At 41.8% G+C, this 54178-nt stretch carries 57 protein-coding genes and 1 pseudogene; 8 read left to right on the forward strand and 50 right to left on the reverse strand.

The features are described 5' to 3' along the window. Positions 1 to 154: 154 nt before the first annotated feature. The 16 genes and pseudogenes from AC3WTP_RS21745 to AC3WTP_RS21820 all read right to left on the reverse strand — a co-directional run bounded on the left by AC3WTP_RS21745 (position 155) and on the right by AC3WTP_RS21820 (position 10945). Positions 155 to 409 (reverse strand): hypothetical protein, encoded by a 255-nt coding sequence (locus AC3WTP_RS21745; RefSeq protein ID WP_492396720.1) that lies wholly within the window; start codon positions 407 to 409, stop codon positions 155 to 157. 188 nt (positions 410 to 597) lie between these two features. Further along, a complete protein-coding gene (locus tag AC3WTP_RS21750; protein WP_492396721.1) occupies positions 598 to 894 on the reverse strand; it encodes a hypothetical protein in 297 nt (98 codons plus the stop codon). Between the two features lie 161 nt (positions 895 to 1055). Then, entirely contained in the window at positions 1056 to 1739 is a 684-nt protein-coding gene (locus AC3WTP_RS21755; RefSeq protein WP_492396722.1) for an HAD family hydrolase, read from the reverse strand. 300 nt (positions 1740 to 2039) lie between these two features. Beyond that, positions 2040 to 2528 (reverse strand): DinB family protein, encoded by a 489-nt coding sequence (locus AC3WTP_RS21760; RefSeq protein ID WP_492396723.1) that lies wholly within the window; start codon positions 2526 to 2528, stop codon positions 2040 to 2042. Between the two features lie 151 nt (positions 2529 to 2679). Then, entirely contained in the window at positions 2680 to 3168 is a 489-nt protein-coding gene (locus AC3WTP_RS21765) for a GyrI-like domain-containing protein (protein WP_492396724.1), read from the reverse strand. 207 nt (positions 3169 to 3375) lie between these two features. Continuing rightward, positions 3376 to 3759, reverse strand: coding sequence for a VOC family protein (locus AC3WTP_RS21770; protein WP_492396725.1), 384 nt, complete (start codon positions 3757 to 3759; stop codon positions 3376 to 3378). A gap of 136 nt (positions 3760 to 3895) precedes the next feature. Then, a complete protein-coding gene (locus AC3WTP_RS21775; protein WP_492396726.1) occupies positions 3896 to 4657 on the reverse strand; it encodes a kanamycin nucleotidyltransferase C-terminal domain-containing protein in 762 nt (253 codons plus the stop codon). Between the two features lie 126 nt (positions 4658 to 4783). After that, positions 4784 to 5623: a permease prefix domain 1-containing protein gene (locus AC3WTP_RS21780; protein WP_492396727.1), complete on the reverse strand. Its 840-nt coding sequence runs from the start codon at positions 5621 to 5623 to the stop codon at positions 4784 to 4786. Beyond that, positions 5620 to 5961 carry a PadR family transcriptional regulator gene (locus AC3WTP_RS21785; RefSeq protein WP_492396728.1) on the reverse strand — a complete coding sequence of 114 codons (342 nt, stop codon included), beginning with the start codon at positions 5959 to 5961 and terminating at the stop codon, positions 5620 to 5622. The genes AC3WTP_RS21780 and AC3WTP_RS21785 overlap by 4 nt, the downstream gene beginning before the upstream one ends. A 308-nt stretch (positions 5962 to 6269) precedes the next feature. Then, on the reverse strand, positions 6270 to 6677 hold the full coding sequence (locus AC3WTP_RS21790; protein WP_492396729.1) for a VOC family protein: 408 nt from the start codon (positions 6675 to 6677) through the stop codon (positions 6270 to 6272). A gap of 371 nt (positions 6678 to 7048) precedes the next feature. After that, positions 7049 to 7495, reverse strand: coding sequence for a hypothetical protein (locus AC3WTP_RS21795; protein ID WP_492396730.1), 447 nt, complete (start codon positions 7493 to 7495; stop codon positions 7049 to 7051). A 339-nt stretch (positions 7496 to 7834) separates the two neighbouring features. Continuing rightward, a complete protein-coding gene (locus AC3WTP_RS21800) occupies positions 7835 to 8095 on the reverse strand; it encodes a type I restriction enzyme endonuclease domain-containing protein (RefSeq protein WP_492396731.1) in 261 nt (86 codons plus the stop codon). A gap of 20 nt (positions 8096 to 8115) precedes the next feature. Further along, positions 8116 to 9105, reverse strand: a complete 990-nt coding sequence (locus AC3WTP_RS21805) for a restriction endonuclease (protein ID WP_492396732.1) — start codon at positions 9103 to 9105, stop codon at positions 8116 to 8118. A gap of 68 nt (positions 9106 to 9173) precedes the next feature. After that, entirely contained in the window at positions 9174 to 9788 is a 615-nt protein-coding gene (locus AC3WTP_RS21810) for a hypothetical protein (RefSeq protein ID WP_492396733.1), read from the reverse strand. 388 nt (positions 9789 to 10176) lie between these two features. After that, a pseudogene (locus tag AC3WTP_RS21815) lies at positions 10177 to 10245 on the reverse strand (cell wall hydrolase); the annotation flags it as partial. Positions 10246 to 10453: 208 nt separating this feature from the next. Next, positions 10454 to 10945, reverse strand: coding sequence for a MarR family winged helix-turn-helix transcriptional regulator (locus tag AC3WTP_RS21820; RefSeq protein WP_492396734.1), 492 nt, complete (start codon positions 10943 to 10945; stop codon positions 10454 to 10456). Positions 10946 to 11135: 190 nt separating this feature from the next. On the opposite strand from AC3WTP_RS21820, the gene AC3WTP_RS21825 reads away from it, so the two are divergent. Further along, a complete protein-coding gene (locus tag AC3WTP_RS21825) occupies positions 11136 to 12806 on the forward strand; it encodes an alpha-keto acid decarboxylase family protein (RefSeq protein WP_492396735.1) in 1671 nt (556 codons plus the stop codon). Positions 12807 to 12930: 124 nt separating this feature from the next. On the opposite strand, the gene AC3WTP_RS21830 is transcribed toward AC3WTP_RS21825, so the two are convergent. From AC3WTP_RS21830 to AC3WTP_RS21855, 6 genes are all read right to left on the reverse strand, one after another. Beyond that, the gene (locus tag AC3WTP_RS21830) at positions 12931 to 13149 is read right to left on the reverse strand and encodes a hypothetical protein (RefSeq protein WP_492396736.1); all 219 of its coding nucleotides are present in this window, start codon (positions 13147 to 13149) and stop codon (positions 12931 to 12933) included. A gap of 185 nt (positions 13150 to 13334) precedes the next feature. After that, the gene (locus AC3WTP_RS21835; protein WP_492396737.1) at positions 13335 to 13844 is read right to left on the reverse strand and encodes a GyrI-like domain-containing protein; all 510 of its coding nucleotides are present in this window, start codon (positions 13842 to 13844) and stop codon (positions 13335 to 13337) included. A 156-nt stretch (positions 13845 to 14000) separates the two neighbouring features. Beyond that, positions 14001 to 14915, reverse strand: coding sequence for a helix-turn-helix domain-containing protein (locus tag AC3WTP_RS21840; RefSeq protein ID WP_492396738.1), 915 nt, complete (start codon positions 14913 to 14915; stop codon positions 14001 to 14003). 145 nt (positions 14916 to 15060) lie between these two features. Next, positions 15061 to 15558, reverse strand: a complete 498-nt coding sequence (locus tag AC3WTP_RS21845) for an LURP-one-related/scramblase family protein (RefSeq protein ID WP_492396739.1) — start codon at positions 15556 to 15558, stop codon at positions 15061 to 15063. A gap of 220 nt (positions 15559 to 15778) precedes the next feature. Further along, positions 15779 to 16252 (reverse strand): SRPBCC family protein, encoded by a 474-nt coding sequence (locus AC3WTP_RS21850; protein WP_492396740.1) that lies wholly within the window; start codon positions 16250 to 16252, stop codon positions 15779 to 15781. A gap of 44 nt (positions 16253 to 16296) precedes the next feature. After that, positions 16297 to 16761 carry a DUF8821 family protein gene (locus AC3WTP_RS21855; protein ID WP_492396741.1) on the reverse strand — a complete coding sequence of 155 codons (465 nt, stop codon included), beginning with the start codon at positions 16759 to 16761 and terminating at the stop codon, positions 16297 to 16299. A 275-nt stretch (positions 16762 to 17036) separates the two neighbouring features. Here AC3WTP_RS21855 and AC3WTP_RS21860 point away from each other — a divergent pair, with 275 nt between their 5' ends. Together AC3WTP_RS21860 and AC3WTP_RS21865 are read left to right on the forward strand one after the other, a co-directional pair. Next, positions 17037 to 17450 (forward strand): GNAT family N-acetyltransferase, encoded by a 414-nt coding sequence (locus AC3WTP_RS21860; RefSeq protein ID WP_492396742.1) that lies wholly within the window; start codon positions 17037 to 17039, stop codon positions 17448 to 17450. Between the two features lie 79 nt (positions 17451 to 17529). Then, positions 17530 to 18285, forward strand: a complete 756-nt coding sequence (locus AC3WTP_RS21865; protein WP_492396743.1) for a class I SAM-dependent methyltransferase — start codon at positions 17530 to 17532, stop codon at positions 18283 to 18285. 104 nt (positions 18286 to 18389) lie between these two features. On the opposite strand, the gene AC3WTP_RS21870 is transcribed toward AC3WTP_RS21865, so the two are convergent. The 8 genes from AC3WTP_RS21870 to AC3WTP_RS21905 form a co-directional block, all read right to left on the reverse strand. Further along, a complete protein-coding gene (locus AC3WTP_RS21870; protein WP_492396744.1) occupies positions 18390 to 19262 on the reverse strand; it encodes an AraC family transcriptional regulator in 873 nt (290 codons plus the stop codon). 323 nt (positions 19263 to 19585) lie between these two features. Next, positions 19586 to 21745, reverse strand: coding sequence for an Ig-like domain-containing protein (locus AC3WTP_RS21875; RefSeq protein ID WP_492396745.1), 2160 nt, complete (start codon positions 21743 to 21745; stop codon positions 19586 to 19588). Positions 21746 to 22014: 269 nt separating this feature from the next. Beyond that, complete coding sequence (locus AC3WTP_RS21880; protein ID WP_492396746.1) at positions 22015 to 22647, reverse strand: hypothetical protein; 633 nt, start codon at positions 22645 to 22647, stop codon at positions 22015 to 22017. 175 nt (positions 22648 to 22822) lie between these two features. Next, positions 22823 to 23587: a DeoR/GlpR family DNA-binding transcription regulator gene (locus AC3WTP_RS21885; RefSeq protein WP_492396747.1), complete on the reverse strand. Its 765-nt coding sequence runs from the start codon at positions 23585 to 23587 to the stop codon at positions 22823 to 22825. Between the two features lie 93 nt (positions 23588 to 23680). Beyond that, positions 23681 to 25750: a bifunctional aldolase/short-chain dehydrogenase gene (locus AC3WTP_RS21890; RefSeq protein WP_492396748.1), complete on the reverse strand. Its 2070-nt coding sequence runs from the start codon at positions 25748 to 25750 to the stop codon at positions 23681 to 23683. Between the two features lie 156 nt (positions 25751 to 25906). Then, on the reverse strand, positions 25907 to 27163 hold the full coding sequence (gene rhaA, locus AC3WTP_RS21895; protein WP_492396749.1) for an L-rhamnose isomerase: 1257 nt from the start codon (positions 27161 to 27163) through the stop codon (positions 25907 to 25909). Between the two features lie 30 nt (positions 27164 to 27193). After that, positions 27194 to 28663 carry a rhamnulokinase gene (gene rhaB / locus AC3WTP_RS21900; protein ID WP_492396750.1) on the reverse strand — a complete coding sequence of 490 codons (1470 nt, stop codon included), beginning with the start codon at positions 28661 to 28663 and terminating at the stop codon, positions 27194 to 27196. 335 nt (positions 28664 to 28998) lie between these two features. Beyond that, positions 28999 to 31947, reverse strand: coding sequence for a family 78 glycoside hydrolase catalytic domain (locus AC3WTP_RS21905; protein WP_492396751.1), 2949 nt, complete (start codon positions 31945 to 31947; stop codon positions 28999 to 29001). A 164-nt stretch (positions 31948 to 32111) separates the two neighbouring features. Between AC3WTP_RS21905 and AC3WTP_RS21910 the strand changes: the two genes are divergently transcribed. From AC3WTP_RS21910 to AC3WTP_RS21920, 3 genes are all read left to right on the forward strand, one after another. After that, positions 32112 to 33035 (forward strand): AraC family transcriptional regulator, encoded by a 924-nt coding sequence (locus AC3WTP_RS21910; protein ID WP_492396752.1) that lies wholly within the window; start codon positions 32112 to 32114, stop codon positions 33033 to 33035. Between the two features lie 164 nt (positions 33036 to 33199). Continuing rightward, the gene (locus AC3WTP_RS21915; protein WP_492396753.1) at positions 33200 to 34180 is read left to right on the forward strand and encodes an alcohol dehydrogenase catalytic domain-containing protein; all 981 of its coding nucleotides are present in this window, start codon (positions 33200 to 33202) and stop codon (positions 34178 to 34180) included. Next, a complete protein-coding gene (locus AC3WTP_RS21920; protein WP_492396754.1) occupies positions 34170 to 35183 on the forward strand; it encodes a hypothetical protein in 1014 nt (337 codons plus the stop codon). The genes AC3WTP_RS21915 and AC3WTP_RS21920 overlap by 11 nt, the downstream gene beginning before the upstream one ends. Before the next feature lie 208 nt (positions 35184 to 35391). On the opposite strand, the gene AC3WTP_RS21925 is transcribed toward AC3WTP_RS21920, so the two are convergent. The 3 genes from AC3WTP_RS21925 to AC3WTP_RS21935 form a co-directional block, all read right to left on the reverse strand. Beyond that, complete coding sequence (locus tag AC3WTP_RS21925; RefSeq protein WP_492396755.1) at positions 35392 to 36222, reverse strand: carbohydrate ABC transporter permease; 831 nt, start codon at positions 36220 to 36222, stop codon at positions 35392 to 35394. A gap of 13 nt (positions 36223 to 36235) precedes the next feature. Then, complete coding sequence (locus tag AC3WTP_RS21930; RefSeq protein WP_492396756.1) at positions 36236 to 37150, reverse strand: carbohydrate ABC transporter permease; 915 nt, start codon at positions 37148 to 37150, stop codon at positions 36236 to 36238. Between the two features lie 78 nt (positions 37151 to 37228). Beyond that, positions 37229 to 38671, reverse strand: coding sequence for an extracellular solute-binding protein (locus AC3WTP_RS21935; RefSeq protein ID WP_492396757.1), 1443 nt, complete (start codon positions 38669 to 38671; stop codon positions 37229 to 37231). Positions 38672 to 39016: 345 nt separating this feature from the next. Here AC3WTP_RS21935 and AC3WTP_RS21940 point away from each other — a divergent pair, with 345 nt between their 5' ends. Then, entirely contained in the window at positions 39017 to 39907 is an 891-nt protein-coding gene (locus AC3WTP_RS21940; protein ID WP_492396758.1) for a helix-turn-helix transcriptional regulator, read from the forward strand. 61 nt (positions 39908 to 39968) lie between these two features. Here the strand turns inward: AC3WTP_RS21940 and AC3WTP_RS21945 are convergent, their stop codons facing one another. The 11 genes from AC3WTP_RS21945 to AC3WTP_RS21995 all read right to left on the reverse strand — a co-directional run bounded on the left by AC3WTP_RS21945 (position 39969) and on the right by AC3WTP_RS21995 (position 47851). Further along, positions 39969 to 40694 carry an SGNH/GDSL hydrolase family protein gene (locus AC3WTP_RS21945; protein ID WP_492396759.1) on the reverse strand — a complete coding sequence of 242 codons (726 nt, stop codon included), beginning with the start codon at positions 40692 to 40694 and terminating at the stop codon, positions 39969 to 39971. Positions 40695 to 41036: 342 nt separating this feature from the next. Beyond that, positions 41037 to 41783 (reverse strand): tetratricopeptide repeat protein, encoded by a 747-nt coding sequence (locus AC3WTP_RS21950; RefSeq protein ID WP_492396760.1) that lies wholly within the window; start codon positions 41781 to 41783, stop codon positions 41037 to 41039. A 5-nt stretch (positions 41784 to 41788) separates the two neighbouring features. Then, the gene (locus tag AC3WTP_RS21955; protein WP_492396761.1) at positions 41789 to 41995 is read right to left on the reverse strand and encodes a hypothetical protein; all 207 of its coding nucleotides are present in this window, start codon (positions 41993 to 41995) and stop codon (positions 41789 to 41791) included. Further along, the gene (locus tag AC3WTP_RS21960; protein ID WP_492396762.1) at positions 41958 to 42524 is read right to left on the reverse strand and encodes an RNA polymerase sigma factor; all 567 of its coding nucleotides are present in this window, start codon (positions 42522 to 42524) and stop codon (positions 41958 to 41960) included. The genes AC3WTP_RS21955 and AC3WTP_RS21960 overlap by 38 nt, the downstream gene beginning before the upstream one ends. A gap of 222 nt (positions 42525 to 42746) precedes the next feature. Beyond that, on the reverse strand, positions 42747 to 43277 hold the full coding sequence (gene pyrE / locus AC3WTP_RS21965) for an orotate phosphoribosyltransferase (protein ID WP_492396776.1): 531 nt from the start codon (positions 43275 to 43277) through the stop codon (positions 42747 to 42749). A 126-nt stretch (positions 43278 to 43403) separates the two neighbouring features. Then, complete coding sequence (locus AC3WTP_RS21970) at positions 43404 to 43982, reverse strand: uridine kinase family protein (protein WP_492396763.1); 579 nt, start codon at positions 43980 to 43982, stop codon at positions 43404 to 43406. 342 nt (positions 43983 to 44324) lie between these two features. Next, positions 44325 to 44870 (reverse strand): hypothetical protein, encoded by a 546-nt coding sequence (locus AC3WTP_RS21975; RefSeq protein ID WP_492396764.1) that lies wholly within the window; start codon positions 44868 to 44870, stop codon positions 44325 to 44327. A 327-nt stretch (positions 44871 to 45197) separates the two neighbouring features. Next, positions 45198 to 45965 carry a nucleotidyltransferase gene (locus tag AC3WTP_RS21980; RefSeq protein ID WP_492396765.1) on the reverse strand — a complete coding sequence of 256 codons (768 nt, stop codon included), beginning with the start codon at positions 45963 to 45965 and terminating at the stop codon, positions 45198 to 45200. A 202-nt stretch (positions 45966 to 46167) separates the two neighbouring features. Beyond that, positions 46168 to 46401 carry a hypothetical protein gene (locus tag AC3WTP_RS21985; RefSeq protein WP_492396766.1) on the reverse strand — a complete coding sequence of 78 codons (234 nt, stop codon included), beginning with the start codon at positions 46399 to 46401 and terminating at the stop codon, positions 46168 to 46170. A gap of 150 nt (positions 46402 to 46551) precedes the next feature. Next, on the reverse strand, positions 46552 to 46974 hold the full coding sequence (locus tag AC3WTP_RS21990; RefSeq protein ID WP_492396767.1) for a YhfM domain-containing protein: 423 nt from the start codon (positions 46972 to 46974) through the stop codon (positions 46552 to 46554). A gap of 268 nt (positions 46975 to 47242) precedes the next feature. Further along, positions 47243 to 47851: a nucleoside/nucleotide kinase family protein gene (locus tag AC3WTP_RS21995; RefSeq protein WP_492396768.1), complete on the reverse strand. Its 609-nt coding sequence runs from the start codon at positions 47849 to 47851 to the stop codon at positions 47243 to 47245. Positions 47852 to 48237: 386 nt separating this feature from the next. Between AC3WTP_RS21995 and AC3WTP_RS22000 the strand changes: the two genes are divergently transcribed. Continuing rightward, positions 48238 to 49476, forward strand: coding sequence for an RNA polymerase sigma factor (locus AC3WTP_RS22000; protein ID WP_492396769.1), 1239 nt, complete (start codon positions 48238 to 48240; stop codon positions 49474 to 49476). Between the two features lie 268 nt (positions 49477 to 49744). On the opposite strand, the gene AC3WTP_RS22005 is transcribed toward AC3WTP_RS22000, so the two are convergent. The 6 genes from AC3WTP_RS22005 to AC3WTP_RS22030 form a co-directional block, all read right to left on the reverse strand. Beyond that, the gene (locus AC3WTP_RS22005; protein WP_492396770.1) at positions 49745 to 50131 is read right to left on the reverse strand and encodes a DUF1871 family protein; all 387 of its coding nucleotides are present in this window, start codon (positions 50129 to 50131) and stop codon (positions 49745 to 49747) included. A 153-nt stretch (positions 50132 to 50284) separates the two neighbouring features. Then, positions 50285 to 50611, reverse strand: a complete 327-nt coding sequence (locus AC3WTP_RS22010) for an antibiotic biosynthesis monooxygenase family protein (protein WP_492396771.1) — start codon at positions 50609 to 50611, stop codon at positions 50285 to 50287. A 201-nt stretch (positions 50612 to 50812) separates the two neighbouring features. Then, entirely contained in the window at positions 50813 to 51352 is a 540-nt protein-coding gene (locus AC3WTP_RS22015) for a hypothetical protein (RefSeq protein ID WP_492396772.1), read from the reverse strand. A gap of 288 nt (positions 51353 to 51640) precedes the next feature. Continuing rightward, positions 51641 to 52195, reverse strand: a complete 555-nt coding sequence (locus AC3WTP_RS22020; protein ID WP_492396773.1) for a GNAT family N-acetyltransferase — start codon at positions 52193 to 52195, stop codon at positions 51641 to 51643. A gap of 335 nt (positions 52196 to 52530) precedes the next feature. Further along, positions 52531 to 52992, reverse strand: a complete 462-nt coding sequence (locus tag AC3WTP_RS22025) for a hypothetical protein (RefSeq protein WP_492396774.1) — start codon at positions 52990 to 52992, stop codon at positions 52531 to 52533. A gap of 103 nt (positions 52993 to 53095) precedes the next feature. Then, on the reverse strand, positions 53096 to 53785 hold the full coding sequence (locus AC3WTP_RS22030) for a hypothetical protein (RefSeq protein WP_492396775.1): 690 nt from the start codon (positions 53783 to 53785) through the stop codon (positions 53096 to 53098). Between the last annotated feature and the right edge of the window lie 393 nt (positions 53786 to 54178).

Consider the following 54178-nt stretch of genomic DNA (forward strand, 5'->3'; position numbering starts at 1 on the left):
TCTTAAGCTACAGCTACTACTGCCTTCGCTGTTCGGGACTTGAACCCTATAGATAGCGCCCATGCTGGGCGCACTAAGAAAAGGCATCCGACACAAAGTGCCGGCTGCCTCCAAAATTCTTATTGAATTAATGTGTCCCGTTAACGGAATAACTTCAGATAGATTTCTTTATTCCTTTACTTAGCCCTATTATTAATAAAACTAGTCCAAGTATCAAGAAAATCCCTACGAATAAATTATCAAAAACACCAGGCATAGTTGGTTCAGAAGGATACGAGCCAGACCCGTTTATTTTTACTGGAGCCGTATCACCAATCCATTTAAAAACTGCTATAAATCTTTCTACTGTGAACAAAATACCACTTAATGCAATCAGTACCAAACCAGATATAAAACTGCTCTTCCACATTTGTTGTTCACCTCGCTTGAAATTATTTATAATCCTCATCGACTAACCATAATCCTTAATATCAATCATACATTGGTGATTACAGCACATAACTTATTGCGCTAATCTGCGCGTTAGGTGAACAAAGGGCTGCCTCTTGGCAGTCCAATCAATATTGTGCTATCGTGTCCCGTTAGTTCAATAAAACTTTAAGGTTTAGCCTTAATTTTTTTATACATGTTTAACACTATCTTTATTATTAGAAAAATTATAATCACATTCAAAATAAAAGAAAGAAGATTGATTGATAATCCTGCATTACCATTAAAAAAATTATGCCCCAACCACATACTGGTTGTATTATTTTGATAAATTGTTACATGTGAGAACGGAAAGCCATATTTATATCTACCCATACCTTCGGTATAAAACTCACTTGGAAGTGCAAATGGTATCAAAATACAGATTAAAAAACTTAAAGCTATGTATTTCTTATTTAAACTCACCCTAAGAACCTCCCTACATTTTTTCATTACATAATAGTTCCTATATGACATCAAGTATCCTGCCCGGTAGCTAAATAAAATGAGCTGGCTGCGGTAGCCTGCTCAACATGATGTGTTATTGAACTATCGTGTCCCGTTAGCTCAACGGTAGCTCTAACTCATCAGCAATGTATAATTTCAAGCAATTCAGATGGTCTTGTCAGTTTTTTGTAGTCTGTAATTCTTTCACTTATGTATGTCGGAATAAACCATGTAGCATGATATGTTGACATTCCAACTTTTGTTGCACCATCCAACTCGTTCGATCCACCATCACCAATAAATAAGGATTCAGTAGGAGAAACGCCCATTCTCTCACATGCGAGATGATAAATCATGGGATTTGGTTTTGCTAATTTAACTTGATAAGAAAATACAGCATCATCAAAATATTTTGATAATGGGGAGGAACCCCACGCTGTTACTTCTTCTGCCGTACAATTACTTATTAAACCAATCTTTATACCCATTTCTTTTATTTGATCTAAAGTAGATAAAATTGCATTATCAATGTTATTGAATGGTATCAATTTAGCAGTAATACGTTCTCTATGTAAGGTTTCAATAATTTCATCATTAACATCATGACCCATGGTGCTAAATATTTCTCTTAAAACAGAAGGAAAGTCAGAATATGAGCCATTCATTCTTTTTTCTTGTCTTACGCTCCACTCATTATCAAATATCTTTGTCTCAAATCCAAGTTGCTCTACCATGTGCGCTGAACGTGGAGCCTTTCTTTGTCCATTTTCATATTCTGAAATAAGTGTTTCAAATAAATCAAAGTAAATAGCTTTAATCCCCATCTTTTTCCTCCTTAATTAAGATAATATCTCTCATCCACCTAAGAATATTACCATATTATAGAACAAACTTCTTTGTTGTATCGCTAAAGTCGATCATTGAGAAACACTTCGGATTGAAATTGAGAGAAATGGTCAACGTTAAATCGGTGACCGCTCCTTATATTTTATCGTGGAAGAACTTCATTTCTAATCAAATTAACTGTCGGCTGCCACACGTAATCCTGCCCGTTTGCTTAATGAAAAATGGAGCATCTGCCAACCGGCAAACTGCTCCATGATGTTTTCAACTAACGTGTCCCGTTAGCGTAATAACTGGGGTTTGATGAGATCTTTGCCAATAACATTAGCTGAAACAGGCTTTTTGCCAACTTCTCTCGCCCAGACCGATAGTTGGCCAATATGGTGGATTTCATGTGCGATTATGTGACGCATTACTTCACCCCACGCATCGACGACCATTTTCCCGTCCGGTCGGGGATCGTAAAATGGGCGAGTCTCCATACCTACGTCCCAGGAATGTACAAACGGTTGCACTTCAGCCCGGAACGCTGCATCCAGGTTGCGGACTTTCTCCAAACTACTGTAACTTTCAAAACTTTCTTGAAAATCCGATTTTCCCTGCAGGGCACGAATCCAACTCCACTCCACATCGATAATGTGAAAAAGAGTATGCAAAATCCCTCCGACTCCACCTGTACGAATACGAAGCAGTTCCTCCTCCGGTACGTCCTCACACCACCGGTACCATTCTTCCCTGACCAACCAATTGTAACGGAACATAACTTGCATGATATTCCTCCGCTTCTTTCACTATTTAATTTAAGCTTACTATTCTGTCGAACAAAGAGCCTAATGTTGAATCGTCCTTCTCGTGATCTATACACTACCACATATTAGAACTATTTTGCCTGTTAGCTTAATCCACATTTGCGTAATGCCATTACTTCTTGCGAACGGGAAAGCAAATATCCGTAACGGACTCCGCAGACTCAGGACCATGATTTCTTTCATCGTAGATTTCGATATTATATAGCCCAGCGAGTTCATATCCGCTTCCTATTAACCACGTAGAGTATAAATAAGCATGTACGGCACCTGCATTTTCGAAAGGACCATCGAATGTAAATAAAACATAAGTATTGGCTGGGATCTCTCTAACGACCATTTCATCCGGAATGTCCTCGGTCGAAGAAACCTCAACACCAATAAAAAATTCAAAAAGGTCCGTTTCGGGATTATAATCTTCAGGGTCCGTACTAAGACCAAATACTTCTTTTTCGTTAATGCAACTTTTGACTTCCACTCTTCTTTCCATGAAATTCTCCGATAGATTAAGCGACGTCCGATTCTGTTGCACATCATAGAGAGTTACGTTAGCCGCTAAACCGATTAATGTCATGGATGGCTTTTCGATTATGGTTGCTTTCATGTACATCCTCCTTAATGAATCTGATTCAAGAAAATTTCATTGAACTTTTTGCAGAAGTATTATTCTGGTATTTTTTCATTCGTCAATTATTCGCGAATTGATTGAACAATCCTGCCGGTTAGCGAAAAAACGGCTGCCGATGCATGCCGGCTGCCGCTTCTTAGTCTTATTTATCCAGCTAAAGTTCTCCGTTAGCTGAATGACAAATTACTTGGGCCATCCACCCCAAATATCGAGTTTATTTCCATCTGGGTCATAGGCATAAAAATTAAGACCACAGCCCCCATTATCTTCAATCTCCGATACCTTAGCTCCGTTGTTCTTCATTTGGCTGTAGAGTCCGTGAAAATCATTGACTTCCAAAGTAAGTGCACATTGTTCCGTTCCACCTATTTGAATGTAATTTAGATTTGTCTGCTCAGGAGTCTTAATTAAAAAAATGGCTTGTCCCGAAGGGATACGAAGCTGAGCCTGATTTTCATGAACGGGTCTCATTAACTCTAAACCTAAATTATGCACATACCATTGGGCCGATTCTTCTGTATCGGTTGTAGGGATGTAAATGCAGTTAATTTCTTTTACAATACTCATCACATCGTCTCCACCTTAAATTTGGAATCTCACCTGATTGTATCATTCATTTGTTATTTTCTGGTATATAAAATGAATAGAGTTTCAACTATCGCACCCGTTTGTTCAATGTTTAGTTACCTTTTATAATAGACTGTCACAGTTCTAAAACTTCGCTTCGGTATTCAATTCCTAAATCTTCAAGCAAATTATTCAAGCCAAACCACAAGTTTTCACAAAGTAGATAGAGCTCTTCCTTTTCAGATAGCTCACCACTTATTACTTTTTTTGCTAACTCAACATATCCTTTTGGCTTAATTGGTTTTTCTATGGATTCCTCCAGAGTCACAGCTCTACTGGTGTAATATTGTTTATTCAACAATCCAATCAATTTAGCAATTTGCCACGTGAAATCAAAAACAGCACGGGGCAGATAAGAGAGGTTATTGGAAACTCGGATATTTCGAATCTTGCCCATAGTTTCGTACGGCTCCCAAATCATAAATTCTGCTATTACTTCTCTAAATGCTTCTTCAGGTACCGAGAGTGCAATTTCTCTCGTCTTATTAAATATACCTTTTGGATCATACAAGGAGGTAATATGTATGAAGCTACCCACTTTAATCGCCCATCCATCGTCCACCGCACTTGCTTGATCTAACCATTCTGATTTCTGCTTTGTTGAAATCTCTAATTTAAATGGATGATAAATTAATTCACGGCTAGGTATATTCGCTCCATCTCTACTAATTACGTGCAATTCTATATCTGAATAAGGACCCTCTTTTTCTTGAGCCACTGAACCATAGATACCGATTGCCTCAATGTCTTCTTCGTATTTATCTAATAACCTGTTCTTTATCTCATTAATAAAATCCAATTTCTCATTTCGGCTAGTTTCAGCTGGAAAAGGTATCATGAAAGTCCTCCTGTTGTTGTAATTTCTTATATTCTATCATCCCTTAAACTATCCCGAAGGGCTGCCTCTTGGCTGCCCAATCATTATTGCTATCGTGTCCTGTTAGCCTAATCAAATAATTATTGATTAGATTTGAATACGTTTAATATACTTCTTATTCGTCAAAAGGAAGACCGCGAAACCTATGATGTTAAAAAACAAGAAAATTAGCATCCACATGACGCTCGCTTTCTTTGTCGTATGGAAAGCAAAGACACTTGCCCAGATTGTGAATAAAACCCAATAAAGAGCGATTCCCAAAATTAGAATTAAAAAAGATATTACATAACCGAATGCTGACGTGTCTACAAACCAATATCCCCTGCCATTACCGCCGCTATAGTATCCTTCCCATAGCCATTTTGGTGTATCATCTCCTTTAGAGTAAGTATAAACAGGCTTCGCATTCTCCAAGTAATTAAATAATTCCTCCCCCTCTAAAGGTTTCCCATCTAAACCTTCGGTATAATAAATTTCTATATTGTGAACTCTCTTATTGGTTTGTACGATGGATTCAACTTCTTTTTTTACTTCTTCCGTGATTGATTTGTGGTCTTTTAGAATGTCAATTATCTTTTCGTTAATGCGATGAGGAAAATCATGACTGCTCAAATAATCTCGTTGATACAGGAATTGAAACGAAAATATAGCGACGATAAGTACCGTTATAGCTGCAAACAACACCCCTTTTGCAAATAGCCTTTGTTTATGATATAGCTGAGAAATTTCGGAACGCAATTCCTGTTCTCCACCAAAACGTTCAATTGCAATTTGGACTGCATCCTGTTCCGATACCCCTTCTTTTTTCAATTCGTGAACTGCTTCCAGAAGGTGGCTTCTCATTTCAGCTTTTAATTCTTTTATTTCTTTTTTGTTTCCACCAGCGTTTTGATAGACAGAATCGACAAATGCTTCGATTTGCTTCATTTCCTACATCCCTCCTCCAAAAATGAATCAATTATTTCTTTGATGAACCGCCATTCCAACCGTTTTTGTTTGAATGTTTCTTCGCCCAAGGGCGTGATTCTATAATATTTCCTTCTTCCGCCTGGTCCTTGATCTTCACTCCAGTAAGAAGAAATCCACTCGTTTGTTTCCATCCGCTTCAGTGATAAGTAAAGAGTTCCTTCTTTTAATTCGAATTGTTCTCTGCTTTTTTCTCGTACTAATTTGGCAAGTTCGTATCCGTACATTTCTTTGTTGAATAACAGGGAGAGTACTATCGTGTCTATATGACCTTTTAATACCTCTTTATTAACTTCCATATTCTCACCTCCATACCACCCACAATTGTAATTATTTGTAATTTATTTATAATACAGATTACTCTATAATGCAAGGTATAAAAATCTTTTCACCCTCGAAGATTTAACTATCCTGCCCTTCAGCTTAATAAAATAAGCAGGCTTCGGCAGCCTGCTCAACATTGTGTGTATTCAACTATCGTACCCTTAGAATGATTGTTACAAAGATAAGACCGGATTTAGTGTATTGCGCTCCTGTCTTATCCTTTTTACTATTTTGGCTATGTTAAACCGTATTGTTGATTCTAAAGCTTGTCTGCGGCAGAGATCTACTCTACGAAATTTGATTTACCATGAGCCACTAACATATTTCCGCTAGGGTCATAAAAATCGAAATCCATTCCAAGGATCTCTGTTTCTCCGGATTCGGTTCTAATAGCCCCTCTGTCTTTTCTTACCTCACCAATTATTACATCTTTTCTCTTTAGGTCGGACAGCAACTTTACGATATCCGCTGCTTCAAAACCGATAACTACCGACATCGTTCCCTGGTGCGATTCCCTTTCGCACAGAAAGATCGATGGACCCGAAGGGAGAGCAACTATTGCCATTTTATTGTCCCATCGTTTAAAGTGTAGCTCGAATCCTAGTTTACTTATGTACCACTCCATAGATTCCTCAAGATTTTTAACTGGAACTTGTAGAAATGAGACACAGTTTATAATTGTTTCTGCCATTTTAAATGGCCTCCTATAAAATTAATTGTACTCCTTCTGTATTCTCCTTATAGATAAATTTTCCTGAGTGGACTTTGTATAATGTCTGCCAGCTACAAAAGAACATGCCATATATTCGAAAGTATCAATATCAACAATTGGATTTAACATAGCCACTATTTTAAACTCACCATTAATTCGACTTTTTGCATCACAACTATTTGTGATACGGTTCACCGTAACGGGTCTAACGGCGAAAACGTGGTTGTTATTGTCAAAGAAATACACTATGATTTTGAAAATACTAAAGGCAGAGATAGCCTGAACGATTCTATGTCCCAGTCTAACTCTGCCTTTATCAAGTTTTTAAAACTTTTACCAAAAGCATTCTGTTAAAAATAGCCCTCATCTTCGAGTTCTTTCTTTACTGCCTCTTCTATTCTAGCCCATTTTGCCTTATTTATATCTGGTATGCCATTCGCTTCATTTAATCTTTCTTCTTCTTCCTCTTCATCTTGGAACTTTTTAAACAGAATAAGTTCATCTAGGCGAGAAAGGAGTTCGCTATTAATATTCGCATCGACATATGTAGTATCGCCATTTGAGCTTTTTATTAAGTCTTCTTGCTGATTAGCAAACCTTTTAACTTGTTCTTCGTTTATAAACTCTTTATTTATAACCCTTACATCACGAATTGAAAGACAAAGGCACTGCAATAACTTTTCTAGTTCACTTGATACCACGACATCAGGCAGACCTCGCTTGATATATTTACTATACTTTAGAACCCTCATTAACATTATATCTGCATTCAAGGAGAGTAGTTCGTTCTTGTTCAATTTGTTATCCTCCGCTAATGTTATGTATTAGATCAATCTAGATATTTCTTGAATCGGTCTCTCTGAGAGGGACTATTATATATCCCCCTCCAAAAGTTGTCCATTCTCCTTCATCTAATTCTTTGCTTTCTCCATCGTTGAAGCTGGTGTCTAAAAAAGTCTGGCTAGTCAAGCCCCACCACCATACAATCACGATGGAGGATTTGACACTCTCATTATATACACAGGACGTGCAAACCTAATCTTACCAAGTTAATCCACTCTATACTTCTTAAAATTCTCTGCCTGCTCAAAATTTCTTTAAATATTTCATCTTTTGGAACTGGTGGATATCCATTATCAGCAAGTGTTAAAATCAAATCTACTTTTTAATTCTGCCTTGATATCTTTACGGTGCGACCAATCAGTGTATCTAGCTTTGTCGTTAATGATTTTTTTTATCTCTTGCGAAAGTTTCAGCAGTTTATCATGTGCGTATTCAAATTTATTTTTTTCGGCAATTGCCTTCAAAATATCGTAAAAAGCTTTTCCCTCAAAATCAATTCCAAGATCTATCGGGACACTGAACGCCAGCGTCGTCCATCCCCGCGAGTGCTTCAAGACCGCGACTCTCAGCAACGTTAATAAGGAACATACACCTTTTTTAAGGGTAACAGTGATTGTGTCTCAGCAGTCATTTTTTCATACCATTCGACTACCAAATCAACTAACTCAGACAGATCAAGTAATTTCACACTATGCTGTTGTGCAACATTCTTCGCCTGAGAAGTAAACCCACCTGTTGATACAAATAGACTGCTCGAGCTTATTGGATTTGCACCTAGTAATTGTTGAATTTCCGGCCCACCAGCAGCCATATTACGATGCTTGACTTGTACTTTGATGATGGGCTTTTCAAAACCAAATGCATCACGATGAGCAATAATATCCACGCCACCATCTGGTCCTTTGGGGCTAACCCTCACTTGATACCCCATTGCCTCAAGCAAACCACCAATTAAGTCTTGCATTTGCCAAGCATCGAGTTTGTCAATTGCATCCTCTAGCAGTGTCATTGCCTGTTCGATAAAATTTGAATTGTCACTAACCTCATCATCAGCTTCATCCGGGGTTGTGTGAGGAGGAACTGGTTGGTTCCCTTGGAGCAGCGCTTCAAATTCAGTACCCCAACTATCAACCCGGAATACTGTTGATATACCCCCAAGGGAGTTCTTGGCTCCCTGAGATAGCTGATCTCGGGAAATACGTTTCGAGTTCCATGCGACTCCAACAATGTTAGGGTAATAGTCGCTTATCATTGTGGGATTAAATGAATAAAGCTGATTCACCTTTCCAACTATGTATTCTCGAGTTTCTTTTAAATAAGTTATGATGTTATCCCCAACTGTTATTTCCCTGCTAAACTTCCACACCTGACTTCCCCAATTAATACGTGTTCCTGGCTTCTCCTTAGGGTAAGCTACATGAGCCTTTTCTATTAACTTGTCTCTTGTTGTGTAATTCAAAGGGTTACCGAGGTCAGCCCAGCCGATTGCGGCTACTTGCTTTGTCATCCATACGGGAATTAATTCATTATTATCCCCTGCTCTTACCATCCACCATTTAGACATTTCAAAATCCTCCTAGGTAACTTGAATATTCTTAAACGGCCTTGGATTTTTCCTTTAATGATTTACTTCTATACAATCATATTTGAACCATTATAGTCTATCGGTGTAGTTATATAATCCGATCTATTTTCATTCCAAGTTACATGAACAACTTCTATTTCTGGTGTCTTTCTGTACCTTGCCCATCTGTTATAATAGTAGTCCTTGTAAGCTTGGGAAAAAAACTCGGGTGGCATTTCAGAAGTTGGTAACATATTATGTTCCTTTTTCGTTATAGTCACACCGATCGCATAAAAAGTCATAATGTCTCTTACAAATTCCTTGGTAAAATAACTTTCCTTGCAATGTTTTAATAGGGTATCAAACATAAATTTGCGCGGAACAATATGTTCGTGCTGTAATTTTTCATCCCTTGGAAGCCCATCCTTTATTTTATATACACGTTTAGGCCTGTGGATTTTCGTCAGTGCTTCTACAGTCCAATAGGGGTTTCCTATAATACCATTCGGACTACCGTTCAAATTTTTAGTCCAATATGGTATATAATCATCTCTAATTGCCCTCTCAACTGAGCCGTAATCCTTCTTTTGAGTAAGGTCAAACCATATCGAGTATATGATATCCTCCGGTGTCCTTTTGTTCCAGAAAGGTTTACTATTATTCGGCTCAAATATATTCACCATTTTACAATATACACCCCCTATACTCTCATAGAAAGAGCAAAATAGTTGGATTAAAGTTGTTGAAATTTCTCACCTTATATATTTATACAAAGGGGATTATAAAAAGCTTTCACATTCAAACATGTACCTAAAAAATTGCGTCATTTATGGTACGGTTCACCGTACCATCTAAATAGCAAAATTTCTGTCTGCCGCCGCGTACGCGCGCCCATCACAGAAATACAAAAAACAGCTATATAAATTGAATTATTGAATTACACGTTTATACACAGCCGATCAATGGCTTCCATTGGATTTTGGTTCACACGCTATATAAATCGGCTGACGGCAATTCGGATTTTGTAAGTTTTATCGTAAAACACATTGTGAATGACATCGCTTTTCAGCCATTTCCAACAAGGAGCATGCCCGTTTCGCCTTCGGTCTCAGCTTCAGCTCGAAGCAACCTTGCCAACATATCAATATCGAAATACTATATTTGGGATTCATGAGGAACGGGCCTTTATATAAAATACCAAAGCCTCATCCTTGCAAAAGTGTTTAGACTTTGGTATTTCAGTTGAATGAGGTGATCGGCGAAAAACAAAGAAATTGCAATTGGCTAAAGCATTCGATACGATCCTGTTTATCATCAGCCTCGTTTTTTTAACATACCGGAGATTTTGCTAAATGATTTCAGTTGGTATATTTTCTTTATTTGTCTTCTGGTTCCAAACATCATAACCTGAACGTTTTACTGATAATTTTTCCATAATTTCAATCCATGACTTTTCATGACCAGCATCGAATTGTGAAAAGATTGATGATAGATGCTCGCGTTGTCTATTGCTAAGTTCTTTTTCTAACTTCTCTCCTTCATCTGTTAAAAAAAGCTGTTTGACTCGGCGATCATGCTCCGCCTCTTTACTAAACATTAAATTTTTCTCAATTAATATGCGCATCGGTCCATGCAGCGCTTGTTTGCTTATTTCTAATAACTCTAACAGTTCGTTTACACTAAGACCTGGAAATCTGGAGACAAAAAATAAAATACGATGATGCACACGCTGGATTCCGTACTTTTGAATAATTAGATCTGGTTCTTCGGTAAATGTTTTATAAGCAAAATAAAAAAGTGCTAGTACCTCATTCATTCGCTTTTCTTTCTCTAGATCCATAATAATCCTCCCGCTTTCTTACCTTTTGACACAAAACACATTGGAACCTCATTTCATGCCCATTCCCTTTACATTAATATACTACATTCCTTTCTCTTTAAAAAAGGGTCAATGTAATTGACCTAAACTAATTACTCTGTTATACTGCGATTAAGTCAATAATATTGACATAATTTTTGAGGTGATAAAAATGAAGAATGTATATACAATTGGAAACTATTTATTAGACCGTTTATCAGAACTAGGTATTCGTCATATCTTTGGCGTGCCTGGAGACTATAATTTATCTTTTTTAGATGACGTAATTGAATATGAAGGAATAGATTGGGTTGGCAATTGTAATGAATTAAACGCCGCTTATGCAGCCGACGGCTATGCGCGAGTGAATGGAATCGCTGCTTTAATTACAACATTTGGTGTTGGAGAATTAAGTGCGATCAATGGAATTGCAGGATCTTATGCTGAACATGTGCCGGTTGTTAAAATTTCAAGTCTTCCAACAACAAAAGTTATGAACGATGGGTTATATGTGCATCACACACTAGGTGACGGTAGGTTTGATCATTTTTCTAACATGTTTAAAGAAGTAACGGTTGCTCAAACACTGTTAACACAAGAAAATGCAGCACAAGAAATTGACCGCGTCCTTCTTTCATGCTGGAGGGAAAAACGACCTGTTCATATAAACTTACCTATTGATGTGTACAATAAACCGATTAACAAACCATCCAAACGATTACTTGATGATATTGTTTCAAGTAACCAAGATGCTCTACATCAGCTTCTTACAGAAATAACACCTATCATAAATCAAGCGAAAAGCCCTGTTATTTTGGCAGACTATGAAGTATATCGCTATCAAGCACAAGAAATGCTTCAGCATTTCGCTGAAAAAACTGGGTTCCCTGTTGCTACATTAAGTATGGGAAAAGGTGTTTTCAATGAAGAACATCCGCAGTTTATTGGTGTTTATAACGGTGATTTAAGTTCTCCTTATCTACAAAAGCGCATCGATCAAGCAGACTGTATCATTAGCATCGGTGTAAAGTTAACGGATTCAATTACAGGAGGCTTTTCTCATGGATTTTCAGAAGAAACCGTCATTCACATTCATCCTTTTTCAGTAAAAGCAAAAAACAAAAAATATGCACCTGTTACAATGAATGAAGCGTTATTATCATTAAGCAATGAAATTGAACAAAGAAAATTCGAGGATTTAAACATTATTTCTGTTAATTCCCAAACAACTAAGGATCAGTATGTTGTAAAAGAAGGCATGATTACGCAAAAATGTTTTTTTGAACGAATTTCTCATTTTTTAAAAGAAAAAGATATATTATTAGCAGAACAAGGCACATCCTTTTTTGGAGCAACGATGATGCCTCTGCCAAAAGATACAACTTTTATCGGTCAGCCTTTATGGGGATCTATTGGATTCACACTTCCTGCTTTATTAGGAACACAGCTGGCTGATCAAAGCCGACGCAACATTCTATTAATTGGAGATGGTTCATTTCAACTGACAGCACAAGAAATTTCAACCATGCTTCGTCAGCAGATCAAACCCATTATTTTTTTAATCAACAATGACGGCTACACGGTCGAACGCGCCATTCACGGCGAGGACCAAGTATATAATGATATTCAAATGTGGGACTATCACAAAATTCCTGATGTACTAGGTCCTAAAGAACGCAGCCTAACTTTTAAAGTACAAACAGAACCGGAACTTGAAGAAGCATTAGAAGCAGCAGAACGTGACTGTGATCATTTGATTTTTATTGAAGTTGTCATGGACCGCGATGACAAACCCGAATTGCTCAACCATCTTTCAAAACGATTTGCGACTCAAAACATTTAATCCTATCTATAACGGCAAGTTTTAGGCCATCCTTTACGGGATGGCCTTTTCCTTTTTTGACTTTACTTAACTATCGTATCTTTAGATTGGGTATTAATTTTTCCAATAAAATACATTCGTTTTACTAATAAAATGCCCTTCTACCATGTAATCGATTAATTATTTTGATAATGAAAGTCGTGGCACCGTTGTTCCGCTCGGCAATAAAGGTGGTGGTAGGCTCATCCTTCGGAGCAACGACAAGCGTCTGGTAGCCGTCCTCGTTGCGTTCTAGTCTGTCCGTCACGAGAAATTCGACCCCATGCTGATCCTCCATTTCGCCCAGGATCCTACGTTCGTACACATACCCGCTCTTCGAGAAGAAATATAAATAAATAATGACGACTGTCAAAGCCATGATGCCAAAAAAAACGAAAACCTTTTTCGTTTCTTATTGTAGGCATTCACTCTTTTATCAATCCTCTCACTCTTGTATTTAACTATCTTAGTTGTCCGAATCTGCCTGTTGTTGTTTTGCTATTGCAAAGGTTACTTCGCTCGAATGGGGAAGTACACATCAATTTCAGAATTTGGATCAGTCGGCTGAGTATAGCGCTGGTCATAAAACTCGAATTCATATTTGCCGGTTAATGTGCCTCCGTCGTATTCGTATGGACTGTTCGGAAGCCAATGTCCCCAGAAATGTCGAAACGCATCGCTAATTCCGTCAAGCGGACCGCGATGAGTCAGCACGATATAGCGCGCAGACGGCACTTCGATGCGCGTCATGCCCTCGGGGATGGCGCTATCCTGATATACTTGCACTGCGGCCGTATAGTCGAAGGGCGCGCCAGGCGGGTTTTCCGGATGTTGAAGCATGAGCCCAAAGCTGCGCCAGCCGAGCATACCCGGAATTTCAGGAATGCGCTTGCCAAATCTACCCCAAAGCTTGGCAATAGCGTTCTCAGAAGGTGGCAAACTAGAATCAAAATGAATCGTTTCCGTGATCCCAACAACGGTGAAGGCAGGTTTCTCGATGATTTTGGTTTCGATAATCATGGTAAGCACTCTCTCCTTAAACGCCAATTTATAAGAATTTATCCCCATCTTAAAGTACGAATGTTCCCCTGTAAACAATCTTTTTCTCCAAAGAAAAAAGCTTACCCATCCTAGGGCAAGCCAATTAAAACAACATAGTTAGTTCAAGATTCTTAACTATTCATTTTTGATCACAGGCAACAAATAATCAAGAATAACCTTCTGTCCTTTTTCTAGCGGTGTGCAATATCTGTCGTATGTGTAGACATCACACCAATAAAAGTTATCAACATCAATTTTATATCCTGTTTTCTCGATCGCTTCAGAACAAATTAAGTATGCACAATCAATAATATCGTTAAGGTTATCGGCTTCAATCCATACTTTAGCAACTGTTCCTGCGGATATATTTTCTGTATACATATTCTCTGGAACAGGTGCATCAAGTTCTACAAATTTACCTATGATATATTGGAAATTATCTTTTCCAACAAATTTACTCATATGCCCAAGTCCAATATAATCATCAATATCTTTGCAAACCCATCTTTCTATTTCTTGAATTCTGTCAAAAACACCTTCCTTAAATGCTGAACCCCAGCACTCTTCTCCCGCCTTTTGAAACGAAGTCATTTTCATCATACCTACAATTTTACGAGCCCCAAATTCCACATACTCGATTTTCTTAAGCTCGGCCATAATTCGTTTTCCTCCTACAATTCTAATATTGGTAAAGGAGGTTCGAGGATAATCATTAAGCTGTACTCCAGCCTTTCTAATACTAGAAGGTGAAACCTTGTGGTGCTCTTTGAATGCTCTTGTAAAAGCAGCATGAGAATTGAAACCATATTTCATAGCTATGTCAATAATCTTTTCACTGCTATTTCTGATATCATAACCCGCCAACGTCAATCGACGTCTCCTCAAATACTCACTAATCGTGATTCCTGTAATATATACAAAAATACGCTGAAATAAGGGAGCAGGACAACCTGCAATTTTAGAAATAACACGATAATCAACTTCATCTGAGCTAGGTATAATATTCTCTAAGTATTCCACTACACACTCAAAAGCTTTAAAGTTATCCATTACGCGCACCTCCTCTCGCATAAAAATTATAGGAAATTGTTCGCCATATCCCTTTACAAGAACTGTACATTTTTTGTAAAGAAAAACGCACTATTATATTAACAAAATAAGCAGGCTACCGCAGCCTGCTCAAGCAGTCCCTATATTAATTCGCCGCTGATGAGGAAGCAGCTGCATGGTCAGCCTTCACACAATCAATGGCGACAACGAGCGCAATCATGATGGCTTCCATCTCCTCATTCAAGATTTGAACCTTGTAGCTATCGCCCCAAGTGAACCACTCCTTGTTCACTTCACCTATGACTACACCATGCTGTGACACCTGAAAATCCATATCCCACCAGTTACCAAGTACCTCAATGTCAGCTGCATCAATCGTATAGCGTGCTTTAAGGAAAGAAAACTCCTTCTTAATCGTTAATATCTCTCGACCATTTACCTCAACAAAAAACTTCGGTAAAAAACTGAACACCTTTTTCGTAATAAGTGCAACTTCATCTCTAGTCGTATTCATAATGGAGAAAGTCTTTGGGATTTGCATAAAACTGCCCTCTACGTAATAGACATCCTTCTCCTCCTGATTCTTTACCGTAAATTTGCCACTTAGACTGAATACCTTCTGCTTTATATAAAGTTGCTTCATACTACGCCTCCTGCAATATTGCATATTATTAAAGCACAGATTTCATTATATATATTACTAGTGATAGAAAAGTTTGCATACCTTACTAGCTATTCAACACAATAAAAACTTATTTACTTATGATGCGGTTCTCCGCGCTGTTTGTAACGGCAAGTTTTAAGGCCATCCACGACGGATGGCCTTCTCATTGAAAGATTTGAACAATTGATTACCGTTAGCGTCAGGACATGCTTGCCAAAAGCTCTGCAAGACGATCCATGGTCTGTTCGGCACCTGGGACGGCATATGTTTTCACCTTGCCGAATACATCGGCACTTTCATCAAAAATAGAGCTATACGTGAGTTTGGTCTTCCCATCCAGGTCATCAAAGGTTGCTGTCGCCAAAAAATGGGGAAATACATCATGTTTGAAGACGATTCGCTCTGGTTTAACGACCTCGACAATGACGTGGATATTGGGAAAATCAACGCCATCAGGACTATGCATAATAAACTCCCATATACCGCCCGGTTTCATATCAAACTTCTGAAAAGTCGACTTAAAACCTTGAGGTCCCCACCATTTCGACAGGTGCTCCTCTTTCGTCCAAGTATCGAACACAAGATCGCGAGGAGCATCAAATACGCGGGTAACCTCAATCTCGCGTTCACCTACCCGCGTTGCGCTTTTATTTGTTTCGTTGTTTTGATTCATGTCCATCCCCCCAAAATGATCATTCATTTACGCTTTTGCTTACTTTAATATTGTCCTTTAATTACAAAAAACGAGCCCCGAATGGTTCCGGCTAGTTTAGATTTCTGCCTAGCAAACTTAAACTTCTCTTCTAACTCCTTTGGTACCTCCATCCCCTCAGAAAGCTTAAAGCCAACGGCCCGCTTCTTAGGGTCATCAACTGTATACATGACATTGATCGCAAGACCATCCTCATAAAAAACGTAGGCAAATTGGATGTTTTCCACTTGAAACCGCGACGTTTCTAAAGGTTTTGCCGCAAACTCAATATTACGTTCTTCTTTCAAAATGCGGTTCACATAATCAAGGGTCTCCTGACTTTCCCTAGCTGGTACAACCGTAAATTCATGCTTGTATTTGTTCATAAAGTAACGGGCTTCATTCGCACGTAAACCAGCAAGCGTTTCTGCTATAGGTGAGGACTCTAATCCAACCACAGACACATTTTTAAAATCAACGATATACGACATTCCCATCGCTCCTTCCTATTATTCACACAAGAGATAATTGCCCACATAGACTGGTATTAACAGAAAACTCTTTAAATATACGACATTGTTACGTCTTTTATGATACGCATCACCGTATCACTTGATAGGGTAAACTCGAGTTCATCTATGCAATAATGAGATTGATCAGGCAGATACGTTTGCAATTAAGTTCAGAGCATTATATCACTTACTACAAAATATTCCAATGGTAGACTTGATAATAGGAGATTATTTATATATTACGAGGTGAAATCTTGAACATTAGCTATGATGATATAAAAAAAGATCTACCATGTGAGCAGTTGTGCCGTTTATTTATGTCAGTAGGTTGGTGTCATGGAGTGTTAACACCAGAGCAAAAAGAAAATTTTAATATTGGATTTCTTAATTCAACTCTTGTTGTTTCCGCATGGGAAGATGATCATTTAGTAGGAGCTGTAAGAGTGCTAAGTGATAAAGCATTCAGATCTATAATTTATGATTTGCTTGTTGATCCGGAATATCATAATCAAGGAATTGGTAAGGAGTTGGTTAGACGGTGCATAGAGCACTTCCCAAATTCAGAGTGGTTAGTACAAACAACAGAACAAATTTATACTTATTATGAGAAAATGGGATTTAGGGTTAATAAAGATGTTTTTTTAACCATACCATCAAAGTATTTTTAAGAGTGTTATTATATTACTTTAACTTAGCAATATATCACTGTTATGAGCATTCAGGAGTATGGAAATGAGGTGATTGCTGGTGCTAGAACAAAGAGAAATGATAAAAATAAACAAAAGTGGCTGGGATAAAGTCGCTGATCAATTTTTCGAAGGCTCGTTTGACATTCTTGACTATGGTGCATATGCGCCAACAGAGGAAGAATTAAATTTACTTGGACAAATTCAAGGTAGCGTTATTTTAGAAGTAGGTTGTGGAAGCGGTCATACCTTAGAATATCTCGCTGCACGCGGAGCACGAGAGTTATGGGGCGTAGATCTATCCAGTACGCAAATAAAGACAGCAAAAGAAGTTGTTTCGAAACTAGATACTCCCGTCACCTTTATTGAATCACCTATGGAAGATATACCGGGTCTTCCTGAAAGCTATTTTGATAAAGCCATCTCTATATACGCACTTGGGTGGACAGTAGATTTATCAAAAACGCTAAGCAATATATATAGAAGCCTAAAGTCCGGCGGTATTTTAGTCTTTAGCTGGGAACATCCTGTACACAGTGTTGTTGAATACGCGAATGAACAATTAAGGTTTAGACGTTCTTATGTAAATGAAGGATTTGAAAAACATGACTCTTGGAGGGGCACACCGATAGTCATGCACAATCGAAAAATAAGCACCTTCATTAATGAACTTATTAATGCTGGATTTGTTATAGACAAGGTAATTGAGGATTCAAAGGTTAACGACGATGATACAAGTAATTCAAGTAAGTGGTACTCTGGTGCAAAAGCTAGAATTATACCTTCTACTTTGATTATTAAGTGTCATAAAGACTGATTAAGTGTATCTGATCCTTCAACGGCAAGTTTTAAGGCCATCCTTTGTGGGATGGCCTTACATTCAGAAATAATGTCCCCATACTGCAGAACAAACCTTTTTCATTATATATTCTTAACCGGTATCCAAATCTCGCTTCTATAATTGGGGGAAGATACATCCTTACCTTCATTCCATAATATCTCCGGTCCCATAGTAAGCTCATAATTTGCGGAGGGAAACCATTCCGAATAGATCCGTCCCCAGACATTTTGTAATGTATCAGGAAACGGTCCCACAGCTTCGAATATAGCCCATGTCAGTGCAGGAACCTCTAGTTTTACTAAATTTTCAGGACAATCCTTAGTTGTAGCTACACCAATATAATGGTCAAGTTCCCCATTCTCCTCCATTCGCCCTTCAGAAAAATTTGTAGACGCTGAAATCAATCCCTTTGGTTCGATATCCGAGAGTGCTTTGAGTTGAACGATGTCCTCCGTCGTTAAGCTTCTCCACATGGACTCGATTTCCGAATTCACACCATTAAACTGAATGGGTACCCTCTTCATGATGCCCACAATTCGGAATGGTCCCTTTTCTACAATACGATAATGCATTACGTTTCCTCCCTGTACGATTAATTGAAAGGTCATACGTGGATAGGCCTTTAATGAAGGTCCAATGGACTTTGCCATAGAGGGCGACATCCCATGTAGAGCTTGAAAAGCTCTTGAAAAGGCATCTGCTGAGTTGTATCCGTACTTCATCGCCACATCAATAATTCTTACATCGTTAGTTTGAAGCTCAAATGCGGCAAGTGTCAGGCGTCTCCGACGGATGTATTCCGATAGCGTAATCCCTGCAAGATATGAAAACATCCTTGAAAAGTGATACTCGGAACAATAAGCCCGCCTCGCGGCTTCCTTCAAATCCAACTCTTCCGTGAGATTTTCTTCAATATATTCCATAGCCTGATTCAGATTCTTAAGCCAATCCACTTGAATAACCTCCCTTCATGTACAGAGTAGCAAAGTACGATCATAGGCATCCGACATTTCATGTACGATTTTGCAGGGTCGCCAAAAGAAGTTTTAACAGAAATGTTTCGATTTGATGAAACCACTCAAATCACGCTAAATGTAAATAATCAAAATAATCAGGAAAATCACGTTTATTTTAACGCTGGATTTAAAAAGAAAGAGACTTTATGGAGTTAATCCATTCTTATACAAAACCATGGAATAAAATGAGAGCTGTCACAAAAGTCACTTTTATGACAGCCCTTTTCATTTTTTACATGCACAATAAATGTAAGTGTTTGTTATTTAGAAGCAACTTTTATGACTGTTGATTCACTTATGTTTCCAGCCTTGTCTTTAGCCACAACAGTTAGGCTTGTGCCTGCTTTTTGGGCTTTAATTTTCACATTGAATTTTCCTTGTGCATTTGCTTTTGCTTCCCCTACTAATGTTTTCCCGTTATAAACTTGTACAGTAGCATCTTTTTCAGTTGTACCTGTAACTGATTTAGATGTTGCCGTTACTTTATCTACTTTAGGAGCATCAGGTGCAGTGAAATCTGGCATGTTTGTTAAAGAAGGCAGACCAGAGATATAACCAATACCACCTGTTTTATTAATACCAATTTGTTCGTCAACTGCTTTAAGTAATTCATCTTTATTAACAGCTGTAATTGATTTAGCACCTACTTCATCACCAGGATGCTGGAAATTACTGAAAATATATGAGAATCCATTGCGGTCATCAGCAGCAAATAATCCAGTTGCTTCCGCTCCTGCTGGAACAGATAAGACACGATCTAATTCTTTCGTATCAACATTATATGCCCAAACGTAGTTATTTGTATGAGCTCCACTATCTTCACCGATAAAGAGTGTTCTCATTGATTCAGAGTAACTTAAGTTATCTGGATTGGCTACTTTATCTACATTTGCAGTATTTCCAAATGAATCAGCTTCTTTTAAATCTTCACCAACAACTAATCCAGACATTGATGGTGCTACATAAGAGCTATTAATAGCCTTTCCTTTGCTATCCTTTTGACCACCTTGCAAATCTAATTGATAAGTTACACCAGCTTTAATTTTTGGTAATTGAATATGGTCTGCTGGGTCTTTTCCTGTTGAATCTTTTTCCATAGCCTTACTTTGATCGGAAATTGCGATATATACTTTTTTATCCTTTTCGTTTAGTGCTACACCTTCCATTTTGTTAAATTCAGTAGTCGCACCAAGCATTGCTGCGTAACGGCGTGTTTCAAGGAAGGCTGCTGCTTTTTCTTTACCGGGTTTAAGTTTTAGGTACTCAACTTTTCCTTCATTTGAGTATGTTTTAATAGCTGTAAAACCTTCTTTAGGAGCATCTGAAGTTTCAAAAATATCATTGAATGTAATGCCGCTGTCAATAATATCTTTCACTTCTTTATCCGTTGCATGTCCTAAATTAATCCATTGCAAGTCTCCTGAACCACCGTTTTCAGTACCTGTTTGTTTAAATTTAGCTGCATATAATGTACCTGATGATAAATCTTTTTCTTTGTCAGCTACATACATAAATAATCCTGTATTACCACCATCATCACCGTAAAATACAGTTTTGTTATCAGGCATGACTTTCGCTAACTCATGAGAGAAACGTCCTGTACTGTAATGTTTTACAACTGATGTTTTACCATTCTTCTCTACTGCAATTTCAGGAGTGTAGCCGTAGAAATAAGGATTAGCCTTTGCTTTATCTCCAAAATAGAATTGAGAGAATGTTTCAACTTGACTTCTTACTTTCGAAGTTGGATCTAAGAAAAGTCGTGCATCTGGTTCGTACTCTTCAGAGCCTAAATGTGTATTCCAAGGAGATAATGATCCGTTACATGGAATCCAAAGTCCATTTACTACTGAAAAATCAATTTTTTCTACTTTTACAGGTTTCAACTCACCTGTTTCTTTGTCCTGTTCCAACTCAGTTAAAGACATAGATGCTGGAACTAAACCGTATGCTGATTTACCAGCAGCATCGATGGTTTGATATTCATAATGTGTAACCATATAAAGCTTTCCATTAATAGGCATTAATAAGCTGTTTGAATCCGGAGCATCGGAAACAAAGTATTCTCCGTCTGTGCTGCTTGGATCCTTAATTGGATTTCCTTTTACATCAATTGGTGTTCCTGCAGGGATTTTTCCACCTTTAGCTGTTGCAACCTTATCTTCCGATTTAAATAGGTAGTTGTATGACAACGGAAATGTTTTTACTATTCCATTGCTATATCTCACATCAACTGTTGCGGTTGTATACGTTTTTACCATTTCTTCAATAGTAGATGGTGCTTTCATTCCATTAAATTTAACAGCTTCTATTGTTGTATTTTCCTGAGCATTCACTGCTGTCGGTAATAATGCTGGAACTGTAATAGCTAGAGCAAGTGTTAAAGTAGCACCTTTTCTCACAAGTTTGTTATTAATCATCTAATAATCCTCCTTGTAGATTCCTTTTATACAGTTCTATTAAACTATGTGATTGTTAACTTACTGTACATTTTATTTTGATTTTTTATAAACATTTGATTGAAGCTGATTATCGTTCAAATTTATAATACCGTTCACCAAAAACAGCACCATCCACACGAAATGGAATGGTGCTGTCTCTGTTTTTCAAAAAAACCTCATTTACTTATGATACGGTTCATCGCGAATGATCTTAAAATAACCTGCCCGCTTGTTCAATCATTTTTTCGTTAGATTACCCTCAATGATTCTAACTCTCGATAAACTTCCTCTGTAGCACAGTCGGGGTTTAGCATTCGAATCATCTCCATCGTAATAGGGACACCCTCATAAACTTTTTCAACAACATCTACTGACAGTGCTGCTTCAAAATAATCTATCGCGAATTGCACGAAATCCTCTGGTGTCTGGTAAATCGCACCTATCAAAAAATGTGAACCATCATCAGCTTCTTTCGGCATTTTAACTTTTCCCTTTTGCCAGCTTGAATCACTATTTCTACGCCATATACAAAAAGTCACAGCTTCTTTTTCAATTCCTTCATGTTCGAGTAGAGGTAATAATTCATTTGGAACGTTATCATAGATCCCCGGCCATACCCTATGTTCGTCTTGTGCATATGGACTTAGTAGAGACTCATGATCAAATCCCTTTATGATGGTGCCTTCATCGGAAAACAATATGATAAGATGGTCACCTGCTCCATTATCTATTTTTGCCATACAAACACCTTTATCCCATTCATGATCAAAGCTATGATAACGAAGCCATTCAGTCTCACAAAGAATCGTATTTAGAGCCGCTTGAACAAGCATAAGCTTTTTTAAGCCTTCCGATTCAGGTAATTGTTCTAATGTACTCATAACCTTCCCCCCGGTAAATAAAATATCAGATTGACTCAAAAAATCATAGCATTCCTTTAATAACGACAGACACTTCCATAGCCTAAGGATACGAAAAAAATCCAAACCATTCGGCAAAGGGTTGAAGTGTACGACTTCTCCATGCAAAATGATTTGGATTTTGTGTCTAACAAGGTTACACCCGCGTCACGCGAATGCCCTGCTCCTCTAGTCCCGTTAACGAATCCTTGTCAATCGCTTGATCCGTGATCAATTCAGAAATCTGACTTAAATCCCCTATGAGCGTGAATGCCTGCACGCCGAATTTGCTTGAATCCGCCAGGACGATCACGTTATCCGCCATATTCAACATCTGTCGTTTCACAATGGCTTGCCATTCATTCGATTCGCTTAAACCGCGGTCAAGCCGTATGCCTTTACACGATATAAATGCCTTGTTCACATGATATGTCTCTAACGTACGTTCTGCCAGAGGGCCGACGAACGAGAGGGATGGGGAGGCAAGGATTCCCCCCGTCGAGATCACTTGAATCTTCTCTTTCGTACTCAGCTCTGTCGCGACTTTAATCGAATTGGTTAGTACCGTTAACGCCATATCCGGCATGAATGAAGCCATGTACCAGGCCGTCGTGCTAGCGTCGAGTACAATTTGATCGTTCTCTTGGATGCGTTGAATCGCTTCCAGGGCGATCCTCTTCTTCTCCTCAGCATGCGTCACTTCCCGTTCGAAGAAGGGCGTCTCGGTCTGTTGTTCTGATTCTTGGATGCGAATCGCTCCGCCATGACTGCGACGCAGCCTTCCTTCTTTCTCCAAGTTGTCGAGATCGCGGCGAATCGTCTCCTCCGTAACATGGCATAATTCACTCAGCTCTGTCACGCGTATGCTGCCCCGTTCATTCACGAGCTTCACAATTTTATCGTATCGCTCTAAGACTAGCATGGATAGACCTCTTTTCCATCTTACTTTTCATTGTCATAGTATATCATGCAGATCGTAGCGAATAAACCTGTACTCGGACCAAAAACCAGGTATCTAGCGCGTGAATGCTGCAGGAACGCCACCATCGATCGTCAGCATGCAGCCTGTCGTCTTATCGGATTTGGAAGAAGCAAAGAAAGCGATTCCCTCTGCAATATCCTTCGGGTAAATGTTCACGAGCAGCGTCGTGCGCTTGCGATAATATTCTTCGAGCTGATCGGGATCGATGCCATATGCGGCTGCGCGTTCATTCCGCCAGGAGCTATTCCAGATCGCAGAGCCCTGCAGAATGGCGTCAGGCAGAATCGTGTTGACGCGGATCCCGAACTCGCCGCCTTCGGCCGCGATGCACCGTGCCAGATGCGCTTCGAGCGCTTTGCTGGCACTATAAGCGGAGGCGTTCTTGCCTGCATATACAGCGTTTTTGGAACCGACGAACACCATATTTCCCCCAATTCCTTGGAGCTTCATCATGGTGAAGGCTTCACGGGCTACGAGGAAATAACCTGTCCCGAGAACATTCATGTTCAGGTTCCATTCCTTGAGCGAGGTCTCATCGAACGGACTGGAGGTGGCCAATCCTGCATTGTTGACGATAATATCTACGCCGCCATACATGACGGATGTCTCTTCATAGGCGGCCTGTACCGCTTGCTCGTCAGTGACGTCCATCTTCACCGCATAGGCTCGGTTGGCACCGTATTTTGCATTCAATTCTTGTGCGATCTGCTGCGCGCCTTCCAAGTTCAGATCGGCCAGTACGACATGCGCGCCCTCCGATACAAGTCGTCGTGCCGTCTCGCTGCCGATGCCGCCGGCACCGCCGGTAATGAAGGCAATTTTACGCGAAAATTCCGATTCTGCAGGCGCGAGCGAGAGCTTGTAGAGCTCAAGCGGCCAGTATTCCACGTGATAGGACTCATTCTCCGACAGCGAGACGAATTGCCCAAGCGCCGTTGCGCCCCGCATCACGGCAACCGCTCGGTGATATAAAGCCCCGCTGACCTGCGAGATCGCCCAGCTCTTGCCCGTATTCACCATTCCGATCCCCGGGATGAGGATGACGCGCGGAGCGGCTTGAAACATCTGATCGCCCTCAACATGATGACGCTCAAAATATGCTGTATACTCCGCCTTATAGGCGGCAATCCCTGCGAACAGTTTCTCCTCCAATCCAGCAACATCTTCGGCATTCGGCGTCCAATCGATGAACAGCGGCACCACCTTCGTATGAACCAAGTGATCTGGGCATGCTGCGCCAACCTGCGACAACTGCGGCGAATCGTACCCATTCACGAAGCGCAAGATATCCACTTCATCATCAAAGGAGAGGATCATCTTCTGCCCTTCAGATACTGCGCCCCGAATCAACGGCATAACGCGCGCCGCGATCTGACGGCGCGTCTCCTTCGGCAAAGCTTGGTGCTTCATGCCGCCGAACAATTTCAAATCGTCCACTCGCGCTTCAATAAACACAGCGGCTTCGTTAATGATGCGAATCGTCTGCGCATAACATTCTTCCTGCGTATCCCCCCACGTGACAAGTCCGTGCTTCTCCATCAGCACCAGCTCTGCATTCGGATTGGCTCGTACGCCCTCTGCGATCATTTTCGATAAGGCGAAACCTGGACGAAGATAAGGAACCCACACGAATCGATCTCCGAAAATCTCGCTGGCAATCTCCTTGCCGTTATCTGCGCAGCATAGACTAATGATCGCATCCGGATGCGTGTGGTCGACATGCTTGAAGGGCAGAAACGCATGCAGCAAAGTCTCGATCGAGGCGCGCGGATGCTTGGCATCTATCATGCAATGCCCCAAATACGCTACCATTTCCTCGTCCGTCATCGATTCGCACGCAACAAGCTGCTGTATATCCTCCAATCGAAGTCCCGTAAAATGAGCCGCTTGCATGGACCCAAGATCAGAGCCGCTGCCTTTCACATACATGACTTCGGTCTCGCGTCCGCGAAAGTCGATCACCGTCGTCTTGGATGACGTATTGCCGCCATAAATGTTACAGACCCGCCGATCCCCACCGATCAGATTGGAACGAAAGGCTAACAGATCCAATTCGCTTACAATTTGCGAAGCTTTAGCGGCATCCCATACATTCTCAATCATTTTGATTACCTCCGATATTTTTTGTTTGTATTTGTATTACGATACTAACAATTTTGTTTGTGTTTATAAATACCTGTTTTCGGAAATAAACGATTATTTTTTCCGTAAAAAAAGGCCATGATCAAATACATCACAGCCCGGACATGAGGTCTCTGATTAACGTGCAAACAGCACTTCTTGCTCATAGCGCTTCACGACTTGAAGCCACTCTTCCCTTACAGGCACGCCTGCTTGGGCACAATAATAATCCCATACCGCACCGAAAGGATAGGATTTGAATTCCTCGACGAGCGCAAGTCGGGATGTATAATCCCGATGAAGCTCAAGTTCCTTCAGCAGCTCCACAGGCTCCAGCATGGCACGCATCAATGCCTTCAACGTATTGCGCGTACCGATGACCCAAGCCGCAACGTGGTTAATGCTTCCGTCAAAGAAATCCAGACCGATATGCGTTCGATCGAGGAAATGACCACGGACGAGTTCTCGCGCGATGTCAAGCAGCTCATCGTCCATCGTAACGACATGGTCGCTGTCCCAGCGGACAGGCCGACTCACATGCAGCAACAGCCGATCCGTGAACATGAGAATGGATGAGATTTTGCTGGAGATCATCTCCGTCGGGTGAAAATGGCCAGAATCCAAGCAAATGGTCTTGCCTCTGCTCATCGCATATCCCATATAAAATTCATGCGAACCAACAACATAGCTCTCGGAGCCGATGCCGAACAGCTTGCTCTCCACCGCATCGATATGATGCGCCGTGTTCATCTCCTCTTGGAATATCTCATCCAGCGCATCGCGCAGACGGATTCGCGGCGCCAGCCGATCCACGGGCGTATCTTTATACCCATCCGGCAGCCAAAGATTCGTCACACACGGCTCGCCCAGCTGCTCTCCGAAATAAGCGCCGATCCGCCGCGAAGCTTTGCAATGCTCAATCCAGAATTGGCGGATTTCCGGATCGGCATGACTGAGCGTGAATCCATCCTCCGCTTTAGGATGCGAGAACATCGTTGGATTGAAGTCGAGTCCTAATCCGTTCTGCTTAGCCCAATCCACCCAGCCTTGAAAATGGCGAGGCTCCAGCTCATTCAAATCAACCTGTTCGTCGGTATCCGCATATATCGCATGCAGATTCACTTTATGCTTTCCCGGTATCATGGACAGCGCCTTCTCCAAATCCTGCCGCAGCTCGTCAGGCGTACGCGCACGCCCGGGATATTTGCCCGTGACCGCGATCCCGCCGCTTAATCCTTTATCTTGAAAAAGAAAGCCTTTAACGTCATCCCCTTGCCAGCAATGCAGAGATATTTTAATATCAATAAGCTTGCGCAACACTTCATCGACATCAATTCCATGCTGGGCATAGAGCTGTCTCGCTTCGTTATAACTGGATTCTATCGCTTGATTCATGGCACTATTATCCTCCTGTATCATTAGAAGTTATTGGGTCGTAACGGCTTGCACCTGCTGCCAGCGCTGTAGAACCGCTTCGCGATCTGGCATGCCCTGCGGCACATATACGACAGGCGGAAAAGCATGGGCAATGCACTGACGCGCCTCCTCAAGGTTCGGCAGCACCTTCGAACTGATCATCTGGACGGCAATGTTGCCGAGTGCGGTGGATTCGGAAGGTCCGGCTTGCACCTCGATTTCTAGCACATCCGCAGTCAACTGACAGAGCAGCGTATTCTGAGAGCCTCCGCCGACAATATGCAACACTTCAATCGCTTGACCGTGCAACCTGTTCAATTCCTGCATCGCATTATAGTACGTTAAGGCGAGACTATCGAATATACATCGTGCGAGCTCTCCAGGGGACATCGGCACCGGTTGTCCGCTCTCTTGGCAGAATCGCTGCATCTCCAGAATCATGCGCTTCGGACTCAGGAACCTAGCCGCATTGCACGGAACAAGACTGCGATAGGCTGGAACATGCGAAGCGAGCTCCGTCAATTCCGTATAGCTATGCTCCTCGCCGAGCTCTCTGCGAACCTCTTGGATCATCCACATGCCCATAATATTTTTGAGAAACCGGTAGGTGCCATAGGCTCCCCATTCATTCGTGTAATTGCATCGCATCGCTTCGAGCGTATGGATCGGCCGATCTCGTTCGACACCAAGCAGGGACCAGGTTCCGCTGCTTAGATATGCCCATGGGCGGTTACTCTGGATTGGGACCCCAACGACGGCAGAAGCCGTATCATGCGTGGGAACGACGACCAGTTGACAGTCCGGTAAGCGATGCGCGTGGACAAGATCAGGCAGAATAGAACCCAAGAATTCACCCGGTTCCTGCAAACCGGCGAACTGATCCTTGCGCAGTTGCAGCAGGCTCAGCAAATCTTCGTCAAAATCACCCGCCTTCACGTTCAACATCTGCGTCGTTGAAGCATTTGTGCGCTCATTCATCCGCCGGCCCGATAACCGGTAATATAAATAATCGGGTACGAGCAGAATGCTGCTTGCACGGGACAATTCATTCGGATCATGAGCAAACAGCTGATATAGCGTATTAAACCGCTGTTCCTGAATACCCGTCTTCGCATAGACGATTTCTCGGCTTATCCGTTGATGCAGCCGATCCGGTACATCCTCCGTGCGGTGATCACGGTAAGCATAGACCTCGTGCATGCGAGACCCGGCATCATCCAGCAGCACATAATCTACGGCCCACGTATCGATTCCCAGCGTGCACGCTTCAATCCCTTGCTGCTTGGCCAGCTGCAGCCCCTTCACGATTTCCTGGAACAAGTACTCGATATCCCAATACATATGCCCGTCTTTTTCGGTGAAGTCATTCTTGAACCGATGAATTTCTCGCAAATGAAGATGACCGGCAGCAATGCTCGCCGCCACTAAGCGACCGCTGGACGCGCCAATATCAATAGCAATAGCAATATGCTGATTCATCACATTACCCCTCGTATCCCAATATGCATGAACTCCGTTTCATATCCCCCTTTTCATGTGCCTTATATCATTCCGTTATCATCCGTTTATATTGTTTTATGTTTGTGATACAACAATAGCACTTTTGTTTATTTTTATAAACAATTATTTACCGAATAATCCCAATTATTTATCCATAAGAATGCATACGTTGAATCGGACCTTGCTCATCGAAACGTTTTTTAAGAAATATAAGACCCTGTATCTGTGAAACTTATAAATTCAGATATTTCAAAAAAAAAAAAGCTATGATGAAATTCATCATAGCTTCAATGCAAATCCTCTTCCGATTCCCTTCATTTCGACTCGTCCTCTCTATTGGATGAATTCTTACTTCGGTATTCCACCTTCAGTTCGTAGCCCTTCGGTGCTTCAGTTATGATCTCAACCTCCGGCGGCGCTTCAATTCTTAGTTTTAACAGACCTGCCTCTTCGACCCTCCAGGAGACATCAATACGTCCGCCATGAGGCAGCGGCACAGAGCCGGAAGCCCATCGCAGCCCGCAGGGCTCAGGAGCAACCCTCACCTTGGACCACCCTGGGGCAACACCCTGAACACCAAGAACATAAGCGCCAAGGAAATAAGCCGGTCCCGCAGACCAAGCATGACAATGACTGCGCGTCAGTACCTTCGGATTCGAGTTGAATCCGCTCCAAGGATACATCTCCCAACACGTGGTGGCATCATTCTCGATCATGAAACCGTAATTGCACTGCATATCTTTCATGAGCATATCAAGACGTCCCATCTTGGCTAAGGCTTCGTAATAGAAGAAGGACATGAAGGGACTCCCGACCTGCACGAATTCTTTCGGCGTTTCAATGATATATGATTTGATGATCTCCAGTCTGTCTCCCTTCGCGATATCGCATAGAAAGGCTACAATCTGCGTTTGAGCGCTCAGGGTAGAGGATAAGCTGCCATCACTGTGGATACAGTCGACATAAGCCTGCCGCTCTTCATCCCATAGGTACTCATTGATAGCGCTGATCAGTTTCTCAGCCTCCTCTTCGAAGAGTGACGCTTGATCTTTTTCACCGACCAGTGCTCCAATCTCGGCAGCATGCCGCAGTGTTCTTGCGAGGATTATGTTCTGCGGGGTAACGACTCCCTCCCTCGGCTGCTCAAATGGAGCCCAGTCCAGCAGATTCCAGCCATGGAACACAAATACGCCCTTGTCATTGATATGGTGTAGATATGCTTCCATCGTTAGCTTCACATGAGGCCAAATCTCATTCAGGAACGCTTGACGGCCTTCATAACGATAATATTCCAGACAAGCGGTTACCCAGAAGAAGGTCCAGTTCGGGATCACGCTGTTCCATCCGCTTGGCACTTGGTCAGCGAACAGGGGCGTTTGGGAAGCGGAGCCTGGTACCAGCTTCAGACATCGCTCCACAATCTCCGTGGCCCCAAAGGTGTAGTAATTGATAAGCGCTTCATTGCGGGCATCGCCCACCCAATACGCTTGCTCGTAAGCTGGACAATCCACGAACGTATCCTCCATGCACAGGCGGGTCGTGTCCCGACTAATTGCCCATATGTCGCTCAGTACAGGGTCGCTGCTGCGGAAGCTGCCGATATTAGCAACCGGATAGTTGCTCTGGATCAGCTTCACCTCGTACAGCTTTACCGGTCGAGATGCCTCTCTGATGGTTAGCGTAAGATAGCGCAGCCCGCGCCGGATGAAGGATACATAGGTTTGCCTGCCTTCACGGCATATGTATCGGATCGTGTTGTCCAGCGAGTAGGTATGCTGGCGCCAACCATCCTTCATGTATTCGAAGCCGTACAGGTCGACGATGGTTCCGACCGAAGCATTCAGCTCAAAAGCGATGTATCCCGACAGCTCCCGTCCAAAGTCGATTACGATTTCCGTATCCATGCCGCTGATAACAGGCAACAAAGCAGCATCTGCCCCGGCTATAACAGCATACTGCAAGGACGGCGTCATCGGTTGCGCCACCTCGGCCTTCTTCCACACGCAAGAGGTGAATACGTCATTTAGATTCATGAACGGCTCAGCGATCGGATGGATCCAAGCTTCGAACGGCTGCACATCGGCAGCGGATGAGGCCGTCTTAATCGCTTCATAGACGGGATGATCCTTAACCAGTTCTCTCGGTTGCTGATGATCGATGATCTCAACCGCATCGAACAGGCCGATGAGGCTAAACGGCGATGTGCTTGTTCCTCCATCCGTTAATCCAAGCGCTTGAATCTGGAATGGCATTTCGCTGTCGAAGCCGATATGGAAACCATGCCCGTGGCTGCAACCGGTTACATCAATCAAGATGAAATGATCTCCCGGCTCCAGCTGGACGGTCAGATACCGCTCGGGCTCTTCTCCTGTATAGCTGTCTACTGGATACAGTCGCCCATCAATTCGGATGATGGGGTCGATGCGACCTGAATCAGGGATGCCGATCGTGAATACTGCAGGATGCTCCAGAATCAGCTTCGTCGCCAAGTAGCCGCAGAAGGCGACGTTATTAGCATGGTTGCCGCTATTCGGGGACATCAGTGCGTATAGATCTACGACGGCGCTCCAGGTGGGTGGCAATACGCCGCTCATGCTCTCCACCCTCGAAGGGAATACAGGTTCTTCCGTCAAGTATGGGATATCCCGAGCTACCAGCCCCGTCCAGGGCTCCATTCCTGCGGGCCCGATAACAGTGGCCTCTTCCCAATCGCTATCGTCATATTCGGGCTGTATCCAGGATGCATCCCAAGTCCTTGCATCGATGACTTCGGTAAAAGCCAGCTGGCAGGAGATGCGGGAGGAGTTGGACTGATATCCTTGATGTATGGCGGTCTTCCAGGATGCATCGGTTACGATGCTCCATTCATTCGCTAGCATCTCACCATTGTCTGTGCCATGTTGCTGCATCTTCAACTGCAGCAGTAATCCCCCGCGACCTCGCAAATATTGAAACGTAGAGATGCCGTAATGCATGACTAACACAGCAATGACCGCTTCCTTACCTGGTTCCAGCAGATGTCCAATTTCGTATTCGTCATAGGCCCATTGGGAATGCCAAGAGCGTACAGGACCTCGTCCAAGCTGCTTGCCATTTACGAACAAGACATAACGGGAATCGGCGGTAATACGTACTGTGGACCCTTCGATAGGATTCATAGGTATGAAGGAGCGGCGAAAGCAGCGCCATTCGTTCCGCGGGCTCTGTTGTCCAGAACCCCATATCCATGCTGCATGCCAATCCGATGATATGGTTTGATTCATAATAGGATCTCCTCTCCAAATGTATTGAGCGGATTCATGATGCCATTCCGGAACAACTTTTATTATAATTGAAGAAACGAAGGATTGAAGGGCCGATTCGGACCAATCATCGGTTGGTTTCGGACATAAGTATGCCTTATGACAGGAATCAGAGGAGGAACTCCGTGAAAAAAAACGTGCTTGTGACAAGCAGTAGTATGTACCTGTTCCCGGATCAGCCCGTATATGTAAACCGCGTCTCAGAGTCATTTCTCCTGGAGCAGCATCGACACGAATTTATCGAGCTCTGTTACGTGAGCGAAGGCAAGGGCTATCATTATATTGAAGGCTCTACGATTTCGGTGTCTAAGGGAGACCTGTTCTACCTTCCGATCGGAGTATCTCACGTCTTCCGACCGTCAACGCCTGCCCCTGGGGAGGGACGGCTTATCGTCTACAACTGTTTGTTTAACGAATCATTCTCGGAGCGGTTGATCCGTGCCTTCGAGCCTGATCAGGATGTGCAACGACTGCTCCAATTAGAGTTCCCAGAGCAATCATGGAGAAGGTTCCACGACCACGACGGATTGTTCCAACACAGCTTCAATATCATGCTTGAGGAATTCCAGAGGCGTCGCGTCAACTACATCCTGCTCATTCAAGCGGAGCTGGTCCGGCTGTTTACCTACATGACGCGCGTGCCATTGCTGGAAGCTCCCCCTCACGTTCAGCCTGCCAAGCGCAGAAGAGACACAGACGAGATTATTTACTCGATTGCAAAGCAACTGAGAACGAATTCCTTCCCGCCAGGCAGCGCAAGACGCTGCGCGGAAGAAGCCGGTCTCAGCGAGCGTCACTTCCGAAGAAGATTTAAGGAATGCTTCAGCATGACTTTCCTCGAATATGTGCACAAGTGGCGAATCGAGCAAAGCTGCGAATTATTAAGGACAACGACGGACAAAGTCACGACGATTGCCCAGCAAGTCGGCTACAAGGACCTCAAATTTTACAATCGCCTGTTCAAAAAAATGACCGGCATGACGCCCCATGTCTATCGCTTGGCACATCCCGCGGAACGGAATGGAATGGGTGACGAAGTCGATACGTAAAAATGTCAATATCGTGCAAACCTCTCGCCGATTTAGCTGCCCTATTGCTCATCCCTTATGCCGTGCGTTTACGGAGAGGGATATAACGTGCAAAGACATCTTATCAACTCCCATGTACACTTAATTTGTAATTCAAAATTCATTGAGACAAAGGATGGATTGGGATGAAAGCGTTACAAATCGTCGGGAAAGATGAATTCGAAATTATTGAATTGCCATTGACCGAACCTATGGAGGACCAGGTAACGGTGCGTATCGAGATCGCTTCCACATGTCCGCGTTGGGATATGAGTATGATGGGAGGCAAGGATATGTTCGATGCGGCCAAGCAACCGGATTATCCACTGCTCCCCGGATTCCCTGGACATGAAATAGCGGGAACGGTCGTGGCGGTAGGCAGCGCGATTCATTCATTGAAAATTGGTGATCGGGTAGCCTCCCTAGAGCATCTCGAAGGAAACGGCGCTTACATGGAATACTTACATTACCGTGAACACGAACTAATTAAGCTTCCTGAGGAAATAGAGTGGAAACAAGCGGTATCATTTGAGCTATTGAAATGTGTGTTGATTGGCTTGCTGCAGTTCGGCGACCTCACCGGCAAATCCATGCTGGTATCCGGACTTGGACCGGCAGGCATCTTAGCCTTACAAGCCGCCAAGCTTCTCGGTTCCACAAACGTAACAGCCGTTGATATCAACCTGGAACGAATCGCGTTTGTGAACCAGCTAGGGCTTGGGCTCGCCAAGCATGTTGATGAGTTGGGAGATGAACGCTTCGATCTCGGATACGATTGCGTCGGAGCCTCTGCTTCCGTACAGCAACTGCTCGAAAGAACCGACTCACATCTAGTCATCTTCGGTGTGTTGAAGGGCGAAGTTCGCTACAGAGAGCATCTTTGGTTCAAAGGGGTTAAGCTGGAATCCTATCATTACCGAAAATTCAACGAACAAGACCGTGCACTTCTGCTCGATCTCGTCGTTAATAAAGGATTGAATACGCAATGCCTTCAAACGCATCATATCCCCTTTTATCGATATCGTGAAACGATTGAGTTGCTTAACAAACAAGAGGCGATAAAGGTATATGCGTATCCTCCGACGGATTTCGCCCCTGTGCTCGATGGTGGCAAGCATGAGAGCTAATGCCGTTGTATTTACAGGAGTAAGACAGGTTCGCTATATGGAAATCGATATTCCCGAACCAGGCCAAGAGGATGTAGTCATCGATCTGGAATATTCATGGATCAGCAATGGGACGGAATCCTCCTTTCTGTATGGCGAGCGGGTGGCAGGGGAACAAGTTACACAGCCCGGCGACGAGCTGCCTTTCCCTCATGTCGCCGGCTACCAGAAGGTCGGAATTGTCCGAACTGTCGGAGACCATGTGCATGATATCATGCCGGGAGACTGGGTTTTCGCATCCATTAGCGGAGTAAAAGGCATGAAGTTCGATTACGGCGGACACGTTAATCCTTCCGTTACGCATCAAAGCCAGGTATGGAAGCTTCCTGAGCGAGCAGACACGCTAGCATATAGCGGCCTGGTACTCACGCAGGTCGGATACAATTGTGGAAGCCGTCCGCCTGTTACGAGCGGGGATCAGGCGGTTGTCATCGGAGACGGCATGGTCGGACATTGGGCCGCCCAGACGCTGAAAGCCCAAGGAGCGGAAGTTACGGTGCTTGGACGGCACGACAATCGATTGTCTTTGCTCCCTTCTTCGATCCACAAGTTTAATTTGAAGAAACAATCCTTGGAACAATGGCTTGTAGGCAGAACCAACTTGGCGATTGTCGTCGATACGGTCGGCAGCATGGATACATTCCGAAAGCTTAAGCCAGCCATGAAATGGAACAGCCATTTCGTATCGGCCGGATTCCTGGGTACAACGGGAATGGTTGATATTCAAGAGTTACGATCTCAGGAGATTACGCTGCATTGCCCGTCCGGTTGGACGAGTGAGCGCATGAACGACACGCTTGCGGGGATACGTGACGGGTGGCTGCAAACGACATCTCTCATCACGCATAAGTTCCCGGCGGCAGCGGCCGAGGAAGCCTGGCAGTTGATTATGGAAAAGTCGGCATTCTATCTAGGTGTCGTACTATATTGGCAAAGCAATAGCACTTGCAGTTCCGGGATTTAGAGCCGTCCCAGCATACGAGCGGGAATATTCATCGCTTTGTGGATGCCATTCGCTAATTGGGACAAGCGTGCTCAACAGCACTTGTTGGATTCACAAAAAAGTGTAGGCTGCTAGCCATAAAAAAAGAATGCACCTTATGAAAGAGCTCATGTGATGTGATAGATTGCATCATGAGCCCTTTCATACAGGTGCATTTGTGCTGCATGCCTCAGCCTTTCACACCACCAAGGGTAGCGCCTTCAATAATTTTTCGTTGGAATAACATATAGATGAATATGGTAGGAATAATCGTAATGACAAGTCCCGCGAGGAGCGTGACCCAGTCTGCTTTGTACTCCATCATAGCATTGGCTGCGTACATATTGACGCTGACCGTGTATTTGTCTGGATCACTCAGTAGAATGAACGGACCAAGGAAATCATTGTATAGAGCGACGAACTTAAAGATAGCGATTGTCACAATGCCCGGCATGGCTAACGGCACGATAATTTTACGAACGACCTGAAACAGATTTGCACCGTCAATAAACGCACTCTCCTCCAGCTCCTTCGGCAGTGATCGCATGAAGCTTCCCAGCAGCATCAGATCGAATGCCCCCAGCGGCAAGCTGGCAAGCAAAACAAGGCCGTTCAAGCTGTTAATCAGATCAAGCGATCTCATCAGCGTATATTGTGGGACAAGAATATTAATGCCTGGCAGGAACAACGATAGCATAATGATACTCCAGAGCCATCCCCGCAACTTCCACTGCATTCGCGTGAATGCATAAGCGTTCAACGTCGAGACTACCAGACTGATGAGCAGACCTAGACCAACGTAATAGACAGTGTTGAGCATCGACTTGCCCACGCCCAGCTTCGTCCATGCCTTCACGTAATTAGTCCATTGAAGCTTATCCGGCAACGTCCATATATTAGCAAAAAACTCCTGATTTGTCTTAAGTGATTGATAGACAATCCATATTAATGGAAGCATTACGGTTAATGCCCATAGGAACAAGACAACGCGCCACACTTGAGAAGTGAATCCATTTTTCATGGTAACCCGCCTTTCAAAACTCTACGCTATCTTTAGTGAAAAACTTGTCCATAATTACTTTGATCGATATCAGGATTACGAATATAAACATGCCGATTGTCGAGGCGTACCCATAATAATGCTGCCCAAGATTTTGAGTTCCGAAAGCCAGATTGAACATATATAGTGAGATGACATCGGTGGAGCCGCCAGGTCCTCCTTTTGTCATGATGAACATATATTCAAAGCCCTTGATCACATTAAGAATTAAGAATATCGCGCCTACGCGAATCACGCCGGATAGCAGTGGCAGTGTTATCTTTGTAAAGCGCTGGTAGTTGCTAATCCCGTCCAGAACAGCCGATTCATAAATGTTCTTTGGGATGGAACTCATCGCATTGATGAAGATGACCACATAGAAACCAACATAACACCATACATAGAGCGGAATCATAGCCGCAAGCGCCGTATTCTCGCTACCAAGCCAGTTATGATTATCCTCAAAGCCGAGCAGCCGAAGCAGCCCGTTCAATAAACCGAACGTCCCATCGTAGATAAAGGACCAGACCAGAGCAATGACCACAAGCGACAATACGTTGGGAAAGAAGAACAACACTTTATAAAACCTATTCTCCTTATACTTCCGATTAACCAGTAAATCCGAAAGGACAAGCGAAATGACGAGTGTAATCGGAATGACAGTAACCAGCAAAATCAAATTATTGACTAGAGATCGCAGAACGACAGGGTCATTGAACATCCTGACGTAATTCTCCAGACCGATGAACGTCTTCGGGCCGATGCCATTCCAATCCAGAAACGAATAATATATGGATAGAACATTGGGATACAAAGTAAACAGCAAGTAGGCGGCGAATGGCGGCAGGACTGCTACTGTCAGGAAGATCGCCTTCTGTATGTTCGATTTGTTGTAAGCTACCGTTCTCACTTCAGCATCTCTCCCCTCTAAGTCACAATGTAAACCCGCTGTCCGTCTGGTCAGCGGTCTACATCGCACAAGTATTTACTATTTTTTTGCCTTGACAGCCTTCTGAAGCAGCTTCTCCGCTTCCTCCAGAACGGGTATAGGCTCCTTCTGCCCGGTCAAAATCAAAGCCGCATTATCCAAGATAACTTTATACGCTGCTGAAAAATCCGGTGAGCTAAGGACCACCTTACGACTCTTCAACTCCAATACAACGTTATTCTCCTTCATGTATGACGCGATGGATTTCTGCAACGGCTTCATATTCTCCGCCCTAGCTGAATCATCCAGATAATCTATCCGAAGGGGGAATGCTCCTCCTTTATCCACCAGGATCTGCTGGACATCATTAGTCAGCAAGGACAAAAGGAATTGTTTGGACCATTGCTTACTTAGATCCGGCTTATTCGCCCACAGTTGAAAGGCATAGCTAAGACCGTTGTTAACATGAATAGGAGTAGTCGAATTGTTGGAGAACGGTACGGCCATATAACCCCACTTGAAGCCTTCCGGAGCCGATTCCTTCATCTCATTTTCAATCCAGTCGCCGGACGGCACCATTGCCGCTTTGCCTTGCAAGGCGAGCATTTGCGATTGCGTATGATTCATGCCGACACTCTGCTTGCTGATATACCCCTTCTTGCCCATGTCGTAAAGTCTCTTGTACACTTCGATACTCTCAGGTGATGTAAATTCCGGACCAGAGTAATTCTCAAACTGAGTGCGGAAATCCTTATTTCCGTTATCGATCGCAAGCTCGAAAACCTTAGTATCAAAAGCAAATATGGCGTAATTATGCAGTCCGGAATACACGATAGGATCGAGCCCCTTGCTTTTGATTTCTTCGCATAACTCAAGGAACTCATCATACGTTTTAGGCGCTTGATTCCAGCCATTCTTTTCGAACAGCGACTGGTCGTAGAACAATCCGCCAATATAGTTCGCGATCGGGAATAACCAATTTTCGCCTTTGTAATACTGTTCTGGGATGTTGTAACCAGGGACGATCAGCTCATCAAGCTTCTTCCCTTGTCCGTCTACTGGAGACAATTGGAATATATCTGTAAGCGGTTCCAATTTATTGGCGTCAACAAATTCGGTATAGGCTAAGCCGTAAAGGATGTCAAACATATCCTCATCATCACCGGCTGCGGCTTTCGTGCTGATCAGGTCAGGGATTTTAGGGGAAGCCGTAATATCGAACGTTACGTTCGGATACTTCTCTGTGAACAACTTGACGGCATGGTCAAACCAATCCCGTCCATAGCCAGCTTCAAGAAAACCAACTTTTAGCGTTACCTTCTCATCTTTAGGTAAGCCATTGTCATACACGGCCGCCGTCTTATTCACCGGAGCATTCTCATTCGTCTCCTTAGTCCCTCCGTTTGATTCTATGTTGTTGGCATTTTTTCCACACGCAGCGAGCAACAGCAATAAGGATAGTGTAATGAAGAATACAATCTTCTTTTTCGATTTTGGATACATCTTTTGGACCTCCCTAAATTAGAATGAACATCTACTCTAAGTTTACAAACTGCAACGTGAATCGTCTTTGCAGATCGTATTGATCCTAAATTCTCCGAATATGCAGCAAAGCCTTGTGTCTCCACCTGTTTTCGCAACCGTTTGCATTTTATTGATATCTGAATGCTTTTATCCGGAACCGGTCAAGTGAAGAAAAGATACATATGCCGCGTAATCATGTGCGACAATTGGTAAATTATGCTACAATGTACACCACATACCTATTTGTCGTTCACGCTGTCATTACTTACTTGTCCATATCGGTTACCATTCATTTATTTAGGTTTGATGACGGGAGATGTGCATATGCAAATTCGGACATTTGGCTATGACTGTACCTCACAAGCCATGCAAGATTACCGATCTACTCCACCATTTATCGATCGACTTGGCGGCATTCATCCAAATCACCATGAAGTGCTGTATATCTCAGAAGGAAAGGTACAACTTAATTTTATTTCTCAGATTTATGTTATTAAAGGTCCCGCTTTATTCCTCATCCCCCTCAATACTTATCACAAATTAGTTCTCATTTCGAAAACATATAGTTATTTCTACTGGGAAATAGAAGATGACCATTTGAGTTCATTCCCGGGATTCCAGCAATGTACGGTCTGGAACCATCTTCAGGTCTCGATGAACGAATCCGTCCCCGAGTTGAACTTGATTGCTCATCGTATCAGCGAATTGAGTAAGCTAGTAGTCTCAGAGTGGTCGAAGCAGCAACCAGCATTGTTTCATCAGATCTCCTTATCTGACATAAAGACGATCCTATCACTGATCGATCATGTTACTCACACCTACGCGCAGCAAGAGAATCATAATAGATACCCCCAATTGATTAACCGAGAAGCCCCCGCCAAAGAAACGATCGAAATGCTGGTCCGCTGGATGGAAGCAAGCTATTGGGAGAAGATTACCTTGCGAACACTCTCCGATCTTGTTCACCTGAATCCGTCCTATTTGATCCGTATATTCAAAGAATACAAAGGGATAACCCCCTTTCAATACTTGAATAACTTACGTATGAATGCAGCCATCGGATACCTCACCAACAGCAGTATGGGCGTGCAGGAAATTGCGGATATCACAGGCTATCAGAGCATACATTACTTTAGTAGGCTGTTCAAGCAAAAACATGGAAAAAGCCCCATTCAATGGCGAGTGGAGCTTCTTGGAGAGAGATCCCTGCAATAAACGAGGTTTGCTTCGGTAAGTGCATGCATGACAAAGAGCCGGGTACGCTCCCCGGCCTTGATTACGGTTGATTGACGAGTTCAGAGCTGAACAGCTTCTGCTCCAATATCTTGCCCCACTGTTTATGGAAATCGGGATTAGGATGATTTAGGCCATTAGAAAGATAGTCGTGAATATCCAAGCCGTCATGCTTCATCTGCTCACAAAGGGCATACACATCCAGCAAAGGGACATTGCGTTCAGTCGCAAGATCTCGAACCGCCTCGACATAAAACGCCAGCGTTCCCTCTTCAGCCAATTGGATGAATGAGGGAACAAGCGGCTTATGAATATACGCTACATGCTCATTATCTTTCGTCATCATCATACACGGGGTCATCAGCAGCACCTCAGCGTCCGTCTCTGCTGCAATACTGTCCATCAGATCAGCAAGCGCTCGGACGAACGGCTTAATGCCATCACGGCCACCATGAGCATCGTTATGTCCGAAGCAAATCGTCACCAGATCGGGGTTGTACATCAGCACATCGCGTGCCCAGCGCGGACGGGAAGCTTCAGCAGAGTCTCCGGAGACCCCTGAATTTATGACATTGATGACCGTCCCTGAATACCTTCGTTCCACGGCCCTACGCAGCACTTGATGATACACGTTTTCGTATTCGACAGCGCCAGCCTGTATGCAACCTTGCGTCACACTGTCTCCCATGGCAACATAGGTAACAGCTCGAGCTCTAACATCGACAGCCTTCTCCCTAAGCCGTTCATGCAATCGAATAAATGGAATCATACCTTCGCTCCCTCATCTCCTATTTCAGTTTCGTTATCAGAGTACAGCGTTCCTGCCCTATTGTCTTTGCACGAGATTGACATTATTCCGCTAAAATGATGCTCGCATACTCTTTGGTAGAGACGCCAATGAAAGACTTGAAGATTCCAGCGCTTTTCCTAGCTTTTGATTTGGAAGCAGACTGAATAGCCGGTGCCGACAAGGTTCCTCCCAACTATAACGCTGCGCTTAATCGCGAGGGTCGTTTTTTTATTTCTACACTTTATAGGCGAAGAAAATAATTTGAAGGTTCAGATATGAATCCAACGACACGGTGAAAATGAAAATAGCTGGTTCTCATTTTCAGCTATTTTCCAATAATTTTTCGATTCTCTCAAGTTCGTTTATCGGGAACTCTTTATTGAAGTTATATTTATCCATGAACTCAACAATTAGTCTCCATTCTTGTGCGCACTCTTTAAACCGCTGCTCCCTTTCAAGCAAGAAGGCTCTGCTGAATCGTCCATCAATAAGCTGTGAGTCAAGGATCGCGGATTTTTCCCATGCTTTTAACGCTTCCTCCGCATTACCATGACGCGAGTGAATTTCTCCCTGATAGTAATTAAGCATCGCATGATTTGGAAAAAGCTTCATTCCTGATTCAACCACTTTTTTTGCTTCGTGAATTTGATCAACATTAAGATAACATTGGACCAAATAATAATACATCTGTGGTTCGTCAGGAAACTCTCTTAATTTGTTTTTGTAATATTCTACAGATTTATGATTTTCCAATAGTTGAGCGCGAGCTTGTATTAACTGAGCGTGTAACTTACCACTAATCCATGAATAATTGTTGTTAAGTAATTTGCTCTCAAGGCCCTTTTGGTAGTACTCTGCTGCTTCCCGCATTAATCTTTTTGCTTTTATTTGCATCAAATATCCATAGTTGAAAAAATATTCAGGGTTATTGGGTTGCTCAGTTAATGCTTCCGAATACATGTTTACGACTTTCTGCCATGTTGCTTCAACGTAATTACTTTCAACTTCTTCCGCTAGTTTTGACTTTTCATCTTTCTCCCATTTAAGAAAAAAATCATCCTGATCCATAAGTCTCACGCTCCTTGTTTATAACAATTTTGTTTGATGCTTTCCCTTATTTCACCGAAGAGTCTTCCATGAGGCGATGGTACACCATCAAGTTCCTGCAAAAGTTCAGAAGCAATATTTTCGGCGATTTTCCTTTGTATTTCTCCCCATACATCAGGGGTATTTCGAATCAGTTCATCTTGTAGCACGAAAACCAAATGTCTCTGATCCACTTTCTCCACCTCCGATGATTTCTGCTAATCGAGACAAACTTTGACGATATTTCCATCTTACTGTCCCTGCAGGGATTCCAAGCTCCTCACTGATTTCAGAATGCTTTAATCCCGCTACAAGATGCATCACAACAATTTGACGTTCAATTTCACCAAGACGAAAGAGCGCTTCAGTAAGTTCTAACCTGTGAAGAACAATAGCTTCGGTTGAGTTTAATGAACTTTTTGTTCTTATAGTTTCCTGATCAATTTCATTCGTAAATTCTCTTTTATCACGTCTTAAGGCATCATAGGCAAGGTTCCGTGCAATAGAAATAACCCATGCTTTAGCATTTGTACCAGATTTATATGTTGCCGCCTTTTCATATACTCGAACGAACGTATCTTGCAAAACATCCTCGGCGGAGGATTTCTTTCGAAGTATCGACAGAGCTACAGAATAAACAATATAACGTAGTTCATCGTATAAATCTTTAAGTGCATCCGTATCTCCAACAGCAATTGCTTTAATGGTTTCATCAGGATTCATTTTGCGCCTCCTTTGTAAATATAACGTTTAGGCGCTTCATTTTGTTGGAAAAATAACCTGCAAAACAAAAATGATTGCCGATGCAAACGTATACTGCCCGTCAATGAAAATCAGGGAGCAGATGCCGCGGCATTCTGCTCCCTTGTTATGACACTAAAGTTTCCGTTAACTCAATGAACAAGAGCTGCCTTTACTTGTTCGGCAGCTCTCATTTGTAAAATTCTATGTTACATTGCTTGTCGAAGGAGTTTCTAGGAGCTCCTCCATCTTGAACAAAGAGAAGAAATGTAGACCATCATTTTCAATATTGTCTCTTCCCTGTGGTTCTCTCTCAATCACACAAAGGACACTCACAACATTTGCCCCAGCGTTACGTAAATCTGCCGCACTCAGTAAAATTTGCCCTCCTGTTGTGACAACATCTTCAATAATACAAACAGATTTCCCACTTACATCAATACCTTCTGCAAGCTTGCATGTCCCATATTCCTTTGCTTTTTTACGAACGAATGCCGCCGGAATCCCTGTCTTTAATGATAGTGCCGTTGCGACTGGAATACCGCCCATTTCGAGTCCTGCTAAAACCTCGGTGCCTGAGGGAACTAGTTTTGACAGCTGCTCGGCTATCTCGTGAAGTAAAGCAGGACTGGACTCAAACAAATATTTATCAAAATAATCGATTGATTCTTTCCCAGACCGTAATTTAAAGCTTCCTGTTAAGTGTGCTGTTTCATAAATCTTCTTTGCCAACAACTCTCTGTCCACAACTTCACCAGCCTTAAATATTTTCTTGATTTTACCATATCAATCTTTAATTGAACATCGAATTATAATTTCAATAAAATGAGCAGACTGCGGTAGCCTGCTCAACATTATGTGTTATTCAACTGCAGGCTCATTTCTTATCTTACTACTTATCCAACAACTGATAATATTTTCAGTCTTCCCTTCTAGCTGGTTGCCATTGATGATGATATCGGCGAATTTTTTAGTAGGGAGTGCAAATTCTTTTTCTCTATGTTTTGCAGCATCTAGGTAATAGGTTGCAACTTCCTCCAAACCCATCCCCCAATCTTTCATATTTCTTCTTATCCTCCGATACATGCGCTCATCTGCATCAAGATATACAAAGATCTTTAAATCTAACATTTGTCTTAACTCTTCAAAGTATAGTGTGAAAATGCCTTCTATAATGATTACATCAGGATGCTTTTCAGCATTTAATAATTTGTGTAAGTGTTCCATTAAATTGTTATAGTCCAATGCGTCGGGATGGTTGAAATCGTCATATTCCACATTTGATATAGGCGACATCATCTTTGGCAAATCCTCTTTAAAGAAATGGTCTGTTGAAACAACTGCTACTTGAAATTCTTCGAGTTCATTAGCCAACAATTCACAGTAAGTTGACTTCCCACTGCCCGAACCGCCTGCAATTCCCACAATAATAGGTTTCAATTTTCCAGCTCCCCTTTTTGTATTTGAAATAATCAAATTTCTGAATATATTAATTAATCCTTCTTCCCTTAGCCTAGTAATAATATTCCACTAATCGTGGGTAAGTCCTTCATATCCCATAATTCTGACCGTTAGTTCAATGAAAACGGCAGCTGATCGTTTGACCAGCTGCCTCTATATCATGATTCAACTATCGTGTCCTGTTAGCGTAATTGCATTAGATTCAACGTTCCAAGCTCTCTTTTGTTTGAATTAATCGCCCCTCGGCATTAATAATGTCGGTTGGCTCAACAGAAGAAAAACCATGACATGCATATATGGTAGTGTTATAAATTATTGAATTTACCGCCCGTAGATATCCTCCCAGATTTCAGGTGCAGTTGCGCGAAGCACATCGTCTGCGAAGGACATTCCATGCTGTTCTATATACTTTTCCATCGCATCCAGCGCCTTCTTAGCATTGCTCCAATCTTTATAATTCCCTTTTAATAATTCGATCGTGTAAATGGGCAGTGTGTTAATCATCTTCTTAACAAAAGGTTGGAATCGCTCTTCTGGACCGTCACGATTCACCCCTAAAACCAAAATTTCGGTTTCAATATTTTCTTTGTTCATTCCATAAATTGATTCTCTGAAATTCATACTGCTGAGATCAAGACCACCGTCTTTCCACATTGTGACCATTTTCAGGATCCTTGTTTCGCCCTTGGCTTTCAGCATAGCGAGCAAGTTGTCATAACCGCAGTCGGAGCCGAATACGTCACGACAGACAGCTACATATACGTTGCCGTGATCGGTAAGCAACGCCGTCGCCTGTAAGTATGTTGTGGGTGTTTCATCGGCAAGAGCGGATTGTACTTTTTCAAGCATAGTTTCAAAGGTCGTCATAATTTTAACTATTCCTTTCGTTTGGGACGCTTTTACAATATACAATTTGTATTCGGTTTAACCCGATAATTCCCTTTTTCAACACCTTTTTATTTTTGATAACTGCCCGTTAGTTGAGAAAAGGCAGCTGATCTAAGTGATCGCTGCCTTTTCTGTTGCATATTGCACTATCGTGTCCCGTTAGCTCAATAGTCTTATGTTTTAATTAGAGTCGCTGCTTATAGTTGTGAGGCTTGCCGAACACCTAACGCAGTGACGTCCCGACGGGCTTAGGGGGCTGGATGTGGTCACTCGCTTCTCAGAGTGACCCGGAGCGTCAATATGGTGTTAGCCGAAGGAAGTTCTGGAAGCAGCCATTGCATTTAAGGCGTTCTCAAAATAGCTATATACTTCATCTGCAATTCCCAGAAACTCTTCAACAAGTACATTACTATCCAAGTAACAAGCATACAGATAATCAACTAAAGCGGAGTCAATCTCACAATAGTTTAATATGGCATTCTTCATCTTAATAATGTCATCTTGCCATACACCTGTATCTTCTAAAACCAAAGAGTATAATGCACGAATTAATCTCTTAGAGTAACCTTTAATATATCTAGTTTTCATTGTGTTATCACTAGCATTAGAAAGTAAACTATGTATACGATCTACTTCCTCCTTGGTCTCTGTATTTAAGTCTAAAATGAACTCTGGAGAAATAATTATCGGTGGTACTTTTTCACCAACGTCATGACCATATATGCAAACACAAATTATCTTTACCCAAAAACCCCACTCATTTGGTTTACTTAATACATCGTCAATCGAGCAAATTATCGTATCAATCTTAGTTACTACTGGATATTCTTCCAAAAGCCTGTCTTTAATATTTGACAATCTTTCGTAATCAATATCTTTGGGATTTACACATACAATAGTAAAGTCTGCATCTGACTTAAAAGATTTAGCAGTTCCTTTTGGAATCGAGCCACACATATAAATGCTATGAATCTTACCTTTAAATTCGGTAAGTATATTATCTATATACTTATCAACAAAATCCTTATATTCACTTTGTATTACAATTCTATTTATAACTTTTTCTAATATCATATAGACTCCTCCTAAACTAAGAACTTCTTTCGGCTAACGTCTTTTTGCGAACTTCGTAAATTCGTCATGACTTAAGTTATTCGCGAAATCATTCAACTATCCTGCCCGTTACTTCAATGCGAAAGGGAGCAGGTACCCGTAACGGTCTGCTCCCTGGTTGTTTGAACTATCGTTTTCTGTTAGCGTAAAGGCAGATCAAATATTATTTCTTTAAAATGTTCTTAATTTCTTTACTCGAGATTAGGTAATCCTCCTGATGTTCAGGAACCCAAATAAAGAAAAAGGTTTCTCCATCATCCCCCTGCCAAAAAGTTTCTTCGATTAGGGACTCATGTCCATTGAAGCTGATCTCGTCGTCATTGTAATGAATGATGTAACTGTCGCCAATGACTAGTTCAAAACTCATGCCTCGAATTACAATCGAAAAGCGTCCCAATCGTTTTCACCTCCTACACAACACCAACTCAATTTCAACACATATTGGAACCGAACTACCTGTTACTTCAATGCGAAAGGGAGTAACTACCCGTAGCGGTCTGCTCCCTGGTTGTTTGAACTATCATTCCCGTTAGTTTAATCCTGCTAATCATTTCACCGTATTTTGGGTTTCGTATTCCTTATTCAGGATGTCTAATAGGTTTCTCGCCCTAGATTTTCCGATTATGTAGACTGTTCCCGTATTCGGAAGTTTCATAAGAGTCCCTTGTCCGAACTGTTCACTTACCCAGAGATAATATTGCTTATTACCTAATGTGAATTGAAATGGGGGATCAGCAATATCCACTTCACCAGGTTGTTTATCAGCAAATCGAACGGCATAGGTAAATTGTTTAATCACTTCTTTATCTTTTATCACACGTTCGGAATCAGGCTGTATTTCATAAAACTTTACCATTTTATTTACAACTACCTGGCTTGCAGTTACTCGGAAGAATAAATAACTTGTGGTTGATAGGATGATCGTTATGATAAATAACGAAATTAGGATGGAGCGTAAGTTCACTTTCATGACATCCCCCTTCTTCAGCCGGAAGTCGCTGTCCAACTTAATTATTTCTACGCCTTCCCATACAATAAATTCTACCATGAGTTATCATATCCACTGAATAATTGGTATTGCGTTATTCTGCCCGTTAGCACAACGCGGCTGCCGATCTACGCCGGCAGTCGCGTCTTGTAGTTATTTATTAAGCTATAGTTCCTCGTTAACTTAACGAGTTACGATTCTAGCACGACCCCAAACCTAATACTTCTAAGGATAACTATATAAAAATTCGTTATTGTTCTATCTTAAATTTAGTTATAACTTCATCCGTCATTTGTTCAATACTTACTAGACCATCAAGAACTATATCACAGTCGTTCTTAATAGCTTCAAATAATTTTTGATACGAAATTCTTCCTCCATGCAAATACTCTGTTAGAAAAGAATCAACATAGTTTAATCTTTCGTCAGGAGTTAAGTGTGAAAAATCTGTTCTTATGTTTCGTAAAATTCTTCGCGCTATTGCCAAATCCAAAGGAACTTCTATACCAACGAGGTAATGGATAATTTCCTTCATTCCCGTTCTTAATTTACCGAATGGTTCCTCCACGAGGATATACTTTGCGGGTTTTAGTTGTCTGTTCCACGGTTCGGTTACCCCTCTTCCTTCCATTAAGGACAAAAGATCTCGATAGAAGATGGGGCTTTGTATTAGACTAGGATCTATATTTTTCCCCTCTGCTAAATCTTGATATATATTAGGAGGATACGAAGTTGTCACATGATAGGCGTCAAAATACAATGATACTGAGTTTGGAATGACTTCCGATAATCGTTTTACAAGTGTACTTTTCCCTGCTCCAGAGGATGACCCACATACTGCTATTACTGTAGGACTCATTATTCACAACTCCTGTTCGTTCGGCTCAATGCTTTATTCAATGTCGATACATATATTTCCTCCTATTATAAATGACTATATCTGTGCGACTTACTGCGTTAACCTGCCCGTTAGTTGAGAAAACTGCAACCGTTGGCCGGCTGCCGCTGTATCGTAATTTAGCTAAAGTATCTCCGTTAGTGCATTCACTCCCTAATCTTGTTCTTCAAATTCCATGATTAACTCCTGTGACCTTTTCATTGCTTCCGTTTTGTCTCTCGCTGGTCTTGTTATCATTTATCCGTTTGATGAAGGATGGCGTCATGAAAATTTATTATAAAAATGATGTGGCTTTTTACCTCCCTTCGGTGTCTAATGAATTGTAAGTTCAGGAGGAGGTACTACTGGTGTCACGAGCTCAAGACAAAACGAAAATCCCTGTTCTTCCGGAGGAGCAGGAACACATCCAGCATTTCGAAGACATTTATAATCAATATCAGGAGAGAATTCGAAAATATATCGCAGTAAAAACAAATTCAGCAGTTGCTGATGACTTAACGCAACAAGCTTTTTTAAAAGCAATGGAAAACTTTCACTTGTTTAAGCATAACTCCAGTATATTTACTTGGCTATTCAAGATCGCGCAGAATATCGTGAAAAACGAGTATCGTACAAGATCACGAAATAAAGAAATAGTGCACGAAGTTATCGATTTTCAGTCCCAATCGATTTCCCTCGATATCGTTAAAGATGTTGATATCCGTCTTGATATTAGTGCTGCATTAGCCCAATTGAATGAGTTAGATCAGCAAATCATATCATTGCGGTTTTTCGTCGACTGCACTCTATTGGACATATCCAAAATCATCGGGATGCCTGAAAGCGCGGTTAAGAACAGACTCTACCGCGCATTAAACAAACTAAAAATAGCATTAAAAGAATGGGGTGACATTACAATCATGTCTATCAAAAAATTGATATCGATTGTGGATAAGAACGAGGCTTCCACCAAGAATGATGGTATGAATAAGGTATACCATGACTTATTCGAGGAATTGAAATCCAATGTAGAGCGAATTCTAACAACCTATCGTCATCGACCATCTCAGAAAATCACTATCGAAATCTATCCGGATCTGTCCACTTTTCACCAAGCAATAGGCGAACCGGATGCGCCTAACTGGTTCATGGGTACCTACGAACACAACAAAATAAAAATCGTATCCCCACTGAACCCAGGCCCTGAACATACGTACCAATCGGTACTACGACACACGATAAGTTTGTTTACGATGTGGTTAGTGAATGATATTAATCCGTTGGCACCGAAATGGCTTACTCATGGGCTTGGCGGACATGAAGCCAAACAAATGTCGCAAGAATATATCAAGTATAGCACCTCCGAAGCGATTCGAAATGAGGCTGTCCCTAGCTTTCAAGCATTAACTAACGATACGTGGGAATTCGAGAGGATGGGGGGATATGGATTCTCGTATTTGATCGTTGAATTTCTCCTCCATTCTTACAGTTCAGATGAGCTCAACAAATTCATACGCGATGCCACTGATTTTCATGGCGCATTTCAGGTATCGGAAGCTGAGCTGCACGCGATGTGGGTGCAATATTTAAAATCTAGGCTATGTTAAACTTTAATAATGATATTTGACCATAACAAAACCACCTTCTAAATGGTGGTTTTGTTATGGTCTCCCTTAGCTCAACAGTACACTATACATTGTTCTATCTAGTACCGCCTTATAGCCCCTATCATTAAACTATCCTGCCCGTTACTTCAACAAAGCAAAAAGGAGCTGCCTCAAGCAAGCTCCTCAACTATCTGTCCCGTTAGCCATCCATGCATCCTCTGCAATGCACCACAGAGCATGAAAGTTGACCCGTTTGTTTATCGAACAGCTAATGTTCCCCTTTAGCGAGATCGATTAAGGCTGAATGTATTCGCGTGGCTGTAACAATCGATCTTTGGTCTTGAGCAATCGCTTCTTCAAAGGTATCTTCAAATACCTCTCTGATTTTTCGCTCAAGCTTTATTACATCTAAATCATCAATATGTTTTATAATATAAATCGATAATGTTCTGATTTCTGATTCATATTCGTCCTCTGGGCACTCCATTGATAGCAGTTGGACGGGATCCCAATCATCGATACATTTTTTCACAACTTCAATGATAGGCTTTGGATCAAAATAAAGGCTGTTGAGATATTCCTTTTCCTCACGTCCTTCTTCCTGGATAATCTTAATTTGTTCTTCAAATGAAAGGTCTTTATTGAGTTTTCTCATAAGTCCTCCAATTTCTTTGAATGGAACTCTACTGTCCGTTAGTGAAACAAAGGGTTTCCTCGCGGTAGCCCCTTTTGATTTTCAACTATCGTGTCCCGTTAGTTTAATTAACAAATGGAGTTATTCCATTGTGTAGTACCAAACTCAACTTGCTTAGTTTTTTTCAAATCCATAATCCCGTTCGACCTTACATATTCTTGTTTTATAAGTGAGATACCAATCAGATACCCCTTGTCTTTGAGCGACTAAATGTCGTTCGTTTTGTTTCCATTTTTGTATAGCTTCGAGAGACTCCCAATAAGATACAGTAATACCTACACCTTCTCTAGCACTTTCTACGCCGAGAAATCCAGATTGGACAGATGCTAGTTTCACCATTTCATCTGCCATTTCCGCATATCCGTTATCCCCATCTGTTCGTTCAGATGTAAATATCACGGCATAATAAGGTGCTTGTGGTGTTTTTGCAATCTCACTCATGACCTTACCTCCATTTTTTTGCAGCATCAATAATACTACATGTAGTACCTTGAAGTATAGATTATTAAACTCTTCTATCCAATAGCGTAATAAAGCTGCCGATCTCGTTCAGCGGCAGCTCTTCGGTGTAGGTTTATTAAGCACTATTGTCCCGTTAGCTTAACAGTGTTTTACGAAATAGCTTTTATCACCTGAATTAACCTATTGTGTTTTGTTTTTACTTGCTTTATTTATATAATCATTTATCAAATGGTAGATATCCAATTTCCATACTTGATCTTCTTTTTGTAGACCTAAAGCCATGGAATGAGTCGTTGTTTCTATACTAACCGTAATAAGTACAGTTACCTTATTCTCCTCGGCCGTACTCTCATCCACTTTTATAGAATCATAATATCTGTAATGTACTGCTGTTTCGGAATCATAATTCATTGCATACTCGAAATAATCTTTCCGAAATTTATCTTGGTCAGGAAGTTGCCCCCCATTAAAAGTAATCTCATATATCAAGTCTGGATCACCTATTGATAGACAGTAAAGATAAATCAGCACCATGTCCTCAGGGGTGAAATTGTAAAGGTCTTGCAAGTTCCTCTCAGATTTAAATCGAGTAAAAGCCTCCTGCTTCTCTAAAGATAGCTGTTTCAGATAAGAGAACTTTTCAACGTATTCCTCAACATGATTCGTGTTTATATCATTATTGAAAGACTTTTTCACTTGGTCTTTTTCGAGGGCTTCCATGGGAGTTTCGGACCTCATGGTCTTATCTGTGTTGCCACTGCTGCATGCTGACACTAAGGAGATTATTACTAGCACTAATAAAACTAATCCTGCTTGCCTCAATTTATCACTCCTCAATATAACGGATTCATCACACCCTCAAATTACCCCCCCTCTAATACTACCACATTTTGGAACTATCCTGCCCGTTACTTCAACGGACAACGGCAGCCGATCGTGCCGGCTGCCGCCGTGTTGTGATTGAACTGCAGTTGAACGACAAAGACTGCCCGAGGGCAGTCAGATGTCTTAACTACATATGTACTTTGCGAATTCGTTTTTAGTAAGGCCATAAATATATTCGTCGTAATGTTGGCCCTTAGTAAAGACCATATTTCTTATTCTTCCCTCTTGAATGAACCCAAGATGCTCTTGCAATGCTGCGGAACCAACATTAAATGCATATACATGAGCGTTAACCTTACAATATCGTAATTCCTCAAAGTAATATCGCAGTAATATTTTTATGGCATCAGAAGCGTAACCATTACGCCAATGCTCACGAAATATCGAAACCCCATATTTGAAGGTTCCATAACGAGGATTACAGTTATTTGTTGATATGCTCCCGACGAGTAATCCATCGAGCGTTTGTATTGCCATGAAGACGTTATCCCCATTTGAGGCATTAACGGATTGGCGTTCAGCCCACGCCTTTGTACCTTCTTCTGATCTTGGGAAATGTATCTCGTCACATAGTCTTACGTTCTCCGAATCAAGATCATTATTATGGAACTTTTCCCAATCGGTGGGTAATAATGGACGCAACCTAACTTTTAAACCAGCCCAAACGTAACTACTCATATTGATCCTCCTAAAGTTTAATTTCCTTTTTACCCCTTTCATGAAGGGTGGAGATCTTGCTTGAGGATCAGGATTATTTTCGATTACATAGTTCTCATCCCTTCCTTATATGGAAAATTGTAACACACATTCAGTCGCTTGTTTATATGTATTTTAGGTTGTTGGATTAACGAATTCTGCCCGTTAGCGCAACAAGGCTGCCAATCGAGCTGGCAGCCTTGTTATGGTTGAACTATCGTGTCCCGTTAGTTCAACAAACTTTATTCATGGAGAGGGGTAACACAGACTTGCTTGGATTGAGCCAATGCATACGATTCCCGAATATACAATTAGGTTTATTGAGCTTTTAGAGCTTGTTTAATTTTATCATTTAAATCTTTATTTCTCGCAATAGTAATGTATTCGTCCAATTTATTAAAATAGTTTACTGCGCCTAGGATTAATAGTCGGTCTACACCATTTTCTGAAACTACATATTTATATTCCCCATTATCAGTAGCTTCCTGTACTATAATATCTATTTCCTTGCCGTTCTTACGTTCAAGATGTACAAGTTCGAATATTCCCATATCTGTTTTAATGTACATCGAGTTATTAGGATTTGTATTAAAGAATGCAGTGTACTTAGAGTTATGAATTTCTTGAATGTTGAGCCCCTCATTGTGTAAATGATCGAGCATCTCCTTAGCATGTTGATATTCGCTTGGTATAACTAATGGTTTCGACTCCTCTTGTGAACACCCGAGAGTCAAAGTGCTTAAAACGAATACGAAAATGATACAGATTTTTCTTAACAAAAAAATCACCTCCTAAACTTGATCCACTCTTTCAAAGCTTCAAGCAAAGTCGCTTCAGAATTTCCCGCTTTTTTCTGACATTATCGCTGAAACAACAGTAATGCTACCAGATCACGCCTTGCAAAACACTGTTCATTCCAGGAAATAAACGGGCAAAGACATTAAAATATATCATGATTAAGGATAAAATAATAGCTATTAGTAGAATAGCCAATAGTTTCTTTTTGTTCTTCGGGATTGTAAGTAACAAAACAACTATCATTATTAGATATATTCCCATAAGCCATGGTATTAAATAGTAATGAGTGTGAATGGGCAAGTAAGCGTTACGTAATTCAAACCCTTCTGACAGCAATACTGTGATTGGGAGGGCTAAAACAATATTAGAAAACAATCCGTTTCCACGCGCATACCACATTATATAAGCACAAACAGGTGATACAGCCGCGCATATACTCCAAAAAATAATTTCTCTTTCCGGGAAAAAATGTAGCACAAGCGTTGTGTACACATAATAAACGGTAAGCATCGACCCAAAAAAGGCGAATATTTTTACAGCCGCTAATTTGGGCGAATAGCTGAAAACCGATAAAAGTGTTGCAACAAATACCCATATACCAAGACGATCACCTATATTAGTGAATATTGGGTTGAATTCAGAATTATCCACAATTTTTGCTACTAAACCCAAAATAACTCCGGCTATAATTGCAATTACTATTGAAAAAACTTTTTGTTTTGTAGTTGATTTGTTCGCAAATCTAGCCTGATTCAACTTATTATATATTTCCATTATACCCTCCAATTTTTCAAACTTATTTTCATATCCAGACACAAGTAGCTTGAGAATGTCGAAAAGAGGCTTATTCTCGAGGGCCTGGTAGTACACATAGCCGATGATCTGCCCGAAGTACTAATACTTCTTACAATTAGTCCACTCAGTCTTACTTCCTCCTATGAATTATATTACCAGAATACGGTTGTGATTATTGTGCTAAACTGCCCGTTAGCACAACGCGGCTGCCGATCATGCCGGCAGCCGCGTTTTAGTTATTAATAAGCTATAGTGTCCCGTTAGTGTTGTACAACTTCAGTTCCTTACCGTTAATGAATGACCTAGAAACCAGCTATATAATTCCGGATTATCGTATGTTTCTGTCCAGGAGTTGTGATTCGACTCAGGATA

The sequence above is a fragment of the Paenibacillus sp. EB106-04-04-XG159 genome (assembly GCF_058791835.1).

Coding starts and splice junctions, on each gene's coding strand:
- AC3WTP_RS21850 (WP_492396740.1), bottom strand. CDS start 16,252: ATGAATCAAAACAACGAAACAAATAAAAGCGCAACGCGGGTAGGTGAA.
- AC3WTP_RS21875 (WP_492396745.1), bottom strand. CDS start 21,745: ATGATTAATAACAAACTTGTGAGAAAAGGTGCTACTTTAACACTTGCT.
- AC3WTP_RS21975 (WP_492396764.1), bottom strand. CDS start 44,870: ATGACGACCTTTGAAACTATGCTTGAAAAAGTACAATCCGCTCTTGCC.
- AC3WTP_RS22010 (WP_492396771.1), bottom strand. CDS start 50,611: ATGAGTGAGATTGCAAAAACACCACAAGCACCTTATTATGCCGTGATA.
- AC3WTP_RS21805 (WP_492396732.1), bottom strand. CDS start 9,105: ATGTCTAAATGGTGGATGGTAAGAGCAGGGGATAATAATGAATTAATT.
- AC3WTP_RS21825 (WP_492396735.1), top strand. CDS start 11,136: ATGAAGAATGTATATACAATTGGAAACTATTTATTAGACCGTTTATCA.
- AC3WTP_RS21790 (WP_492396729.1), bottom strand. CDS start 6,677: ATGGCAGAAACAATTATAAACTGTGTCTCATTTCTACAAGTTCCAGTT.
- AC3WTP_RS21915 (WP_492396753.1), top strand. CDS start 33,200: ATGAAAGCGTTACAAATCGTCGGGAAAGATGAATTCGAAATTATTGAA.
- AC3WTP_RS21945 (WP_492396759.1), bottom strand. CDS start 40,694: ATGATTCCATTTATTCGATTGCATGAACGGCTTAGGGAGAAGGCTGTC.
- AC3WTP_RS21780 (WP_492396727.1), bottom strand. CDS start 5,623: ATGAAGCAAATCGAAGCATTTGTCGATTCTGTCTATCAAAACGCTGGT.
- AC3WTP_RS21950 (WP_492396760.1), bottom strand. CDS start 41,783: ATGGATCAGGATGATTTTTTTCTTAAATGGGAGAAAGATGAAAAGTCA.
- AC3WTP_RS21840 (WP_492396738.1), bottom strand. CDS start 14,915: ATGGATAACTTTAAAGCTTTTGAGTGTGTAGTGGAATACTTAGAGAAT.
- AC3WTP_RS21940 (WP_492396758.1), top strand. CDS start 39,017: ATGCAAATTCGGACATTTGGCTATGACTGTACCTCACAAGCCATGCAA.
- AC3WTP_RS21770 (WP_492396725.1), bottom strand. CDS start 3,759: ATGAGTATTGTAAAAGAAATTAACTGCATTTACATCCCTACAACCGAT.
- AC3WTP_RS21820 (WP_492396734.1), bottom strand. CDS start 10,945: ATGGATCTAGAGAAAGAAAAGCGAATGAATGAGGTACTAGCACTTTTT.
- rhaB (WP_492396750.1), bottom strand. CDS start 28,663: ATGAATCAGCATATTGCTATTGCTATTGATATTGGCGCGTCCAGCGGT.
- AC3WTP_RS21765 (WP_492396724.1), bottom strand. CDS start 3,168: ATGAAAGCAACCATAATCGAAAAGCCATCCATGACATTAATCGGTTTA.
- AC3WTP_RS22030 (WP_492396775.1), bottom strand. CDS start 53,785: ATGGAAATATATAATAAGTTGAATCAGGCTAGATTTGCGAACAAATCA.
- AC3WTP_RS21775 (WP_492396726.1), bottom strand. CDS start 4,657: ATGATACCTTTTCCAGCTGAAACTAGCCGAAATGAGAAATTGGATTTT.
- AC3WTP_RS22020 (WP_492396773.1), bottom strand. CDS start 52,195: ATGAGTAGTTACGTTTGGGCTGGTTTAAAAGTTAGGTTGCGTCCATTA.
- AC3WTP_RS21960 (WP_492396762.1), bottom strand. CDS start 42,524: ATGAATCCTGATGAAACCATTAAAGCAATTGCTGTTGGAGATACGGAT.
- AC3WTP_RS22015 (WP_492396772.1), bottom strand. CDS start 51,352: ATGGAAGCCCTCGAAAAAGACCAAGTGAAAAAGTCTTTCAATAATGAT.
- AC3WTP_RS21835 (WP_492396737.1), bottom strand. CDS start 13,844: ATGATTATCGAAACCAAAATCATCGAGAAACCTGCCTTCACCGTTGTT.
- AC3WTP_RS21785 (WP_492396728.1), bottom strand. CDS start 5,961: ATGGAAGTTAATAAAGAGGTATTAAAAGGTCATATAGACACGATAGTA.
- AC3WTP_RS21755 (WP_492396722.1), bottom strand. CDS start 1,739: ATGGGGATTAAAGCTATTTACTTTGATTTATTTGAAACACTTATTTCA.
- AC3WTP_RS21890 (WP_492396748.1), bottom strand. CDS start 25,750: ATGATTGAGAATGTATGGGATGCCGCTAAAGCTTCGCAAATTGTAAGC.
- AC3WTP_RS21855 (WP_492396741.1), bottom strand. CDS start 16,761: ATGTCGTATATCGTTGATTTTAAAAATGTGTCTGTGGTTGGATTAGAG.
- AC3WTP_RS21745 (WP_492396720.1), bottom strand. CDS start 409: ATGTGGAAGAGCAGTTTTATATCTGGTTTGGTACTGATTGCATTAAGT.
- AC3WTP_RS21925 (WP_492396755.1), bottom strand. CDS start 36,222: ATGAAAAATGGATTCACTTCTCAAGTGTGGCGCGTTGTCTTGTTCCTA.
- AC3WTP_RS21760 (WP_492396723.1), bottom strand. CDS start 2,528: ATGCAAGTTATGTTCCGTTACAATTGGTTGGTCAGGGAAGAATGGTAC.
- AC3WTP_RS21885 (WP_492396747.1), bottom strand. CDS start 23,587: ATGCTAGTCTTAGAGCGATACGATAAAATTGTGAAGCTCGTGAATGAA.
- AC3WTP_RS21845 (WP_492396739.1), bottom strand. CDS start 15,558: ATGAAGCAACTTTATATAAAGCAGAAGGTATTCAGTCTAAGTGGCAAA.
- AC3WTP_RS21905 (WP_492396751.1), bottom strand. CDS start 31,947: ATGAATCAAACCATATCATCGGATTGGCATGCAGCATGGATATGGGGT.
- AC3WTP_RS21995 (WP_492396768.1), bottom strand. CDS start 47,851: ATGAGTCCTACAGTAATAGCAGTATGTGGGTCATCCTCTGGAGCAGGG.
- rhaA (WP_492396749.1), bottom strand. CDS start 27,163: ATGAATCAAGCGATAGAATCCAGTTATAACGAAGCGAGACAGCTCTAT.
- AC3WTP_RS21990 (WP_492396767.1), bottom strand. CDS start 46,974: ATGAAAGTGAACTTACGCTCCATCCTAATTTCGTTATTTATCATAACG.
- AC3WTP_RS21880 (WP_492396746.1), bottom strand. CDS start 22,647: ATGAGTACATTAGAACAATTACCTGAATCGGAAGGCTTAAAAAAGCTT.
- AC3WTP_RS21920 (WP_492396754.1), top strand. CDS start 34,170: ATGAGAGCTAATGCCGTTGTATTTACAGGAGTAAGACAGGTTCGCTAT.
- AC3WTP_RS21980 (WP_492396765.1), bottom strand. CDS start 45,965: ATGATATTAGAAAAAGTTATAAATAGAATTGTAATACAAAGTGAATAT.
- AC3WTP_RS21810 (WP_492396733.1), bottom strand. CDS start 9,788: ATGGTGAATATATTTGAGCCGAATAATAGTAAACCTTTCTGGAACAAA.
- AC3WTP_RS21935 (WP_492396757.1), bottom strand. CDS start 38,671: ATGTATCCAAAATCGAAAAAGAAGATTGTATTCTTCATTACACTATCC.
- AC3WTP_RS22005 (WP_492396770.1), bottom strand. CDS start 50,131: ATGAGAAAACTCAATAAAGACCTTTCATTTGAAGAACAAATTAAGATT.